At 43.1% G+C, this 57,671-nt stretch carries 55 protein-coding genes, 1 riboswitch and 2 other annotated features (2 of these 58 only partly in view); of the genes, 18 read left to right on the forward strand and 37 right to left on the reverse strand.

Annotated elements, in window-relative coordinates:
- The 8 genes from A5867_RS11425 to recQ all read right to left on the reverse strand — a co-directional run.
- Positions 1-362, reverse strand: partial view of an FGGY family carbohydrate kinase gene (locus A5867_RS11425; RefSeq protein WP_230319136.1) — the 5' end (the start) only. It extends 1,012 nt beyond the left edge of the window; only the first 362 of its 1,374 coding nucleotides appear in the window; its start codon is at positions 360-362; its stop codon lies beyond the left edge, outside the window.
- A 220-nt stretch (positions 363-582) separates the two neighbouring features.
- Complete coding sequence (locus tag A5867_RS11435) at positions 583-1,914, reverse strand: 6-phospho-alpha-glucosidase (RefSeq protein WP_034858513.1); 1,332 nt, start codon at positions 1,912-1,914, stop codon at positions 583-585.
- Positions 1,914-3,542 carry a PTS transporter subunit EIIC gene (locus tag A5867_RS11440; protein WP_087627645.1) on the reverse strand — a complete coding sequence of 543 codons (1,629 nt, stop codon included), beginning with the start codon at positions 3,540-3,542 and terminating at the stop codon, positions 1,914-1,916. The genes A5867_RS11435 and A5867_RS11440 overlap by 1 nt, the downstream gene beginning before the upstream one ends.
- 326 nt (positions 3,543-3,868) lie before the next feature.
- A complete protein-coding gene (locus tag A5867_RS11445; protein WP_087627646.1) occupies positions 3,869-6,184 on the reverse strand; it encodes a WxL domain-containing protein in 2,316 nt (771 codons plus the stop codon).
- 45 nt (positions 6,185-6,229) lie between these two features.
- Positions 6,230-6,595, reverse strand: a complete 366-nt coding sequence (locus A5867_RS11450) for a hypothetical protein (RefSeq protein ID WP_170927532.1) — start codon at positions 6,593-6,595, stop codon at positions 6,230-6,232.
- 546 nt (positions 6,596-7,141) lie between these two features.
- The gene (locus A5867_RS11455) at positions 7,142-7,882 is read right to left on the reverse strand and encodes a MurR/RpiR family transcriptional regulator (protein ID WP_087627648.1); all 741 of its coding nucleotides are present in this window, start codon (positions 7,880-7,882) and stop codon (positions 7,142-7,144) included.
- Between the two features lie 57 nt (positions 7,883-7,939).
- Positions 7,940-8,359 (reverse strand): GNAT family N-acetyltransferase, encoded by a 420-nt coding sequence (locus A5867_RS11460; protein ID WP_087627649.1) that lies wholly within the window; start codon positions 8,357-8,359, stop codon positions 7,940-7,942.
- A gap of 57 nt (positions 8,360-8,416) precedes the next feature.
- Positions 8,417-10,183, reverse strand: coding sequence for a DNA helicase RecQ (recQ, locus tag A5867_RS11465; protein ID WP_010749536.1), 1,767 nt, complete (start codon positions 10,181-10,183; stop codon positions 8,417-8,419).
- A gap of 118 nt (positions 10,184-10,301) precedes the next feature.
- On the opposite strand from recQ, the gene A5867_RS11470 reads away from it, so the two are divergent.
- A complete protein-coding gene (locus A5867_RS11470; protein WP_087627650.1) occupies positions 10,302-11,417 on the forward strand; it encodes an FAD-dependent oxidoreductase in 1,116 nt (371 codons plus the stop codon).
- A 90-nt stretch (positions 11,418-11,507) separates the two neighbouring features.
- Here the strand turns inward: A5867_RS11470 and A5867_RS11475 are convergent, their stop codons facing one another.
- On the reverse strand, positions 11,508-12,518 hold the full coding sequence (locus A5867_RS11475) for a plasmid pRiA4b ORF-3 family protein (RefSeq protein ID WP_087627651.1): 1,011 nt from the start codon (positions 12,516-12,518) through the stop codon (positions 11,508-11,510).
- A gap of 67 nt (positions 12,519-12,585) precedes the next feature.
- A complete protein-coding gene (locus tag A5867_RS11480; RefSeq protein ID WP_087627652.1) occupies positions 12,586-14,124 on the reverse strand; it encodes a zinc ABC transporter substrate-binding protein AdcA in 1,539 nt (512 codons plus the stop codon).
- Between the two features lie 322 nt (positions 14,125-14,446).
- A riboswitch (TPP riboswitch) is annotated at positions 14,447-14,546 on the forward strand.
- A 93-nt stretch (positions 14,547-14,639) separates the two neighbouring features.
- On the opposite strand from A5867_RS11480, the gene A5867_RS11485 reads away from it, so the two are divergent.
- Genes A5867_RS11485 through A5867_RS11500 form a run of 4 tightly spaced genes read left to right on the forward strand, consistent with a single transcriptional unit; the run spans position 14,640 to position 17,874 of the window.
- Positions 14,640-15,263 carry a YkoF family thiamine/hydroxymethylpyrimidine-binding protein gene (locus A5867_RS11485; RefSeq protein WP_087627653.1) on the forward strand — a complete coding sequence of 208 codons (624 nt, stop codon included), beginning with the start codon at positions 14,640-14,642 and terminating at the stop codon, positions 15,261-15,263.
- Entirely contained in the window at positions 15,256-15,858 is a 603-nt protein-coding gene (locus A5867_RS11490) for an ECF transporter S component (RefSeq protein ID WP_010749530.1), read from the forward strand. The genes A5867_RS11485 and A5867_RS11490 overlap by 8 nt, the downstream gene beginning before the upstream one ends.
- Positions 15,855-17,267, forward strand: coding sequence for an ATP-binding cassette domain-containing protein (locus A5867_RS11495; protein WP_087627654.1), 1,413 nt, complete (start codon positions 15,855-15,857; stop codon positions 17,265-17,267). Before A5867_RS11490 ends, A5867_RS11495 begins: the two co-directional genes overlap by 4 nt.
- Complete coding sequence (locus A5867_RS11500) at positions 17,194-17,874, forward strand: energy-coupling factor transporter transmembrane component T (RefSeq protein ID WP_051095383.1); 681 nt, start codon at positions 17,194-17,196, stop codon at positions 17,872-17,874. The genes A5867_RS11495 and A5867_RS11500 overlap by 74 nt, the downstream gene beginning before the upstream one ends.
- 62 nt (positions 17,875-17,936) lie before the next feature.
- Here the strand turns inward: A5867_RS11500 and A5867_RS11505 are convergent, their stop codons facing one another.
- Positions 17,937-18,455 carry a S24/S26 family peptidase gene (locus A5867_RS11505; RefSeq protein ID WP_087627655.1) on the reverse strand — a complete coding sequence of 173 codons (519 nt, stop codon included), beginning with the start codon at positions 18,453-18,455 and terminating at the stop codon, positions 17,937-17,939.
- Between the two features lie 178 nt (positions 18,456-18,633).
- Between A5867_RS11505 and A5867_RS11510 the strand changes: the two genes are divergently transcribed.
- Positions 18,634-20,475, forward strand: a complete 1,842-nt coding sequence (locus A5867_RS11510; protein ID WP_249270052.1) for an SNG1 family protein — start codon at positions 18,634-18,636, stop codon at positions 20,473-20,475.
- A 96-nt stretch (positions 20,476-20,571) separates the two neighbouring features.
- Positions 20,572-20,776, forward strand: a binding site (T-box leader).
- 41 nt (positions 20,777-20,817) lie between these two features.
- Positions 20,818-22,251, forward strand: a complete 1,434-nt coding sequence (proS, locus tag A5867_RS11520) for a proline--tRNA ligase (RefSeq protein WP_015509942.1) — start codon at positions 20,818-20,820, stop codon at positions 22,249-22,251.
- A gap of 46 nt (positions 22,252-22,297) precedes the next feature.
- On the opposite strand, the gene A5867_RS11525 is transcribed toward proS, so the two are convergent.
- From A5867_RS11525 to A5867_RS11550, 6 genes are all read right to left on the reverse strand, one after another.
- On the reverse strand, positions 22,298-23,302 hold the full coding sequence (locus tag A5867_RS11525) for a lipoate--protein ligase (RefSeq protein WP_087627656.1): 1,005 nt from the start codon (positions 23,300-23,302) through the stop codon (positions 22,298-22,300).
- A gap of 18 nt (positions 23,303-23,320) precedes the next feature.
- Positions 23,321-24,061: an MBL fold metallo-hydrolase gene (locus A5867_RS11530; protein ID WP_005229857.1), complete on the reverse strand. Its 741-nt coding sequence runs from the start codon at positions 24,059-24,061 to the stop codon at positions 23,321-23,323.
- 206 nt (positions 24,062-24,267) lie between these two features.
- Positions 24,268-25,053: a DUF975 family protein gene (locus A5867_RS11535; RefSeq protein ID WP_249270053.1), complete on the reverse strand. Its 786-nt coding sequence runs from the start codon at positions 25,051-25,053 to the stop codon at positions 24,268-24,270.
- Between the two features lie 9 nt (positions 25,054-25,062).
- Positions 25,063-26,145: a M42 family metallopeptidase gene (locus A5867_RS11540; RefSeq protein ID WP_010749523.1), complete on the reverse strand. Its 1,083-nt coding sequence runs from the start codon at positions 26,143-26,145 to the stop codon at positions 25,063-25,065.
- A gap of 188 nt (positions 26,146-26,333) precedes the next feature.
- Positions 26,334-28,388: an ABC transporter permease gene (locus tag A5867_RS11545; protein ID WP_087627658.1), complete on the reverse strand. Its 2,055-nt coding sequence runs from the start codon at positions 28,386-28,388 to the stop codon at positions 26,334-26,336.
- Positions 28,378-29,142 (reverse strand): ABC transporter ATP-binding protein, encoded by a 765-nt coding sequence (locus tag A5867_RS11550; RefSeq protein WP_005236606.1) that lies wholly within the window; start codon positions 29,140-29,142, stop codon positions 28,378-28,380. The genes A5867_RS11545 and A5867_RS11550 overlap by 11 nt, the downstream gene beginning before the upstream one ends.
- A gap of 287 nt (positions 29,143-29,429) precedes the next feature.
- On the opposite strand from A5867_RS11550, the gene nrdD reads away from it, so the two are divergent.
- Together nrdD and nrdG are read left to right on the forward strand one after the other, a co-directional pair.
- Complete coding sequence (gene nrdD / locus A5867_RS11560) at positions 29,430-31,625, forward strand: anaerobic ribonucleoside-triphosphate reductase (protein ID WP_034869343.1); 2,196 nt, start codon at positions 29,430-29,432, stop codon at positions 31,623-31,625.
- Between the two features lie 83 nt (positions 31,626-31,708).
- Positions 31,709-32,305 carry an anaerobic ribonucleoside-triphosphate reductase activating protein gene (gene nrdG / locus A5867_RS11565; protein WP_005229836.1) on the forward strand — a complete coding sequence of 199 codons (597 nt, stop codon included), beginning with the start codon at positions 31,709-31,711 and terminating at the stop codon, positions 32,303-32,305.
- A gap of 137 nt (positions 32,306-32,442) precedes the next feature.
- Here nrdG and A5867_RS11570 read toward each other — a convergent pair whose 3' ends face one another.
- The 13 genes from A5867_RS11570 to dnaX all read right to left on the reverse strand — a co-directional run bounded on the left by A5867_RS11570 (position 32,443) and on the right by dnaX (position 42,913).
- A complete protein-coding gene (locus A5867_RS11570) occupies positions 32,443-33,099 on the reverse strand; it encodes a DNA alkylation repair protein (protein ID WP_087627660.1) in 657 nt (218 codons plus the stop codon).
- Between the two features lie 19 nt (positions 33,100-33,118).
- Positions 33,119-34,243, reverse strand: a complete 1,125-nt coding sequence (gene dinB, locus A5867_RS11575; RefSeq protein ID WP_005229832.1) for a DNA polymerase IV — start codon at positions 34,241-34,243, stop codon at positions 33,119-33,121.
- A gap of 150 nt (positions 34,244-34,393) precedes the next feature.
- Positions 34,394-34,735, reverse strand: coding sequence for a P-II family nitrogen regulator (locus A5867_RS11580; protein WP_005229830.1), 342 nt, complete (start codon positions 34,733-34,735; stop codon positions 34,394-34,396).
- Between the two features lie 16 nt (positions 34,736-34,751).
- Positions 34,752-35,969, reverse strand: a complete 1,218-nt coding sequence (locus A5867_RS11585) for an ammonium transporter (protein WP_087627661.1) — start codon at positions 35,967-35,969, stop codon at positions 34,752-34,754.
- A 171-nt stretch (positions 35,970-36,140) separates the two neighbouring features.
- Positions 36,141-37,001, reverse strand: coding sequence for a 16S rRNA (cytidine(1402)-2'-O)-methyltransferase (rsmI, locus tag A5867_RS11590; RefSeq protein ID WP_015509949.1), 861 nt, complete (start codon positions 36,999-37,001; stop codon positions 36,141-36,143).
- 70 nt (positions 37,002-37,071) lie between these two features.
- Positions 37,072-37,419 carry a DNA replication initiation control protein YabA gene (locus A5867_RS11595; protein ID WP_026008088.1) on the reverse strand — a complete coding sequence of 116 codons (348 nt, stop codon included), beginning with the start codon at positions 37,417-37,419 and terminating at the stop codon, positions 37,072-37,074.
- Between the two features lie 19 nt (positions 37,420-37,438).
- A complete protein-coding gene (locus tag A5867_RS11600; protein ID WP_087627662.1) occupies positions 37,439-38,239 on the reverse strand; it encodes a stage 0 sporulation family protein in 801 nt (266 codons plus the stop codon).
- Between the two features lie 29 nt (positions 38,240-38,268).
- Entirely contained in the window at positions 38,269-39,201 is a 933-nt protein-coding gene (gene holB / locus A5867_RS11605; protein WP_087627663.1) for a DNA polymerase III subunit delta', read from the reverse strand.
- 14 nt (positions 39,202-39,215) lie between these two features.
- Positions 39,216-39,545, reverse strand: coding sequence for a cyclic-di-AMP receptor (locus A5867_RS11610; protein WP_005229817.1), 330 nt, complete (start codon positions 39,543-39,545; stop codon positions 39,216-39,218).
- Between the two features lie 32 nt (positions 39,546-39,577).
- Positions 39,578-40,225 carry a dTMP kinase gene (gene tmk, locus A5867_RS11615; RefSeq protein ID WP_005229815.1) on the reverse strand — a complete coding sequence of 216 codons (648 nt, stop codon included), beginning with the start codon at positions 40,223-40,225 and terminating at the stop codon, positions 39,578-39,580.
- A gap of 20 nt (positions 40,226-40,245) precedes the next feature.
- Positions 40,246-40,842, reverse strand: coding sequence for a recombination mediator RecR (gene recR / locus A5867_RS11620; RefSeq protein ID WP_005229813.1), 597 nt, complete (start codon positions 40,840-40,842; stop codon positions 40,246-40,248).
- A 14-nt stretch (positions 40,843-40,856) separates the two neighbouring features.
- Positions 40,857-41,171, reverse strand: coding sequence for a YbaB/EbfC family nucleoid-associated protein (locus A5867_RS11625; protein WP_005229811.1), 315 nt, complete (start codon positions 41,169-41,171; stop codon positions 40,857-40,859).
- Between the two features lie 20 nt (positions 41,172-41,191).
- Positions 41,192-42,913 (reverse strand): DNA polymerase III subunit gamma/tau, encoded by a 1,722-nt coding sequence (gene dnaX / locus A5867_RS11630; protein WP_015509951.1) that lies wholly within the window; start codon positions 42,911-42,913, stop codon positions 41,192-41,194.
- Positions 42,914-43,196: 283 nt separating this feature from the next.
- On the opposite strand from dnaX, the gene A5867_RS11635 reads away from it, so the two are divergent.
- The 5 genes from A5867_RS11635 (at position 43,197) to A5867_RS11655 (ending at position 48,480) form a co-directional block, all read left to right on the forward strand.
- Positions 43,197-44,426, forward strand: a complete 1,230-nt coding sequence (locus A5867_RS11635) for an SPFH domain-containing protein (RefSeq protein ID WP_010749514.1) — start codon at positions 43,197-43,199, stop codon at positions 44,424-44,426.
- Positions 44,427-44,442: 16 nt separating this feature from the next.
- Positions 44,443-45,564, forward strand: coding sequence for an ATP-binding protein (locus A5867_RS11640; protein WP_087627664.1), 1,122 nt, complete (start codon positions 44,443-44,445; stop codon positions 45,562-45,564).
- Entirely contained in the window at positions 45,561-46,385 is an 825-nt protein-coding gene (locus A5867_RS11645) for a TPM domain-containing protein (RefSeq protein ID WP_010749512.1), read from the forward strand. The genes A5867_RS11640 and A5867_RS11645 overlap by 4 nt, the downstream gene beginning before the upstream one ends.
- Positions 46,386-46,482: 97 nt before the next feature.
- Positions 46,483-48,033, forward strand: a complete 1,551-nt coding sequence (locus tag A5867_RS11650; RefSeq protein ID WP_087627665.1) for an ABC transporter ATP-binding protein — start codon at positions 46,483-46,485, stop codon at positions 48,031-48,033.
- A gap of 9 nt (positions 48,034-48,042) precedes the next feature.
- Complete coding sequence (locus tag A5867_RS11655) at positions 48,043-48,480, forward strand: helix-turn-helix domain-containing protein (RefSeq protein WP_087627666.1); 438 nt, start codon at positions 48,043-48,045, stop codon at positions 48,478-48,480.
- A gap of 95 nt (positions 48,481-48,575) precedes the next feature.
- On the opposite strand, the gene A5867_RS11660 is transcribed toward A5867_RS11655, so the two are convergent.
- Positions 48,576-49,544: a pyridoxal-phosphate dependent enzyme gene (locus A5867_RS11660; RefSeq protein WP_087627667.1), complete on the reverse strand. Its 969-nt coding sequence runs from the start codon at positions 49,542-49,544 to the stop codon at positions 48,576-48,578.
- Between the two features lie 210 nt (positions 49,545-49,754).
- Between A5867_RS11660 and A5867_RS11665 the strand changes: the two genes are divergently transcribed.
- Positions 49,755-50,774, forward strand: a complete 1,020-nt coding sequence (locus tag A5867_RS11665; protein WP_087627668.1) for a branched-chain amino acid aminotransferase — start codon at positions 49,755-49,757, stop codon at positions 50,772-50,774.
- A 148-nt stretch (positions 50,775-50,922) separates the two neighbouring features.
- Complete coding sequence (locus A5867_RS17975) at positions 50,923-51,096, forward strand: hypothetical protein (RefSeq protein WP_005231922.1); 174 nt, start codon at positions 50,923-50,925, stop codon at positions 51,094-51,096.
- A gap of 117 nt (positions 51,097-51,213) precedes the next feature.
- Here the strand turns inward: A5867_RS17975 and rplL are convergent, their stop codons facing one another.
- The 4 genes from rplL to rplK all read right to left on the reverse strand — a co-directional run bounded on the left by rplL (position 51,214) and on the right by rplK (position 53,615).
- Positions 51,214-51,585, reverse strand: a complete 372-nt coding sequence (gene rplL / locus A5867_RS11670) for a 50S ribosomal protein L7/L12 (RefSeq protein WP_003127081.1) — start codon at positions 51,583-51,585, stop codon at positions 51,214-51,216.
- A gap of 61 nt (positions 51,586-51,646) precedes the next feature.
- Positions 51,647-52,147, reverse strand: coding sequence for a 50S ribosomal protein L10 (gene rplJ / locus A5867_RS11675; protein WP_087627669.1), 501 nt, complete (start codon positions 52,145-52,147; stop codon positions 51,647-51,649).
- Positions 52,148-52,212: 65 nt separating this feature from the next.
- Positions 52,213-52,339 (reverse strand) — a sequence feature (ribosomal protein L10 leader region).
- 63 nt (positions 52,340-52,402) lie between these two features.
- Positions 52,403-53,092 carry a 50S ribosomal protein L1 gene (gene rplA / locus A5867_RS11680; RefSeq protein ID WP_005229790.1) on the reverse strand — a complete coding sequence of 230 codons (690 nt, stop codon included), beginning with the start codon at positions 53,090-53,092 and terminating at the stop codon, positions 52,403-52,405.
- Between the two features lie 100 nt (positions 53,093-53,192).
- Entirely contained in the window at positions 53,193-53,615 is a 423-nt protein-coding gene (rplK, locus tag A5867_RS11685; RefSeq protein ID WP_005229787.1) for a 50S ribosomal protein L11, read from the reverse strand.
- Positions 53,616-53,933: 318 nt separating this feature from the next.
- Between rplK and sdaAB the strand changes: the two genes are divergently transcribed.
- Complete coding sequence (gene sdaAB / locus A5867_RS11695) at positions 53,934-54,599, forward strand: L-serine ammonia-lyase, iron-sulfur-dependent subunit beta (RefSeq protein WP_005229781.1); 666 nt, start codon at positions 53,934-53,936, stop codon at positions 54,597-54,599.
- 14 nt (positions 54,600-54,613) lie between these two features.
- Positions 54,614-55,486, forward strand: coding sequence for an L-serine ammonia-lyase, iron-sulfur-dependent, subunit alpha (gene sdaAA, locus A5867_RS11700; RefSeq protein WP_010749448.1), 873 nt, complete (start codon positions 54,614-54,616; stop codon positions 55,484-55,486).
- 152 nt (positions 55,487-55,638) lie between these two features.
- Here the strand turns inward: sdaAA and A5867_RS11705 are convergent, their stop codons facing one another.
- Both A5867_RS11705 and nusG read right to left on the reverse strand, forming a co-directional pair.
- A complete protein-coding gene (locus A5867_RS11705) occupies positions 55,639-57,129 on the reverse strand; it encodes a DUF1576 domain-containing protein (RefSeq protein WP_087627670.1) in 1,491 nt (496 codons plus the stop codon).
- Positions 57,130-57,257: 128 nt separating this feature from the next.
- Positions 57,258-57,671, reverse strand: the 3' portion of a protein-coding gene (gene nusG, locus A5867_RS11710; protein ID WP_005229769.1) for a transcription termination/antitermination protein NusG. The gene runs 129 nt beyond the window's last position; 414 of the gene's 543 nt are visible here — the last part of the coding sequence; its start codon lies beyond the right edge, outside the window; it ends in the stop codon at positions 57,258-57,260.

The raw sequence follows: 57,671 nt of genomic DNA on the forward strand, positions 1-57,671 counted from the left end.
TGGATCGGTGTCCCTGTCTCTTCATAAAACGTTGCCGCCAGATCCGTTTGACGAAAGGCCGTCATCGTTTGACTCGCTTGATTGTCTGACCAAATGTAAATCTCTTCTGCGGTCTCACCCTCCACTGGCATCAAGCTGTGCATGGCGGTACTGAACCCGATCACTGTGATTGCCGCTTTTAATTGAGCGGGAATCGTTGTGACACCACTGATCAATTGGCTACTGATCTGGGTCGCTGATTGGGTCTGTTTTAACCCGTGGCTATGGGTTTTGATTGGTAATGACTGTGAGTAAATGATTTTCCGATCTTCAATGACCCCAAATTTTATGGCTGTCGTGCCGATATCAATCCCTAAAAACATCGCATTGCTCCCTCTCATCTGATTCAATTAGCTTTATTCTACCATAGTTAGTGGCATATTCTAGTATACCTGTCTGATCATTTTGTTGATAAGACGTTTCGTGGTGATTTTCTTCAGAGAATTATCCTTCCACAACAAAAATCAAAAAAGAGAAAGATTCTTGGAGAATCTTCCTCTTTCAGTTATCCAACCAGCGAATGTTTCGCAAATGTGAAACAAATCAAGACAATCCTGGCCAGTAATCACCATTTTCCGAGACCAAATCATCGAGTAACTCTTTGGCTACTTTTGCGCTAGGAATCGTTTTGGAAAGGCTTAACGCTTGCCACATTTTTTGATAGCTCTTTTCCACATATGCTTCGACCACTAATTTTTCCACAGTCACCTGTTGGAACATCAGCGCTTGTTGGAAGGCAGGAATTTTTCCTTGAGCAAGAGCTTCTGGTCCATCAGAACCGACGATACATGGCACTTCCACCATGGCATCATCCGGGAAGTTCGCAATTGCGCCGTTGTTTTCCACAATCATGACCATTCGCTCATGCGTATTAAAAGCGATGGCGCGTGCCAAATCAACGATAAAGGTTGCATGGGCATCAATCTCAAAAGCGATCCCTTCAGCAGATCCTTGGGCAGTGATCTTTTTGGCATGATCGAACACTCGTTTTTCCCGTCCTTCCATCACTTCATTGGAACGCGTATACTCTGGATGTTCTTTCATGTGTTCGTAGACGTAATCTGGGTATAAATAATACTTCAAGTACGTATTTGGCAGATATTCTGGTGTGAGCGCCAAGAGGTCTTTGGCTTTTTTGTGGGTGTCTTGCCAACTTGGGTCAGTATGTTGGGTATCCACTTCGATCTGCGTCAAATAGCCGTGTTCTGCAACGTAGTCACGAATGGTTTGAATGTACTCCGTGCCTTCTTTGTCTTTGACGCTGGTCCACCAGCCAAAATGATTCAAGCCAAAGTAGCGAACTTCTAGTTCCTCTGGCTGCTTGCCAATGATTTGCGACATGCGACGCAACGTGCCCACGGGCATGTCACAGATATTCAGAACCTTTGATTTCGGACGCAAGACCCGACACGCTTCAGCTACGATTGCAGCCGGATTGGAATAATTCAGCATCCAACAATCGGGGGAATATTTTTCCATGTAATCAATGATCTCCAGCATACCAGTGATGCTGCGCATCCCATAAGCGATCCCTCCTGGTCCACAGGTTTCTTGGCCAAAGACGCCATGACGCAAGGGAACTTTTTCATCTTTTTCCCGCATGTCATACTTTCCTACTCGGATATGCGCCATACAGAAATCGACATCGCTGAAGGCTTCTTCAGGATCCGTCGTAAACGAAAATTCGATTTGCGGTGCTTGTTCTTTTAATAAAATCGCTAGGGCTTCACCGAGGATCGCTTGGCGTGCTTCATCATTGTCGTATAGTTTCAGCTTTCTTAAAGGAAAGCGTTCTTGATTGTCAAGCAGCATCATAACGATTCCCGGGGTAAAAGTACTGCCGCCCCCTGCGATCACTACTGAAAAATTTTTCATCATTCAATCTCTCCTTCTCTTCCAAGATAATTTTCTAACTCTTCCCGCACTTTCGGCACGGTCAACCCATAGACGACATGGACATTTTCACCATTTTTGATCACGCCTTTGGCTTGTGTTTCGTCTTTTAGCAGTGCTTCATCCACGAGTTCAGGATCCTTTAGTTTTAAACGTAAGCGGGTATAGCAGTTGTCGATGGTTTTGATATTGTCATCGCCACCTAACGCTTTGGTGATGATTGCTGAGATACTTGTTTCACTAGTTGGACTAGGGGCGGCTTGATCACTCGCCATGACCCCGACACCTGCTCCAGCAAGTTGTTTTTCTTTGTACTCTTTCTTCGAGTATAGTTTGGTCTCTGCCCCTTCTTCTTCACGCCCGACCGTTTTCAAATTCAGTTTCGTGATCAAAAAGCGGAACAAGAAGTAATAAAGAAAGAAGAAGACGACCCCGACGATCAAGTACACCGGCCAGCGAGTTTTCTCGATGCCTAAGGGCAAGTTGTACAAAAGAAAGTCGATGAAGCCATTCGGTCCGATGGCACGAGAACCAAAGAGATTTAACGCCACCATGCTCAAGCCGCTAAGGGCAGAATGAATGACGAACAAAACAGGTGCCACGAACATAAAAGAAAATTCGATCGGTTCGGTCACACCTGCAATAAAGGAAGTCACAACTGCTGGAATCAAAATGGCTTTGACTTTGACTTTATTTTCTGGTTTTGCCGTTTGATACATCGCCAAACAGGCCCCGATCAGTCCAAACATTTTTGAGATCCCACGAGCGTCCCAAATGACACTTTGCGATAATACGCGGACTGCTGGGTCAGCAATTTCCGCAAAATAAATATTCCGTGCCCCTTCAAAGACTTGGCCGCCAACTTCTGCGACTCCGCCTAATGAAGTATACAAAAACGGCGTGTAGATCAAGTGATGCAAGCCAGTTGGAATCAATAAGCGTTCTAGCGTACCATACAAGAAGATACCAAAGTTGCCCGTTTGTTGAATGATGCCGCCTAAACCGTCGATGCCAGTTTGTATTACTGGCCATACAAACGTGGAAACGATGGCTAATAACACGACGACCGGAATCAAGACAATAAAGACGAAGCGCGCGCCGCCATAAACTTGAAAGGCATTGTTAAAGGTCGTATCGATAAAACGATTATGGATCAATGCTACGACGATCCCTAAAATGATACCCAGAAAGACCCCCATATCCAACACTTGGATCCCTAAAACGATCGCTTGTCCTGAACCTTGAAGGGCATCGGCTGGAACCAACATCCCCCGAAGCTCCATGAATTTGTTCATGGCATTTAAGAAGACGAAATATCCCAACAACGCGGTAAATCCCGCTTCAGCCTTTTTCTTATTGGCTAACCCTAAAGCGATCCCGACACAAAAAATAATGCCTAAATTGGTTAAGATCGGTAGTAAGGAAGCGGATAAGATACTACCAAAACCGGTGGTTATCGGATTATCCAAAAAGGGAAACTGCTCAAGCAAGCGGACATTCGTAAACACATTCCCAACGGCAATCAATATCCCTGCGATCGGCAAAATCAAAACGGGTACAAACATTGCCTTGGAGAATTTCTGCATCGCATCCATCACTTTTTCTTTCATTGAGGAAACTCCTTTGTAGTTGATTTGTAGGTTCATTATAGGAAACATTTGTTACTAATAGAATAGCAAACGTTTTCAATTCAATGCGTTTCAAAGATTGGAATGTGTTTCATCCATGACAAAGTACATTAAAAAATACATTATCACTGTTGATCAAGCTCTCCCTGAAAAAAATGACGCGAATTATCTTTTGGCTAAGAGTCGATGTAAGACAAGGAAGAATATAATCTTTTAATTATCCAAGAAAAACCAGGAGCTAATAGTACCACTAGTCCTTTGAGCAAAAAAAGAAGCTGCAATTTGCTGCAGCTTCTTTTTGTTTATTGTTAAGGAACAAATGATAGTTCCCAAAGAATGGTTGCTGAATATCTCGTGGCTTGAGGAGTCGCACTAATTGGCACCTCAAGTTTGACACTTTGATCCATTGTTTCTCGATCGCCAAAGCGCTGGACCCAAGTGCCTCTGCCTTGGTTGGCACCTGCTTGTGCGATTATCTCCGCATTTCCAACAGTCAGTGCTGCTTGCTGTTTATGAGTAGGTGGCTCAGACACGTTTTCTCGAGTCGTTACTACATCGATATTGTCTAATAAAATTCTAGCACCAGTCAGTTGATGCCCTTCATCACTTTCAAAAGGCTCTCGTAAGGTTGCACGGAGGGTCCAACCGGAATTTTCCCGCCTCCGATCTGAAACCTGCACATAATTAGGGCGTAGATTATCATTTGGATCAGCCGGCTGAAGGAGTTTTTGCGGCAGGGCATCGTAGGTCGTCGTTTCTGACCGAATGCCAACTGTCCCAAACTGGAATTGGGAAACAAAATCCAAGCTGACAAACCCTTGTTCTTCATCAATCTCAGGCGGATTCTCAGGATTTACTTGCGTATCCGGATCAAGAGGGTCTACTGGTTGCGGAGTACTTTCCAAACCATAAACCAGCCAGTATTCTTGTTCATCTCGGGTGACTCTTGTTTCCAGCGGCTGACCGTCCCGCTCGTAAAGATATTGGTAATAAGGAATCTCCTCAGGAAGGATATCGACCGATTCATTTACGAATTCTCCTTGATAGGTTGGTTCCCTCAATGCTACCCCTTCTTCATCTATGTGATTGATCTTGATGTTCGATGGCACGCGATCAAATAAAAAAGTAACATTCTGATGGAAAGGCTGCGGCATAATATCAAATGTACTTGGGTCAAAGTGTTCTGTGTTAAACTCAACCCCGTAATAGTCATACCCTAACTGATAGGGTTCATCGCTCTCTCGGTTCTTGGGGTCAAGGGTATGAAGGAAACGTAATGGTAGTTCTAATGTTTCAGTTGGTAGAATATCCTCCCCTGTCTCTCGATCTCGATAATCCACATGGACGGTTCCGGTACCAATGTAATAATTCATCTCTTCAAAATAAAAGGTATGGCGATCACTTCTCGCACCAGTACTACCAGATATAATAAATGCCATTGCAGAAATATCTGATGGCTGCCAATCACTGATGTCACGTTCCCATATCATATCTCTATAAGTAACTTTAAACCAGCGACCTTCATTATTTGGCTGATATTCAATCAGGATCGGATCATCTGCTCCATTTCTAGCACCCGTAGTTGCTGCTGGAGCATCACCTTCCATATATGTTTCCAGTAATAATGGTGTCCTATGATAAATAAAGCCAGCAAAGGGCGCTCCATTGACAGCTATAGGATCCCTCTCAACGATAAAACCATCCTCGCCAAAAGAACCACGGCTATCATTATAGTTATTGTCTAGCTTAAAAGCGAACGCATCCCTCAAACCTCCGATTCCAAACGCATTGCCATCATAACCTATTCTATTGGTCTCAGAATTGTGAAAGCCAAATGCCATTCCATCTGCGCCAAGTGGTTTAGACCCAATATTGGCTTTACCTTTAAGCGTAAATGGCTGATCCAGACTAATTCTGTCTTTTAACGTAACATAACCGACTGACCTAGATATATCTTCTGTAAGTACTAATAGCCCAGTTTCATCATTGTAAGTAGCAGTGCCTTGGACATCAAAGTGTTCTCTAAAATTTCTTTTGTTAATTGTCACTTCGACCATCTGTCCACTTCTATCATCTACTTCTGGCTCTCTCGCTTCCGCATCCGCAGCTTGATCTGCTTCCGCAGAGCCATTCTCTTCTTCAGTCGAATCAGTGTCTTCGGCCTCCGTATGATCTAAGATCAGCAGGCGCTGCGTAGCAGTCTCGGCAACGATGATCTCATATTCTCCGATCGTATCCACAAGAATCGGTAAGAAAAAAGTCGTTTGTGGGGTCTCGCTGTTCAGTTGCCACACACCTTCGTGGTCTGTTGCTACCACCGTTAGTTCATCGTTCAAAGCTTCCTGATCAATGCTTACTTCCTGAGGCAACGTGATGTCCACAGTTTCGAGGGCAACTTCTGAGTAGAAAATAAAATCTATTACGTGCTCGACCTCGCCTTGGATCAGTTCCTCCGCAAAGGAGATTTCTCCACTCACTTCATCGTCGGCCTTCTCCTCGTGTTCTTCCTCTGGTGTCCACGAAAAAATCGTCTCGGCATTCATGATTGTTAATGTTGTAATCAGTGGGAGTAAGGCAAGTAGAACCAGCAACCACTTATTTTTTTTGCGAAAAAATGAGTTCATCGCATTCACTCCTAAATGTCATTTCTCTTATTTTCCCCATGGGATCTAGCCCCACTTAGGGAATGTTGATTCCCCTTTTTTGATAAGTTGTTTTACTACGTATATGTTAAGTGCGGTGATCAGCAAGAAACTTCCGAGAATCACCCAATCCAACCGTTGAATGAAGTTTGTCTGGGGCAGCTGCCCGCCGGGTTTACCCGTGTCTTGCGGTGGACGCGGAACAGGACCGGTTGGTGGAGATGGTTCTGGTTGATCCAAAGGCTCATAAATCCCAGTAAACCCCACAGTCCCTTCCGTTTCCGTTGATCGTCTCTCATCGCCAAAACTCGTTCTTGTAAACCCGAAAGCGAACAATAAGACCAAACATACTTTCAAAGCTCTTCCTCTAATAGATGCACCGTTGATATCCATTCTCCCTCCTCCTTGTGAGTTGTTCATTTCGAAAACGATCGTTTTTGAGACGTGTTATTTTATTAAAGCCAATCTCTTTACAAAAGCCTAAATAGTACTGTTTATATGGAATTCACTCTATCTTGATCGTAGTCGTACTTGATATCTCAAAAACGATGGTTTTCAAACATGTCATACTAATTATATCGATGTTCTACTTAGAATAAAATTCACGATATTCCTCGATCGATGAATATCCTGCATGAAGTTAAAAAAAAACATACGTTTCATTCATATGTTATTGTTGCAACTATTTTAGAAACTTGCCATCTCCCTTTTATACAACAAAAAGCTCAATGATCTTAGATTACGTTATTCCTTTAATCCTCGACACCTTGAATCGACGCTTCATGTCAGGCGTTTCTCTCATTTTCTATAAACAAGACTGAACCGAAATTAGCTTGCTAAAATGCAAAAAAACAAACTGGTCCAAAAGTCATCAAAAGAAAAGTCTCTTGATCCATTAAACCTGTTTGTTTTTTTCATTTATTAAAGGAAAAATGTAGCTTATTCCCCTGCGGATAAAGAAAACTGACGAACCGTCTCCGACAACGCTTCGACTAAGAAAAGGCAAGGAATTTGCGTCGTCAAATCTTCATACTTGTTGATGCGCTTCACATCAACTGAATAGTCTAAGACATAATCGGACATTCGCCCCAGTGTGCTGTTGGCGTCACTAGTGATTGCTACAGTGGTGAAGTCAGGATTATTACGAAAGCCATTGACCACTTCAATGATCTCGGTGGTCGTTCCGGTGATGGACAAGACGACGATCATATTATCCGAAGTATGCTTCAACTTAGCAAAAATGGGGTACGTATTATCCACTAATGCATAGCTATTAAACCCAATCGTAGCAAAATGGCGGGCAGCGTATTCACACATGGAACCAGAGGCGCCGATACCATAAAAAATGATGTTGTCGCATTCCAGCATTCTTTCAGCGATCCGACGAATCTTTCCTTCAATATCTCGCGGAAAATGTTCAGCATTCAGGACATTCATGCTGCTATAAAAACTAACGGCATCTAATTCAGGGACTTTAAACTGGGTACGAAACTCCGTAAAGCTTTCGTACCCTAATTTACGGATAAAGCGCATGACCGAAGAAGCTGAAGTGTGGGATTCAAGCGCGATCTCCCGGACACGCATGTAAGGAATTTTATCACTTTGGCTGGACATGTAATGATAGATTGCACGATCGGTCTCTGATAACTCATTGAAATCGATTTTTCCAAAAAAAGACATGTTAAACGCTCCTATTTTTTTGTTCTCCTATCAATGTACCATAAGCTGGCAGAAACATCACAACTGTTTGACAAGGAACAATTCCATCGGCTGTTCAAATCCAGGACTTGTCAAAAGTAACCCACCGGCATCTTGGTAACCGAGTTTGCGATAGAAATGCTGTGCCTGCTCGTCGACTTGTGTGGAAGTCAAGCAAAGAGCGTGGCCAGCTGCTTTTTGCTGTTGTTCCCAATAAGTAACCAACCGTTTCCCGAGTCCCTTGCCTTGATGCGCTTTTGCGATCACTAACATGGTACAAAAAGGAATCGTGTCCCAGAAAAAATTGTAGCGTAGCAACCCTACTGGCTGGTCGTCTGCAACTACAACATAAGCAGTTTTTTCCATTATCTTTTTGGCGAAGACTTCCGTTGGTAAGTGAGTATCCAAAGAAAACCAAAATGCTTGATCTGCAGCTACTGCCGGTCGAATCGTAATCACTTATGTTTCGTCCCTTCCTGCTGTCTTTTTTGTCTTATCTTAGAAAAATGATCTGTTTTAGTCACTTTCCGTCTTTTCGTATTCAGAAAGCAATGCTAAAAAGGCGTCGCCATACTTATCCAACTTGTTTTGGCCAACTCCTTTGATCTGTAAAAACTCGATCGGTGTTTTTGGCTGGACTTCTGCCAGCTCTCGCAGTGTTTTATCAGAAAAAACCACATACGGCGGCAAATTTTGTTCTTGTGCGAGATTCAATCGTAAGGTGCGCAGTTGATCGAATAGCTCATCGTCCACCACTAACTGTTTGACTTTGGTTTGTTTTCTATAAACTTTTGCTTTTCCAAGCAACACATCAATCCCCGCATTAGTCACACTTAACAACGGGTATTGCCCTTCAGACGGCAAAAGATACCCTGATGCTGTTAAATAATCGATCAGCTGATTGACTTCCTTTTGGGACCAATCTTTCATTAATCCATAAGTTGGTAACTTTTCAAAGCCCCACTGTTTGACTTTTTGATCGCCTGAGCCAGTTAGCACTTTCCCCACCAAGGCTTTCCCAAAGCGTTCGCCCATTCGTTTCACACATGACAACACTTTTTGTGTATCCACTGTGATATCCACTTGTTCTCTTTCATCAAGACAATTGCTGCAACGACCGCAATCGGGACCATCTTCTCCGAAATAACGCAAAATATAGCGCTGCAAACACAGTTGGGTATGTCCATATTGGCTCATCTCCCGCAACTTCAGGTATTCGTTTTGACGATAAAGAATGTCTGATTCGGATTGATCGATAAAGAATTGCTGGATCTGCATGTCTTGCGGAGCATAAAGTAAGATCGCATCACTAGGTTCCCCATCTCGTCCAGCACGTCCTGCTTCTTGATAATAAGACTCCAAATTACCTGGTATCTGGGCATGGATCACGAAGCGGACATTGCTTTTGTTGATTCCCATCCCGAATGCATTAGTGGCTACCATCACTTGCAGGCGATCATAGAGAAATTCTTCTTGGAAAAAGGAGCGCTCTTCTTCTGAAAGCCCGCCATGGTAATACCCGACTGACACGTGTTCATGCTTCAACAGGTGATAGATTCGTTCCACTTCTTTGCGGGTGCTGGCGTAAATAATACCTGATTGTCCTTGGTTCATTTTCAAATACGTCGTTATGTAGGTATCTTTTTGATCCTTGACGACTTGAAAAGCCAAATTTTCCCGCGCAAAGCCGGTCTTGACTTGATTTTCAGCTGGAATCGAAAGTAAGTTTTCGATATCTTCGGCAACTTTGGGCGTAGCTGTCGCGGTAAGGGCTACGATCGTTGGCTTTTGTTCCCAATTGTCGATCGTTTCGGCGAGCCGCAGATAGCTGGGGCGAAAATCATGCCCCCATTGGGAAATGCAGTGGGCCTCATCAACGGCTAACAAAGCGATCGGCATCTGCCGTAGCGAATAGCGAAAAGCTTCTGAGTCCAGACGTTCTGGAGAAACGTACAGCAGCTTGATTCGTCCTTGGCGGGCTTCTTGCAAGCGTTGATTGATCTGTGCCCCTGTCAAGGAAGAATTGATGTAAGCAGCGGGAATCCCCATATCAACGAGGCTGTCTACTTGATCTTTCATTAAAGAAATCAAGGGTGAAATGACCAAGGTCACTCCATCCAGCAAGAGCGCAGGCAATTGATAACAAATCGATTTCCCGCCACCAGTAGGCATGATTCCCAAAACATTTTGTTGTGTTAAAATAGATTGAATAATCGTCTCTTGACCTTCACGAAACTGTGAATAGCCAAAATGTTCTTTTAAGACTGTTTGAATAGTTTGCATAATACCCTCTTTTCCATTTCCTTATTATACGCAATTAAGTACGCAAAGAAAACGGCATTAAGAGAACTTTCGCTTTTTATTCGCTTTTCATTGAAATCAACCAAAGGAGTCTTCTACTATGAAAAAAGTTGTGATTATCGGCGGTGGGATCATCGGTTTGACCCTCGCCAATTATCTTGATAAAACCAAATTTGACGTGACTGTCATTGATTCCCTTATCGGGCAAGCAACGTCTGCTAGCGCTGGCATCATCTCCCCTTGGCTCTCCAAACGCCGCAATAAAAAATGGTACCAGCTAGCACAAGACGGTGCCGCGTTTTTCCCACAATTGGTGCGGGATTTTGCATTAGATGAATCCATCTATGCCCCCTGTGGCACGTTGGTGGTGCGTCCCGAAAACGCGCTTCAGGAGCTAGCAGATCTGGCTGTAAGTCGCCGCAAAGAAGCGCCAGAAATCGGCGAGATCGAGTTACTGACAGGATCACAAACCAAAGAGGCACTGCCATTATTGAAGGAAATGCCCTCATTACGGATCTCAGGGGGTGGTCGTTTAGATGGTCGTGCTTATCTTGCGCACGTAAAAGGAGTTGCCTTACAGCAGCAAGTCACTTTTATCGAAGAAAAAGCCGAGATTTTAAGAAAGGACAGCCATTGGCAAATCAAAGCAAAGGATCAACTCCTTGAGGCGGAGGTTCTTTGTCTGACAGCTGGACCGGGATTGCTAGACTTGTTATCACCTTTAGGGTATCAGGTTGATATCCGTCCGCAAAAAGGCCAGTTGCTCTCTTTTGCCACCAGCCTGCCGACAAACAGTTGGCCGGTCGCCATGCTAGAGGGTGAGGGTGACTTGATTCCCTTCTCTGATGGGCAAATTTTATTAGGAGCCACCCATGAAAACGATGCGGGTTGGGATTTAACACCAACGGAAGCTGCCAAGCAGCAATTAATGACAGGAATCGGTGCTTTTCTTGAAGACCCCGAAGCACTCTTTGCATCGCCTATGACCATGCGCGTTGGCACGCGTGCCTATACTTCTGATTTTGCACCGTTCTTTGGAGAAGTGCCTGATGAAACGAATTTGTTCGCCGCCAGTGGACTTGGTTCTTCTGGGTTAACGACCGGTCCATATATCGGTTATCTCCTAGCCAATCGGATCAATGATGGACGATCTCAACCCAAAAACTTCTTAAGCTACACAAAACCGATGACAGAATATATCAAAAAGCGTCTTTGACAGAAGACTAAAAAACCACCAGAACCGCTAAGGTCTGGTGGTTGTCACTGTTAGTCTTGCAAAATTACGGTACAGTCTTCTAGCTGATCGCTAAACATATTCTCCTGTTTCCCAATAATCGAGTAACACTTCATTGATGATCTCGCGATCCAGTGGTTCTCGGAAATCATCATCAAACGCATCTTCGATTGGAACATCGCCAACAGCTTTGATACAAACTGGAACGACGGGATCTGGGTGATCTTCTGCGGTCAACACTTTTTCAATTTTGATCTTATGCGTCCAATCTGCCCCCATATCATAAATGTAGGTCATGGACTTGCAATACTGAAAATCTTGGTCAATACCGGAAGCATCCGTTGGTACGGAATTGCCTAAGCCGATCGATTTCGAACCGGCAATAAACAAGTACAAATGTTGATTCATCCACTCAAAGGCAATCTGAATCAACATATGCAACTGCTCATAGGTCAGCCCTGCAGGAATGATCAAACGACGCCAAATTGGCGGACGGTATCCTTCTAAATCAATACGGATCTGATAGGCGACTGGTCTATTCGCCGTTTCATCAAAGGCCGTATGTTTCGTTGGAAATGGGACGATTTTTGGCGAGATTGCAGCAATACGCGGGTCATCAACAGGCAATAGTTCATGTTCTTCAGGATCGGTGTCTTGAATCATCGCTAACATCGCTTCTTTCTTTTCAGCTGACCAAAACTGGGGTTTGGACATCCGTGCGAAAAAGATAGGTTGTTTTTCAGCCAATACAAAGGCGATTTCTTGGTATTGTGATTTGGTGATATGCTTTTCTTTATACATGCAGTAATAAAAGTCTTCAATGGCTGTTTTGGCAAACGGAAGAAAATTTAAACTGTACGGTACTTCTTGAGGCAGCATTTCGGTGTACACCGATTCGACAAAGACTTTGTCTTTTAATTTAGTCATGCCACCATCTGTTTCCGCGCAAAAGATCAAGTAAAAAACAGGATCTAAGTAGTGTTCAAGATCGTCGTCACTAACCACACTTGGTCCGCCGTACAAATCAACGTGATCCATCATGCGGTCAATCACTTTCGCTAATTTCTTCAATGTTTTTTCCAAAAAAATTCTCGCTCCTTCCTATCAAGTTTACTTTGACGAAAAGAGCGAGGATTGTCAATCTTTTTTTTTAATGGGAAAGCATTTCCTGTGCAATTTCTAATCCACTCATCCCAGTTGGGTAATAGGTTGGCCAATGATCCATTTCTTCTAATAAGGCTTCATGACTATCATTGCCGAAGTAGATATGGAAATGATGGGACGCACTTGGTGCGATCATATGGTCGCTGAATTGGATGTATTTGAATGCCGCATCTTCGTCAGTGCTTTCAAACAAGAAACGTACGCCACGATTACCAGCGGAATAGTTCAAAATCTCTTTGCCAGTATACACATAATTGGCTTCTTTCTCTGTGCCATCATCGAAGATAAACGTCATTGTATTGTCTGTGATCTTGATCTGAGCAACATCTGTTTGATAACCGGTCGTATAATACTCTTTGTATTCGTCAGCCGTCATTTTCTTGTCCATTTTTGCTTTATAATCAAACACTTGGTCTAATGTTCCGTCTTGTAAAAATGGATACACGGATTGCCATTCTCCTGCCCAATCAGATAATGGACGATCTTGTACATCTGCATCCTCGAAATAGCCGTTATAAACCGTTTTTTCTTTTTCGGCTTCCGCTATTTCTTTGTCATTTGCTACATCGGTCGTTTTTCTCAAGGCATCACGGTTTTGTTCCATGATCGAAATATAGTCTTCCCCGTTATCCATTTGCTCTTGGGTCAACCCTTCTAATGGATTCAAGACAGCCAGTTCGACACCTGCTTCTGAAGCTAACGTTCGTGCAATGCTGTCTTTGGCATTTTCTTCAAAGTAAATCGTTTGGATACCTGTTTCTTGAACGAACTCTTTTAGTTCTGCGATTCGTGAAGCGGAAGGTTCCTCACTTGGTGAAAGACCAGAGATCGGTACTTGGGTCAACCCGTATTCCAATGCCAAATAACCAAAAGCTGCGTGCTGGGTCACGAAGTGATTTTGCGCTGGATTGCTAAACGCTTCTTCATAAGACGCATGAAGCTCTTGTAACTTCGCTAAATAATTCGCAGCATTTTCTGCAAAGGCTGTCGCTTTCTCTGGATAAGCCTCACTTAGTTGGTCACGGATCGCCTCTACTTGTTTCATGGCTAAGCTTGGTGCTAACCAAACATGGGGATCCAATTCATGGGAATGACCATCATCGCCATGATCGTGGTCATGATCATGATCCTCGTCTCCTGGAAGTAAGACCATTCCTTCTGTGGCTTTGACCACTGTCACATCTCCATCATTTAACGTAGCTTCAATCGAAGGAACCCACATTTCCATGTTTTCATTGTTGTAGACAAAGACATCCGCATCTTGGATCTTTGCCATGTCCTTTGCAGAAGGTTCGTAGTCGTGGGAATCAGTGCCTGCGGGCATCAATAATTCGACCTGCCCTTCATCCCCTACGACTTGGCGTGTAAAATCATACATCGGATAAAACGTGGCCATGACCTGAATTTGTTCATTCTCAGAAGAGGCGTTTCCTGACTGCTCCGTATCGTCAGAACCACCTTGACCACAGGCAGCCAATGCGAGGGCTACTGCTGATAACATCGTTATTTTAAAAAACTTCTTCATTTTCTAACTACACTCCTTTTATTTTTCCTCTTTTTCTTTCCCTTGGTAAAATACTGATAAATCAATTACGATTTATAAAAACAAAACGTAACGCTTACGTTTTACCATCGGTTTTATACTTTACACAACTATTTGCAACCTGTCAACCGCTTTTTCACTTGTTTTTTTATATGTAAAAACCTTCATATGTACCACCACAAATATCAGTGAAGAAATTTCCTTGAAAGACTTGCTCTGCTGATTTTTTTTCAATCGTCGAACATCTCTTTTTATTGTCCTTTGCTGGGTCCTGTGCTACACTCGAGGGGTAATTGAATAGAAGATTATCCACTAGGGGCGCTTTATGCTGAGATAGACGTAAGTCTGGTCCCTTAGAACCTGATTTGGTTAGTACCAACGTAGGGAAGTGGCAGCGCATGATTTTTCGCGTTCCCATTTTTTCTGTCTACGTGTGGATAGAAAAAGGAGGAACGCTTTTTTTGTAGACAGAAAAACCATCGAGAGGAGAAGAGAAAATGACAAATGAACCAATCGCCTGTGCCGCAGGCGGGATCGATATCACTGGGTGCCGAGTAAGTTTGTACCCCATGAAAGACCACTTTGCGCAACAAATCGTAGCGAGCATTGAGCGGACGGATACAACAGCTGTTTGGCAGCAAACCGATCTGTTCAGCACCCTTTTCCGAGGGGAAGCCCCAAGTGTTGTCGATGCGGCAGCAGGGCTATTTATCAACGCTTACGAATCCAAGACACACCTCGTGGGTGAGTTTACTTTTTCTAAGGGCTGTCCTGGCGATTCTGCAGGTGACGCGTTTTTGAATGGAGAACAGGCACAACCCAATAAAGCAAGCAATCTTATGAATGGTACGTTTGACGTGGATTGTAAATACTCGTTTTATGTATTTGGGGAAAACAATTATATGGAAGAGATCGCCACCATCGTCCAACTGGCAGAAACCTATGGTTTGGCGCCTCGCTCCGCCCATTATGTCACGATGCTGACGGGAACGGCCAACCAACTCTTTGGGTATTTTGAAGCGGCATTAGCGTATGCCCATGACCATCTTCCCCATTATGTGTTAGAAGCAACGGTCTCAGTCAACAGTCCTTCCAAAAAGAAGGCGGTGTCGCATGACTAAATGGGTCTTAAAAGATGTCATTATGGTGGGGATCGCTTCGTTGATTTTTGGCGTGATCTATTTGGGCGCTGTTCATTTTGGGCTGTTGTTAGGTACGCTTTTAACACCCTTTGGTTTGTCTGTTTTAGCGAATGAGTTTATTTTCGGGGTTTGGTTCATGGCAGCGGCTTTTGCTGGCTATGTGCTGCGCAAACCGGGCGCAGCGACGATCACTGAGATGATCGCCGCACTTTTAGAAGTGTTTATGGGGAATTTTTATGGACCGATTATTTTTATCAGCGGATTTGTACAAGGGATTGGAACAGAAGCTGGCTTTGCATTAGGTGGCTACCGTCGCTATGGCTGGTTCCCTTTGATCACTGGTGCCATTGGCGCCACGATCACGAGTTTTCTTTGGGGGATCATTCGGTCAAATTTCGTTGACTTGCAATGGCAGTTGTTGGTGGTGATTTTTATTATTCGCTTGCTTTCTTCTTTATTCTTTTCCGCCTTTTTGGTCAAGATCGTCTGTGACCATCTGACACGCATGGGCGTTCTAAACAGTTACCCGATTGCTGAAGACCAAACCATTAGCGCCAAACGAGAAGCGGCATGAGCCTGCTCGTGAAAAACGGCTGCTTTTTCGTGGATCAAAAACGGCTTGATCTGACACTGTCTTTAGCCCCCGGAGAAACAAAAGGAATCTATGGTGCTTCAGGAACAGGAAAAAGCACTCTTTTCCACCTCTTAGCGGGGCTTAACGAGAAAGGGTTTGAAGAAGGAACCTATACGATCGATGACCGAACGCTAAACCAGCTTTCCATTCGAGAAAGAAGCACATCGATCAGCTTACTGTTTCAAAATCCAGATATGCAATTTTGTATGGCCACGCCTCGAGAAGAACTACTGTTTTGTCTTGAAAATCAATGTATTCCCCAAGCCGACATGCCAAAAAAAGTAGCGGAAGCCTTGACGTTTTGCGAGATCAGCCATCTTGCCGATCAGCCCTTTACGACCTTGTCTGGCGGTGAGAAACAGTTAGTAGCATTGGCTTGTTGTCTGATTTTAAAGAGTCGCTACTTGCTTTTGGATGAACCATTTGCCAATTTGGACGCTGACACAAGTCAAAAAATCATTCGAAAACTGCGACAGCTCCAAAAGCAACATGCCATTGGCATCTTACTGATCGACCATCAAATCAAAGAAACTGCTGACTGGGTAGCTGAGTGGCTGCTGATTGAAGAAGGATTCAGATCCGTCGATCAAAATAAGATGCGCACACTCGATCAGGAGCTGCGCAGGTCACTACCGCCTGTTGAGATTAAGAAACTTTCTGCAAAAGAGCGGCTATCTTTTCAAGATTTTCGCCTGCCGATCCGTAACCAAGCGATTGTTTTTCCGAATCTTACCTTTGATAGTGGGACAATGATTGGGCTCACCGGACGTAGCGGCAGCGGCAAATCTTCGTTTTTAAAAGCGATCTTGCAGCAGCAGGCGTACTCAGGAACCATTCGCCTGTGCGGGGATCCAATCAAGAAGCATCCCTCCCCTTTTCGGTCCATCAGCTGGATCATGCAAAATCCGCAGGACCAGTTTTTGGCTGCTACAGTGGCACAGGAGCTTAGCCAAGGACGTGCAGCGACCGAGAGTGACAAACTGCTGGAAAAATTGCGACTACAAAACAAGAGCACTCAGTCCCCTTTTCTACTCAGCCAAGGCCAGCAAAGACGCTTGGCAGTAGCAGCTTTATTGCAGCGACCAGTCAAATTACTGTTGGTGGATGAACCGACCTATGGCCAAGATGTCAAGCAAGCTTGGCAGGTCATGCAGTTGTTAGCCGAAAAAGCCGCAAGCGGCACCTTGGTTTTAATCGTTAGTCACGATGTCTTATTATTGGAAGCATTTTGTTCACAAATCATTGATTTTAATCATTATGAAAAGGAGGACATAGATGCGCACCCTCAACCCGACAGTCAAGTTATTCGCCATTTTAGGACTCGCCTTACTGGTTTCTTTTCAAAATAATTTCAGATTGAATCTGCTACTCTGTGTCCTATTCTTTGCTGTTTCTGTAAACGAACGCTCTTTGAAAAAAAGCCTTTTGCTTGTTTCTGCATTGACCTTGGCAGCTGTGGGGGTCTTTTTCACCGGACTCCTTTACTACCAGGACAACCAAGGTGGCTCCTCCTCAGCAGCAGCTATGCGCTATGGACTTGACATGGCAAGCCGTATCTATTGCTTTGGTATGTTGGGCAGTTCTTTCAGTGTATCGACCACGATCAATGAGCTGATTTATTCGCTGCAGCAACAGCTGCGACTCCCCGCCGTTTTTGCCTATGGTCTGCTCGCTGCGTTTCAAATTGCGCCCATCATTCCAGCCGAGTATCAGAATATCCGTAATAGCATGCGTTCTAGAGGAATCCCCGTCAATCTATTTTCATTCAAGATGCTGATCCCTTTACTGGTCAAATCGATTCGTTGGTCTGAGCTCTTGGCGACTGCGATGCTTTCAAGAGGATTTGACAGCGAGGCAAAGCGAACCTACGCCAAGTCATTTCGCATCACTTTTGCCGATATGCTCTTTCTATCTTTTTGTCTGATAATCGGCCTCGCTGGAACACTGCTCTTATAAAGGGGAAAAAGAGAAAAAGCCAAAGAAACACTGCCGTTTCTTTGGCTTTTTCCTTCTTATGGCTAAGAGATGATTGATTTTTTTATGGATCCAGATTTGATTTGATAGAGCGTTACAAACAAGGTGGTCACTAAAATATACATTGCGAAAAGGAAATACATGTTTTTAAAAAGCTGGATCGTCGTTTGATTGAGCCAAGCCCCTACTTTAGGGATATAAAAAATGGGTTGCCCAATCAATTGGCTTTTTTGGATTTCTTTTGGTTCCATCTGGCTTTGGTTATCACCGATCGTATAAAGCACCGATTGGTTTTCTCCCACTGCAACGATTCGCCGTGTGCGCATCTGTCTGCCGTGATCGACATAATAGGTCACTTCATTACCAACGACCAAATTTTCTTCTGAAGCCTTTTTAACAAAAAGTAATGTCCCTTCGGAATATGTAGGTTCCATTGCATCGCTGTTAACGATGGCCATTGTGAAACCAAACGCATGAGGAATCACGACCGCTAAAACAGAAATCAGCATAAACAACAATACAAAAAGTGAGAGCATGATACTTTGTTTTGGCAAAAGTTTCATTTTCTTTTCTCCTTCTAAGGCTCAGTTTCTTTTTCGATTCTATAACATATTTAAATTTTTTTCAAATATTTAAAAACGATTCATTGAATTTTTATGCGTATTTTTTCTGATTATTATTTGACTTTATTTTACTATTTATATTATGCTAAAGGCGATTAAAAAACATAGGAGAAAAAGTATGCTTTTTTTAAATAACAAGTTCTTTTTTAAACGTTGGATTCCCTTTATCCTACTCGTTCTATTTTTGCTAGGAAGCATCGGTTTTTTTCTTATACTCTTCCTATCTCCTACTTCTGATAACCATACCGTGGAGAAGAAGGAAGATTGGATTTTTTATGCGGAAGACAATCCTGATTCTACTTTTATTAGCCGTTATGTGAAATATTTACCTAGCGTAAAAGCCAATGAGCGATTTGTCATGCAGCGAAAAATGACCAATGAATACAAATATCCAACGATGCTGCTGATTGGCGATCATCAACACATGACCGTCTATTTGGATGATAAAGAAATTTATACCAATGAAGCTGCCGAACATTCATTGACCTTCAACCATCCTGGCAAAACCTTATCTTTTATCACATTGCCAGAGGATTACGTTGGAAAGACTTTGAAGATCTACGTGACTAGTCCTTTCGACACCTATTCTGGCTTTCCAGCCGAAGTCTTTTTCGGTCCTGCCAATGCATTGATCGGTTATGTTTTTAGTCTATCAATTTTGAATATCTATATCCTCCTATTTACCGGATTTATTTGTATCCTTAATTTATTTTATCTCTTCGTTTCATTTATCAACCAAAGAAAGCTGAAAGTATCTTCCATTTTATTCAGTGGCTTTGCCTTAAGTGCAGGTTTAGAAGCAGGCTTCGGGGATCTGCTGGGTGGACTGCTTTTTTCTCCCATCGTGAATTCATTTATGTTAAATTTTCTTTCGATTATTACGCCCATGTTTTTGATTGGGTTTTACTACACAAACATGCACTTCGTACGTAAGTATTATCAGAAATGGTTGTTTGTTCACTACTCCTTCGGGATCTTTGCCATGTTTTTGGCACTTTTTCAAAAACAAAGTTTGCCAGTCGTCATGAACTATCTGTTTTTATTAAATATCACCAGCACCTTTGTGACTTCGTTTGCGGCGATTTATGAGGCGTTAAAAAAGAATCAATTTTATGTCCTTTGTGCACCTTGGATCGTTGTCGCGGCAATCGGTCATGGGTTCTTGTATATCCAAAATATTTTAGTCCTCCCGCAATCTGACATCAATTGGCGCTCGATCATCTTTTTCTTACTGATACTTATTTTTACTTGTTATGGGTTCCTCGAACTCTTTTTTGCCAGTGAAGGCAAAAATAAGCAGATCGACACAGCAGACATCAAAGTGCGATTGTATGAAAATCAGCAGGCGATCGGTCCAGATCAAACGGCACAATGGCAGCAAGTTTTACAAACCATCAAAAAGAGAACCCATACCATTAAAGACATGTTAGAAGATGAACAACTAGCGGCTGCGTATGAAGGTCTTTGCGAGATTGAAGAAGAAATCAAACAGCAGCTAACGATCCCTGCGGTTGAAAAAGAATCGATCACGACGATGCTGCTTGCTGATTATCAACACACTGCCGCTCAAAAAAGGATCACGCTTACCTGCGATGACCTCACGGAACCACTGGAACGATTGGAAGAAAATGATCGTCTGTCCTTGATCGCCCATTGCTTAGAGTACGCCATCCGCTACACCTGTTCGGTCACAGATCCTCAAAATCACAGGCTTTCGTTGAAAGTGACTGACACAAAAGAACAGCTACATATCGACTGTCAAATGCCGATTTTGACAGAGGATGAGGCAGAAAAACTGCAAACTGACGAAGCAAAACGACAGGCGATCCATACCGATGTGCAAATGCTGGAACAAATATGTCTTGTCTATCAAGGAAGTATGCGTATCGAGGATTCAGATGGTTTTCATTTTTTGCGTTTGACACTTGCCGCTAAAGCGGATCTGCTGTCTTTTGACTGACTGCCTTTTCTCCGATACGTTAAACGGTCTATTTTAAGAAAAAGCGAAAAAACTCTTGCTTTTTTCGCTTTTTCGCTTTAGCATGATAAAGAACAGCAACAAGCATTGGAATAGTAATTTTATGATGGTCTTAGAGAGTCGATGGCAGCTGAAAAATCGACACCCGCTGATAAAATGAACCTACCCAATGGCAATGACCGCAAAACGGTCGGTGGAAAGGCCTTATCCTTTACGAGTTGGATTATCCCGATCGATAATCAACAAAGGTGGTACCGCGAAATCCAAGCATTTCGTCCTTTTTTAGGACGAGATGCTTTTTTATTTTTTTAAGGAGGAAAAAGAATGACACAAAAAAATGATTTTACAGAATGGTATATCCAAACGATCCAAAAAGCCGAATTGATGGCTTACTCCCCAGTGAAAGGCTCCATTATTTTCCGTCCTGACGGCTTCGAACTTTGGGAGCATATCCAAGAAGAGTTCAATCGATTCTTGAAAAAAGAGGGCATTCGCAATGCGTACTTCCCAATGCTGATTCCGCAAAATTTCTTTATGAAGGAAGCGGATCATATCGAAGGCTTTGCCCCTGAATTACCTTGGGTCACAGAAGTCGGCAACGAAAAACTGGAAGAACCTTTGGCCTTGCGTCCAACCTCAGAAACCATGATCGGCTCTGCCTTTTCTGATTGGATCAACTCCTACCGTGACCTGCCTTATGAAATCAATCAATGGGCAAACGTCTTTCGTTGGGAAAAGAAAACATTGCCTTTCTTGCGTACCTCAGAGTTTTTATGGCAAGAAGGTCATACCGCTCATGAAAATGAAGAAGATGCTCGTCAACGCACCATGAAAGTCTTAGATGAATATGCCCGCCTTTGCGAAGAATTCCTAGCGATCCCTGTTTATCGTGGACAAAAAACCCCATCTGAGCGCTTTGCGGGGGCAGTAGATACGTATTCGATCGAAGCGATGATGAAAGACGGCAAAGCAGTCCAAGCAGGAACCAGCCACTACATGGGGACAAAATTTGCTGAAGCATTTGATATTACGTATTTAACGAAAGAAAACAAGCATACCCATGCCCACACAACCTCTTGGGGTGTCTCTACCCGCTTGTTAGGTGCCTTGATCATGACCCATGGCGATGAAAATGGTTTAGTTTTCCCACCAACCATTGCACCAACCCAAGTTGTGTTGTTACCAGTCGGTCCTTGGAAAAAGAATCCAGCCATCTTAGAAAAATTAGAAGAACTGTATGCCAACTTTAAAGCCAAGGGCATTCGTGTTCGTTTGGATGATTCTGATAACTCACCTGGCTATAAATTCAATGAATGGGAACTAAAAGGCGCTTGCTTGCGAATCGAATGTGGCCCAAGAGATTTAGAAGCTGGCAAAGTCATGGTCAAAGTCCGTGACCTAGCTGACAAGCAAACGGTGGCGCTTGAGGAATTAGAAGCGTTTGTTGACCAAGAATTACAAGCAATGACTCCACGTTTATTAGCAGCTGCGAAGGAACGAAACAAAGATAATGAGTACACCAACATCGATACATTGGATGAACTAAAAGCCCATATCGAAATGTGCAAACAAGAAGACAAAGTGACTGGTTTTGTTTTGATCGGTTGGGATGGCTCGGAAGAAACCGAGGCCAAAATCAAAGAAGAAACTGGCTTTACTACCCGAAACATTCCGTTTGAAGCACCAATGGAAAAAACAGTCGATATTGTCAGCGGCAAACCTGCCAAACACACCGTTTGGATCGCCCGCGCATACTAATAAAAAACGAAGCAGCCAGATGGAAAAGGCTGCTTCGTTTTTTTTTTTAATAAATCAATGAAAGAAAATCTTCAGTCGTGATGTTGCCAAAATATTTTTTGACATCAATGTTGGCAATGACTTGTGCCAAATCTTCTTTGGCATAACGAGTACCGATCAGTGCTTGTTCTACATCTGCAATGTCCCCTAGGCCGAAAAAGTCGCCAAAGATTTTGGCATCTGTGATTTTTCCTTCTGCCACATTTAAACGAACTTCGATGGAGCCGATCGGGAATCGATGACGACGTTCGATATCAAAGGCTGGTGATTTGCCGTAATTCCAATCCCAGTTACGATAATACTTATCGGAAATCTCATTGATCTTGACCCAATCCTCTTCTGTTAGTTCATAGGTTTTGACGTCTTCCACGGAATCGACACCAAAAATCTTCAATAAGATTTCTTGACGGAACTCTTCAGTCGTCATGTCTTGCTTCTCTTTTGGCAAGAATGGTTTGATGTTGGTCACTCTTGAACGGATCGATTTGATGCCTTTTGATTCGATTTTGTCTTTACGGACTTTCAAGGCGTTAACTACTTCATTGATATCACTGTCAAACATGATCGTGCCATGAGCAAACATCCGGCCATTTGTTGCGTACATCGCATTCCCAGAAAACTTCATGTCATTGATCACAAGGTCGTTGCGGCCTTTTAGTTGCGCCCCTTCAACCCCCATCTCATGTAAAGCTTGGACGATTGGTTTGGTCAGTTTTTCAAAATCTCTGAAAGAATTCCCATCGTCAGGCATAATAAAGCTGAAATTCAAGTTTCCGAAATCATGATAGACTGCACCGCCGCCGCTGAAACGACGAACGACATGGATCCCATGTTCATCCACATATTCCTTATTGATCTCTTCGATCGTATTTTGATTGCGTCCAATGATAATCGATGGTTCATTAATGTAAAAAAGTAAGATGGGTTCATCCACTTTCATTTCTTGAAGAAGAAAAATCTCGATGGCTAAATTGATGCGTGGGTCATTCAGTTCGTTCGGTACAAAAAGCATACTATTCGTTCCTCCTAATTAGATGATTTCAATTATTTTTTGAACAGCCGCCAATTCAACGGGGATCCCATTGGCAGCTAGTGCAGCCTCTTCTCGTAACTGTTCTAAATCACCGTGTTGCGGCAAATGCGTCAACATTAATTTTTTTACCTGCGCCGCATGGGCGATCTCGCCTGCTTCTTTTGACGTAAAATGAGCCTTGTGCCGCTCATTGCCTGCAAAAAGATAGGTATCTGCCAAAAACAGGTCAGCTCCTTGTGCAAACGGAACAAAAGATTCTAAGTAGCCAGAATCGCCTGTAAAAACAAAAACCTTTCCTGTGCTTTTCTCAACAAATCGCATGGCATAGCAAGTGACTGGATGGATCGTTTTCATAAAGGTAATGGTAAACGGGCCCAATTCCAATGACTCCGTTTGGAGGTAATCAATTCCTTGAGTCACTCCAGGCATCGTCAGGCTTTCAAAATGAACAGTGTCCTCCCCATGTCCGTAGATCGGCAAAACCTGGCGTTCTTCGTTTCCTGGATATAATTGCCAATAGTATTGCAATACCCCTAGATCCGCAATATGATCGTGATGGTAATGCGTCAGAATCACTGCATCTAAGTCTAAGGGATCAAGGATTTTTTCTAGTTGGACCAAGGTGGTGCTTCCCGCATCAAGCAGCAAATGAAAGCCTTCCGACTCAATTAAATAGCCAGTAGTCCCTTCACCATTATACGGATAGGCACCTAAACAACCTAAGACAGTTATTTTCACTTGTGTTTCCTCCTCTTTGGCTCAAGCTGGTTTTCTACTTCTTTTATGCTATCACATCTCAGCTGATTTGACTAAAATCCGACCATTTTTTTGCAAAAAAAGATCGAGAAAACGAGAAAAAAACGATGCCTATTGGTAGAACCCTATGAATGAGTTTTTTACTCTATCTGCAGGGAGCCAGACCAATGGGCCATCGTCTTTTTTGTTTATCTGATCATCGCTCGTTGTTCATTGATCAATTCCTCATAAAATACTGCATTAACTGCATAAGCGTAGGCGTTTGCCCATAGCATCCCGATCATCAGTGCCAAAAAGCCGAGAATAAACCAACCAATCAATGATAACTGTAGCCAAATGTATTGACCCAGATGTGGACGCAAGAGCGCAAAGGCCACTTTAATTGACTGAAGAACCCCTAATTCCGGTTGATCATAGCGCAGATAGATCGCTAATTGGATCACACCAGTAACGACTTGTGACAAAAAGAAGAACAAAATGATGGCGAGAAAAGTCCCGAGTACAAAAGCCAGGGAGCCATTAAACATCGCCAAATCAATAGAGATTCCCCGATTAAAATTGAATACCAAGTCCAAATATTGATTGAGCCCTGATAAGACAAACTGCGGCAAGAAAATCGCAAAACTCAAAAGATAATTTAAAAGCGCGCTCACTAAATTTAGTAGCAAAAACGGTACATACAGACGCTTATCAAAGACGAGAAAAATATCCCCCACGTTGATTCCTCTGCCACGAACCAGATAGAGTGCCATGATACTCAACGCTACCGAAAACGCAAAGAAGACAAAATTGTCCAAGATCAGATCGATCCAGCTCCCTGCATTGTTTGCACCAAAAGAAGTCCCAATACTACTAAAAAGCGAGCTGACCACCGCTTGTACCGCAACCGTCGCTAAAATACTTAAGACGAACGTTCCCCAGAATCCGCGCAAGGCGTTTTTGGCGGTCTCTCGAATCATTGTATTTGATCTCATAGACTCACCTTAATAACTGCGCAATGCTTTAACGGTCTTATCGTCTAAGCGGCGAACCACTTCCGTTACAAGCTTGACTGTATTGAAGTAGTCATCCTCATGAATGACAGAAGTATGAGAATGCAGGTAACGAACTGGCACGGTAATAGCGATCGAAGGGACCCCATCACGAGTCAAATGCATTTGACCAGCATCGGTTCCTCCACCAGTGATCACGGTATATTGGAAAGGAATTTCCATCTCTTCTGCGACATCGATCACAAAATTCAATAATTTCTTGTGAGGAATCATGGAAGCATCAAAAATCAGGACTTGTGGGCCTTTGCCTAACACAGAATCCGCTTCTTTTGGTGTCATTCCAGGTGTGTCCCCAGCGGTACCAGTATCTAGTGCGATCGCGATATCGGGATTCACTAAGTGAGTGCTTGTTCGCGCCCCTCTTAGGCCAACTTCTTCCATCACGTCACTGCCAGCAAACAAGCAGTTGGGATGTCCTTCTGCTGCCAAGGTTTCTAATACCCGCAGTGATACCGCCGTACCGATTCGATTGTCCCATGCTTTGGCTAATAAAAATTTGCTGTCGTTCATCCGTTTGTATTGGATATAAGGGGTGATCATATCTCCCGGACGGATCCCCCAGCCTTTGGCTTCTTCTTCACTTGAAGCGCCGATATCAATGAACATATCTTTGATATCATACGGTTTATTTCGAGTCTCTGGACTCAAGACATGGGGTGGTTTTGAACCGACGACACCGTGTATCAATTTGCCTTCATTGGTTTTGATCTCGACTTGCTGTGCCAGCATCACTTGCCCCCACCAACCACCAAGAGTCTGGAATTCAATAAAGCCTTTTTCTGTGATTTTAGTTACCATAAAGCCGACTTCATCCATATGTCCCGATATAAAAATTTTCGGTCCACCGCCATCACCAACATGTTTGGCAATGACACTTCCTAAACCATCAAAAAAGATATCTTCAGCAAAGTCTTTGGCATATTCTTTAAAGACTTCACGCACTTCCTCCTCATTACCAGGAACCCCACGTGCAGTCGTTAGGTCTATTAAAAGCTGTTCTTCTTTTTTCTCCATCTTGCTTCCTCCTTTGTCTCATTGATTATGATTATACCATTCTCTTAATCTGGTGCCAGAGGGAAATACAAAAAGATTGGTTAAATGAAAAAACGATCCTCGTTTTGTAGTGATCCTCAAGATTAGATTTTTTGGTCTAACTTGTAAGGTTCGCTTCAATTCTAAGGATCGTTTTATCAAGAATTCAATCAAGTTTCAATTATTCGCAGACACAGCTTGACGGTAATCAAATAGGCAAATAGATAGACGACTGCTGCAACAGCCGCAAACAAATGAGCGACCCAATACCCAGGACTGTCGATGATTTGGGTGAAGGTATTGATGGCAAAGACGGCATGCAAGATCGCCAGTAGCGTACCTGGCATAAAAATCCAGATGTTTTGCCAGTAAATGAGTTTGCGTACTTCTTTTCGGGTGTAACCTAGTTTGGTCAATAATCGGTAATTGTGTTTCTCCCGTTCGGTATTTGAAAATTGCCGAACGATCAAACTGCTGGATGTCGTGATCAAAACGATCACACCTACAAATAATGACACAAACAAAACGATTCCTGCTTGCCGCCGCACGCCGCGCATCGTTGTAAAACGATTCGCTAAGGTCAGTCGATATGCGGTCATCTGGTTATTCTCACTAGTGGAATCTCGGGCAGTCTCTGGATAAAAACGCACGCTTTTTTGGTCATCGCTAAACTCATAGGTCAAAGGATGCGTCCACTCAATCGGCAGCTCTTCATCTAGCAGCTGAGTCAAGCTCTCCGTTTGCATCTTGTCTGTTTGTAAATAAGCAACGCTATAGGTGAAGCCCTCAACTTGCTGGTACGCATCATCTTGGATGACAAGGACATTCGGCAAGGAATAGCGCAAGGCAGAATCCCCAAAATAATCCTGTTCTGCTTGAATGAGTTTGAACGTATGTTGACTGCCGATTTTGACCTCATCGCGATAGGTGATAAACGAACGAGTCACATCGTATTGACTGTCAAAAAGCACCGCTTGTTTATCGGTACTCAGTTGAATCTCCGGGGCATCGGGAACCAGTTTTCGCAGACGCTGATAATCAGAAAAAGCGACCAGATTCACCATGATATTTTCAATATTTTCGTCTTGCAACTCTCCAAGGTAACGGGTTTGAACCGTCATATTGGTCATTTTATAGGGAATCGATTGTTCGGCAATAATCGGTGTATCGGCTTTTTCTAAAAGGTCCCGCAAGGTATCTGCCTGCTCTTCTGACACTTGAAAGGACGTTGGATAAATGCGGTTCGTTGCTTGATAGTTTAATGAGATGACCCCCATCGTTCCCCCGATCAGGGAGATTGCGATCGCTGTGATGATCGTCAAAAGCGCATAGCTTTTCCACGTTCTTTGCAAGTAAGCACGCACGTTATTGTAAGCAATCAGTTTCGCCCCTTTGATAAGACGTTTTTTCGGCTTACTCAAAAAATATAACAATGCCGGCAACGAGCAATCAAAAAAAAGATAGGTTGCCGTCACACAACAAAACAGAATCAATAAAGGAATCCATAAAATTGCTGAAAAATCTTGTGTGTACGTGATATAGTTGGTCCAAGTTTCCCGCAGGGTCAAAGACAAATAGTAGCCTACCCCCAGTAGAATCAGACCTAGAACCCCCATTAATGAACGAAACGGGGTCATTTTCATTTTCTTGATCGGTAAACGGTATTCAGTCTTGATCAGCTCACTCATTGGGGTACGCCATACAAAAAGGATCACTTGAATACTCAAAATAATCATCGCCGCGATAAAGACAAAAACCGTTGAAAAAATCGATTGGGGCGAATTAAAGAAATGACTCGTTAAATTCAAGCCCATCGCTCGAATCAAAATCATAGAAAAAAATTTCGAAAAAATAATCCCCATAAAGATGCCGGTCACTAAAGAGAAAAAGTTCAATAGAAACGTTTCCCGCAGCAACAGCCAAGCCAGACGACCTTGCCGCAGCCCCAAAAGCTGGTAAACACTGATTTCTTTTTGCCGCTGACTAAGAAAAAAATGATTGGCACTCAGCATAAAAAACAAGACGACAAAGGCAACCACACTGCTGCCGAATCCTAAAACCCCTTCAATGCGGATATCTTGCTGGACCCGTTGATTCAGCAGACGATCATTCATCAAGGCGTTAAAGGAATAAAAAATCATCACAGCGGTCATCATACAAATAAAATACACCATATAATTGCGAAACTGCCGCAAAAAACTCCGCCAGCCGATTTTAAACAACATGGCGCGGACCGCCTCCAATCGTAGCCTGCATATCGATGATTTTTTCGAAAAATTCCTGACGGCTGCCTTTTTTGACAACTTCCGCAAAGAAGACACCATCGCGAATGAACAGAATCCGATTGCAGTAGCTGGCGGTAAAAGGATCGTGGGTGACCATCAAGATCGTCGTTTTTTCTTGTTGATTGATCTGCGCTAAATACCGTAACAATTCTGTTGCCGCTTTTGAATCAAGGGCTCCCGTGGGTTCATCAGCAAAAAGGACCGCCGGACGACTGATGATCGCCCGAGCAGCAGCGACCCTTTGTTTTTGCCCTACAGACAATTCTTCTGGGTAGCGATCCAACAAGTGTTCGATCCCTAACAAATTGGCCGTCTCCTCGATACGTACTTGAGTTTCCTTCACGGGCAAGCGATCAATCGCTAAAGGAAGCAAAATATTGTCTCTGGCAGTCAACGTCTCTAAAAGATTAAAGTCTTGAAAGATAAAACCGATCTGCTGACGACGAAAATCACTGAGGGCTTTTTCCGACATTCGGGTAATGTCTTTGCCATCGATATAGATCGAGCCTAAGCTAGGTCGCATAATTGAAGACAACAGATTCATCAAGGTCGTTTTCCCAGCGCCGCTGGGCCCCATCACCCCGACAAATTCTCCTTGATCCACTGCAAAAGAAAGGTTATCTAATACTTTGGTTTGATTGAAACGAGTGCCGTAACTTTTGGTCAGATGCTTCACATCAATCATATTTTTCACATAGAACCCTCCTTTAATAAAATTCTCTCCTTATGGTAGCATACTTTTTCATTGAATACTTCTGCTTCAAAACAGAGAAAAAATAAATTTAAAAAAGTTTTTTATTCATTATGTGAAACATGGAACAACCAAATCCTTAATCTTATCAGTTTTCTCAGAAAACACTCCAATGAATATACACCATATATTGTGTATATCCAATTTATCAACCCTCATTCACCACTATATATAGTTGCTCATTTCTACAATTTGTTTTATTATATTGAGGAAGATAAGGAGTGGTAGAAATGATGAACATTAAGAGAAATCCTGAGCAAGGGTTGGAAAGACAGTCCGCTTTGCGTCAGTTAAAAATCGTAAAACGTGATGGACGGCTTGTCGATTTTGATGATCAAAAAATTTACGATGCGTTAGTGAAAGCCCTAAGAAAAATCAACGGCGAGCTTTCTCCCATCGACCACGAAAAAATCACCGAGATCGTTGACAGTGTCGATCACGAGATCGCGGAACGTTTTCGTACGAATGTAAAAATCTATGAGATCCAAAATATCGTCGAGCATATCTTATTAGCAAAAAACGAGTATGCCTTGGCTGAAGAATATATCAACTATCGGACCCATCGTGATTTCGAGCGCAGCAAAGCCACAGACATCAACTTCACGATCAACAAATTGATGAATAAAGATCAATCGGTCGTCAATGAGAATGCCAATAAAGATAGCAATGTGTTCAATACACAACGTGATTTGACCGCTGGGATCGTAGGAAAATCGATCGGTTTGAAAATGCTCCCTCCTCACGTGGCAAATGCTCACCAAAAAGGCGACATTCATTACCATGACTTGGATTATCATCCTTACACCCCAATGACCAACTGCTGCTTGATCGATTTTAAAGGCATGCTGAATAATGGGTTTAAAATTGGGAACGCCGAAGTGGAATCGCCAAAATCGATCCAAACGGCCACCGCTCAAATCTCACAAATCATTGCAAACGTAGCATCGAGTCAATATGGCGGCTGTTCTGCTGATCGAACAGATGAATTATTGGCTCCTTTTGCTGAGTTGAATTATCAAAAGCATCTAAAAGATGCCGAAGAATGGATCGAGTCGCCTGAACGTCGGGAAGCTTATGCGAAGAGCAAAACGCGCAAAGATATCTACGATGCAATGCAAAGTCTAGAATACGAAATCAATACGTTATTCACCTCAAACGGACAAACGCCGTTTACTTCCCTTGGCTTTGGTTTAGGAACCAACTGGTTCGAACGGGAAATCCAACGAGCGATTCTCCAAATTCGCATCAACGGGTTAGGCAGTGAAAAGCGTACCGCTATTTTTCCAAAATTGATCTTTAGTATTCGCCGTGGCGTCAACTTGGCCCCTACCGATCCGAACTATGATATTAAAGAACTGGCTTTAGAGTGTGCCACCAAACGGATGTATCCTGATATTTTGAATTATGATAAATTGGTTGAATTGACCGGCAGCTTTAAAGTGCCGATGGGCTGTCGTTCTTTCTTGCAAGGCTGGAAAAACGAACGTGGCGAAGAAGTCAATGTCGGTCGGATGAATCTAGGCGTCGTAACATTGAATATTCCTCGGATCGCTTTAGAAGCAAATGGTGATCAAGAAAAATTCTGGACGCTGCTGGAAGATCGTCTGCAAATCGTCAAGGATGCTCTTGTCTATCGGGTGGAGCGCTGTAAAGAAGCCAGCCCTGCGAATGCGCCGATCCTTTATATGTATGGGGCTTTCGGTGAACGTTTGGATCGCAAAGACAATGTGAATGAACTATTCAAAAACAAACGTGCTACTGTTTCTCTTGGATATATCGGTTTGTATGAAGCTGCTTCGGCTTTTTATGGTGGAACATGGGAACAAGATCCAGAAGCAAAAGCCTTTACCCTAGCGATCGTGAAAGAATTGAAAGCTCATGCAGATGCTTGGGGCGATGAATACGGCTATCATTTCAGCGTATACTCGACGCCTAGTGAAAGCCTGACTGATCGTTTCTGCCGCTTGGATACCGAAAAATTCGGTGAAGTTGAAAACATTACCGACAAAGAATACTACACCAACAGCTTCCACTATGATGTGCGGAAAAATCCGACACCATTTGAAAAACTTGATTTTGAAAAAGAATATCCAAAATACTGTTCTGGCGGGTTTATTCATTACTGTGAATACCCAGTCTTGCAGCAAAATCCAAAAGCGTTAGAAGCGGTTTGGGATTACGCTTATGATCGGGTCGCCTATCTTGGAACAAATACCCCTATCGATCACTGTTATGAGTGTGGGTATGAAGGAGATTTCAATCCAACCGAACGGGGCTTCGAATGCCCGCAATGCGGCAATCATGACCCAAAAAGTTGTGACGTCGTCAAAAGAACCTGTGGGTATCTTGGAAATCCTCAAGCTCGTCCAATGGTCAATGGACGGCACAAAGAAATTTCTGCCCGGGTCAAACATTTGCAAGAATAAACGAAAAAGGAGTGCTAGAATTCTTCTACACTCCTTTTCTTGAAGACCAATCCCTGTAATTCATGATAGAAAGAAGTTTTCTTATGAGAAATCCGAAACCTAAAGAATGGCAAGCCAAAGAATATAGCCAAAATTATATTGCTGATTACAAAGCCTTCAACTTTGTTGATGGTGAAGGCATTCGAAATAGTTTATACGTGAGCGGCTGTCTCTTTGCTTGTGAAGGCTGTTTCAACAAAGCGGTCCAAAACTTTCGCTATGGTACACCTTTTACGCAAGAACTAGAGGATCGAATCATCGAAGATCTGCGGCATGATTATGTCCAAGGGCTGACCCTCCTAGGCGGCGAACCTTTCTTGAACACAACAGTCTGTCTGAAAGTCGTTGATCGGGTTCGTGCTGAATTTGGGCACAGCAAAGATATTTGGAGCTGGTCAGGCTACACCTATGAAGAATTGCTTTTGGAAACACCCGATAAATTGGAACTTTTATCCAAAATCGATATTTTAGTCGACGGTCGTTTTGAACTGAGCAAACGAAATTTAAACTTGCAGTTTCGCGGCAGCAGCAATCAACGAATCATTGATCTTGCTGCATCTCGGGAACAAGGAAAAGCGGTTATCTGGGCAAAGTGCAAAGATGCTGAAGCAAGTTACGAACAAATCAAAAAACAAATTTAAAAACTAAAAACACCGTGCATCTTGAGGTGACCCCAAAAGTTAGACCAAAAAATCGAACTTTTGGCGGTCCCCTCCTCTTTCTTCAAAGATGATGCACGGTGTTTTTTTATGTTATCTCAACTCAGTGACCAAGCTTTTTACAGGTACTTACTTGCTTCACGAATCGTCAAAGGCGCCAGACTTGTTTGATAGCGAAGAAGAAAGTCTTGGACCCACTGAGGATTCGTCTTGGCATAATCTCGCAAGCTCCAACCAATAGCTTTGTTGATAAAGAATTCAGAACTCCCCAAATTATTGACGAGGACCTCTTCAAGCAGTGGTTGATCCATCCGTTCTTTTTGCAGCAGTTGATGGAGTATTGCCACTCGCCGCAACCAAAGATTTTCCTCAAGACTCCAGCGAAGCATTTCAGCTTTTAACGCTGGCAGTCGGCGAACTAGTTTTCTGACAACCTCACTTAGGGCATCCACGCTATCCCACCAAGCTTTTGTTATGACTAGCTGTTCAATTTTTGCCAGATCGATGGCCGCTAGAAACGGCTCCATCACCACTAAATAATCAATCGCAAGGTATTGGTGTTCACGATAGCTGCTTTGCCAACAATGATCGATAAAGTCCCAATCAACCGTTTTCGTTTGTTTTGCTGCTTTGAAGGTCGCTTTCTCCTGCTGGCGGCGCAACGGCGTAGGAATGCCTAAAAAATCAAACTGATGCCGCATGTAGGCGGCCATTTTTTCACTTCGCTCCTGATCAGCCAACCCCACCATCGTGTCATATACTTGATAGAGTGTCATTTTGCTCCTCCTCTTCTGACTACTGCTCGTCAGATAGTTGCCATAAGGGCAGTACGATATTTTCATAGGTCAGTGGATCAAGATTTGTGACGGTGATCCCCAAAAGACGGATGCCTTTTTCCAGACCTAAAATTTCTTCCCAAATCAGACTTGCTTCGGAAAATAGCTGTTCTTTTTTATGAACATAGGTTGGCAAGGTCACTCGCTTGGTGATCGTAGAGTAATCACTGTAACGAACTTTCAACACGACCGTCTTGCCATGTTTTTGTGTGCGCTTCAGTGATCTTTCAACTTCTTCTGCGATAGCCCGTAACTGGCTCAATACTTGTTCTTCACTGGTTAATGGATTGCCGTATGTATGCTCTTTTCCAACTGATTTCCGTTCTCTCGTCACACTAACTGGGGAATCATGGATCCCTCTAACTTTCCGATACAAGGAATACCCCATTTTGCCAAATTCACGAATCAGCGCCATCTCACTCCAGCCATACAGATCAGCTCCTGTAAAAATACCTAACTCATGCATCCGCGGAACAGTTTTCTTCCCGATCCCGTGAAATTTATCAATGGGTAATTGTTGCAAAAATGCCACTGCCTCATCTGGCATCACCACCGTCAATCCTCGTGGTTTATGATAATCCGAAGACAGTTTTGCTAAGAATTTGTTGTAACTGACTCCTGCCGAACAGGTCAGATGAGTCTCTTGCCAGATGTCTCGTTGAATCAAACGAGCGATCTTAATTGCTGAAGGACAATTGATCTTGTTGACTGTGACATCTAGATACGCTTCATCAATAGAAACTGGTTCGATGATGTCGGTGTACCGATGAAAAATTTCTCTGACTTGCTGGGACACTTCACGATACTTTTGATGATTTCCCGGTTTAAAAATCGCTTGCGGACAAAGCTCATAGGCTTTTTGCGCACTCATTGCCGAGTGGATGCCATATTGTCGTGCCAGATAATTGGCGGTCGTGACCACTCCTCGTCCGCCAGTATCACTTGGGTGACGGGCAATGACGAGGGGATGCTTGGCAAGCTCTGGATCATCCCGTTCTTCCACCGAAGCAAAAAAAGCATCCATATCAATATGAATAATTTTGCGGCTCGTATCATTTTTTAAGGGAAATTGTAGTTCCGACATCGTTGTTCACCTCACTTCTTATTATAAACGAACAGAAGTTCCCTATCAAGCAAGGAATCGTGGGAAGCACGCAAAAAGGACCAATCTTCATTGGTCCTTCCTTCTACATTCACTGCTTTTGCGGCCCTCTTCATGGTCCAAGAAGTTCTACTATAAGGCAGCTTCCCCTCGTTCATTAGTGCGAATCCGAATCGCTTCTTCCAACGGGTAGACGAATATTTTGCCGTCACCGACTTCATCTGTCCGACAGATCGATACAATCAGTTCAATCACCGCATCGACTTTTTCATCTGCTAAAACAAAACGGACATTTACTTTTGGTAAAAGAGTTGTGATCACTTCTTGGCCACGAATAAACTCTTTGAGGCCTTTTTGATTGCCGCAGCCCAGCACTTGACTGACTGTCATGCCGCTGATCAAATCAGACTGGTCTAATGCGGCCTTTAGTTCTTCTAATTTTTCTTGGCGAATAATCGCTTCAACTTTTTTCATGACTGCTCCTCCACTCTTAAGAATCTAACCCCATAAAGGTAGGATAGGCCGTTTCGTCATGTTCGATCCGATCCATCCCCACTGCTTCTTCTTGTTGCGATACGCGAATCGGCATCACCCATTTGATCAAAGTGATAATGACAAAGGATAAGATACCTGCAAATAGAATCGTAAATACGATACTTTCGGCTTGTACGAGAAAAAGATCAACGCCGCCATAGAGCAATCCTGACCGTCCACCCACTGCTGGATCCGCAAAGATCCCCGTCATCAAACCGCCAAAGATCCCGCCTACGCCATGGCAACCAAAGGCATCCAGCGCATCATCTAATCCTAGACGATGTTTGATGACAGAAATAAAGAAGTAGCAAAACGGACTGACTAAAGCGCCAATGATAAAGGAAGACCAAAGCGAGACAAATCCCGCACCTGGTGTGATGGCAACTAAGCCCACGACGGCTCCAGTACACGCACCAACGATCGTCGGTTTGCCCAACACGATTTTTTCGATCAGCATCCAAGAAAGCATCGCACTGGCTGCTGCCGTATTCGTGGTCATTAGGGCGTGGATCGCTAGACCATCAGCTGCTAACGCAGAGCCAGCATTAAAGCCAAACCAGCCAAACCATAAAAGGCCAGCACCTAGTACAACAAAGGGAATATTATGAGGACGATATTCGGTTTGATGAAATTCTCGCCGCTTACCGACAACGACCGCTAAGACTAACCCACTGATACCCGAACTGATATGAACGACATTGCCTCCTGCAAAATCGATCGAGCCGATCGCATCTAAGAAACCGCCGCCCCATACCATATGTGCCATTGGAAAATACACGAGAACTAGCCAGAAGCCGATAAATAGGAAAATAGCTGAGAAACGCATTCTGCCCACGACAGATCCAGTAATGATCGCCGTTGTGATCAAGGCAAACATCATTTGAAAGGCCGCAAATAACCCTTCAGGAATCCCTTCTCCTTCTGTCATCGAGACATGATTGAAAAAGACTTTATCTAAATTCCCAATAAATGAGCCTGTGCCGCTAAAAGATAAGGTATACCCTAAAGCGACCCATAGCACAGACGCCAAGCCCATCGTACAAATCACCATCATCATGGTATTGAGGATGTTTTTGCGACGTTCCAATCCTCCGTAAAAAAATGCCAATGCTGGAGTCATAAGAAAAACCATGCCGCTACAAATTAAAATAAATGCAATATTCCCTGTGTTCATTTTTGACGCCTCCTTTTCTTTATGTTAGCTATCCTAACATCATATTTTCAAATAATCTAGATTTTTCTGAGAAAACCGTGAATTTTCTGAAAATAGCTAACTATTGATGTCAGATAATTTAACACAAGTCCGAAAAAAGACAAAAAAATACCGAGAGAATTCTCGGTATGATTACGTTTCTAATTGATGGTAGGCTTGATAAACAAGCTGTTTCTTCACTTGATTGCGTTTAGCCACTTCTTTGATGGCTTCTTTCGAAGACAAGTCTGCCTCTTCCATCAAGGCTGCCACCTGTTCAGCATAGCTTCCTTCATAAACGACTTCAGGGATTTCAGAAGCGCCTTCCACTAATAGACAGCATTCCCCTTTGATTGGTTGTTGGTCGAGGTATTCAATCAATTCTGAAAAGGTCCCTCGCAAATATTCTTCGTGGATTTTTGTCAATTCACGGCAGATAACTGCTTGACGTTCTCCCAATACCTCTTTCATCGTTTCGATCGTCGCTGCGATTCGATACGGTGACTCATAAAAAATCATCGTAGCTTTTTGGCTTGCCAATTCACTTAACGCTTGCTTTTGTTCTTTTTTCTTACGAGGTAAAAAGCCATAAAAAAGATTCGGCTGCGGTGATAAGCCAGAAGCGATCAGCGCGGTCAAACCAGCCGTAGGTCCTGGGAGCGCAATCACTGCGATTCCTTCGACCAAGCACGCCTTGACTAATTCATGACCTGGATCACTAATGGAGGGCATACCAGCATCACTGCATTGGGCAATAGTCTTGCCCATTTGCAGCTGTTCTATCAGCTGTGGCACCCGTTCTTTATAATTGTGTTCATGTAAGCTTTTTTGCGGTGTCGCAATCTCAAAATGATTCAACAATTTCTGGGTATTTCGAGTATCTTCACTTGCGATCAGGTCCGCTTCTTTTAAAATTTTGACACATCGGAACGTCATATCTTCCAAGTTACCGATCGGTGTTGGAACAAGATATAGTTTTCCAGTGTCTTGTTTATAACTTTGCTGCTTTTGCATGTACTGCTCCTTTCGAAAAAAAGACCAGCAGAAACTGATCTTTTTTCTAACGAACCGCTTCGTCTGTCAGCTATTTGCCGCTTTCACGATAGATCACTTCTAGACAAAACGCACAAGGTTCGTCATGTTCTCTGCGAGAACCGTATAAGTCATAACAAACATGAAATCCTTCTTCGTAAATCTTTTCTAAATTCATCCGTGATTTAGAAAGCTCTTGTTTGACCGATTCAGCGGGTGCATCTGCCACTTGGTTCAACTCACGAATGTGTTCACGTAAGCGTTGATTTTCCAATTCTAATGTCGTATTTTTTTCGACGATTTCTTGCAAAGACTGCTTCATTTCCGCTAGATTATTCAAGGAATTTTGCAACTCCACTTCTAACTGATTCAATCCGTCATATATTGATCGTTTGTCCATGCTCATTATGGTCACCTACTTATTTTGTCACTAGTTCTTCATAATCATACTCGATTGGTGTTTGCCGATCATGCAAACGGACTTTGATCACTCGGCTCAACAGATCCAGCCCGACCACACGTCCTTTGCCATCTGGCGTTTCAACTTCCTTGCCGCGATCCGGCAATTCTTTTTTTGCACGCTCATACTCTTCACTTTCGTACTTAAGACAACACATCAAACGACCACATAACCCTGAAATTTTTGCAGGATTTAAGGAGAGTCCTTGATCCTTAGCCATCTTGATGGACACTGGGATAAAATCGCCTAAAAACGTCGCACAGCATAGTTTGCGACCGCAGGGTCCAACTCCGCCTAGCGCCTTTGCTTCATCCCTGACACCAATTTGGCGCAGTTCGATCCGTGTATGAAATTCACTTGCCAAGTCTTTGACCAACTCACGAAAATCGACGCGGCTTTCTGCCGTGAACGAAAAAATCAGTTTTGTGCGCTCAAAGGTATATGCCACCCGAATCAGCTTCATTGGCAGCTGGTGTGCTCGGATTTTTTCTTTCCCGATTTTCAACGCATCGTCTGCTGCTTTTTGATTGGCGGCAGCTTGCTCCAAATCTTTTTTCGTCGCTCGACGCAGGATCGGTTTGACTGCTTGAGGCAAATCGCTCTCATTCATTTTTCTGCTTTTTGTAACCACCGTGGCAAGACATTTGGCATCTTGTGATTCCACGATGACTTGTTCATTTATGGTATAGGTCTGTTTTTTTGGTGTGTAAAAATAAATCTGGCCCACGTCATGATAACGCACTCCGACAACTTCGATCATCTCTGGTCTCCTTTTCCGGCTGCTGCGTTTTATCCATAGATGATTTTCACGGAAAATTGTTCTGCCACTCCTTGGAAAGACACATTGGCTTGCAATTTTTTTTGTGCTTGCAATGCGGCTTCAATGGCACGATTGATCTCTTTTCCCCATAAACCTTGTGCCAACAATCGATCTCGTTCCTCTTGAAAGTAAAATAACAAGAGCAAAAAGATTTCTGATTGCTGATTTTTTTCTTTTGCTAGACCCAATAATTTTTTCTGAACAAAAATAAATGCTTGCGGGTCTTTCTTCAAAAGGTAATTCACCCAACGCTTAACAGCATCCTTAGTTTCATTAAACCATTCATCCTGCGAGATTTCAACTGCTTTATGATAACTATTCGTCAAGTGGCTCAGAAGTCGACTCGTCTCTTTGGAAAGTCCTTCTTCTTGGAGCTTCTCCTGTAGTTTTTCTTTTGACAGCTGCGAAAAATGAATGATCTGACAGCGAGACTGAATCGTCGGCAAAATACGTCCTAAACTCTCAGTTTCTAAAATCGCCAAAAAGTTTCCCACCGGTTCTTCCAAAAACTTTAATAGGCTGTTGGCAGCGCTGTTGTTCATTTTGTCAGCTTGAGACAAAATAAAGATTTTCAGACGACTTTCAAAGCCGCTTTTTGAGAACTCCTCTTGCAGCTGCCGAATCTGGTCGACTTTGATCATCTGCCCATCCGGCTCGATTTGGATGACGTCAGGATGCTCTCCTTGGGCGATCCGCAGACAATTGCTGCAAGTGCCGCACGGGGCTTCTTCTTGCACATTGGTACAAAAAAGGCGTTTTGCGAGCCACAGACTTAATTCGTGCTTGCCAGTCCCCTTGTCCCCTTCAAAAAGATAAGCATGAGCAATGCGCCCATGCTTGATACTTTTTTTTAGTTGGGCAAAAACAAGAGGCTGATATTCTTGTAGAAATAACTCCTCCATGAAAAGCTCCTTTTTTAATATTGATGGAATCCGTCAACCGGTAGCACGAACACAGTTGCTCCGCCGACTTCGACTTCGACTGGATAAGGAACTTGACCGTCTAAGGAAATGTCTAAAGACATCGGTGTCGAGACATATTGTTTTCTTGATTGACAGGTTTTTTTGATCAATTCTAATGCATCTTGTACCCGATCGTCTTCAATACCAATGATAAACGTACTGTTGCCAGCCTTTAAAAACCCACCCGTTGAGGACAATTTTGTAGCACGGATATTGGCATCAATAAACTCATTTGCCAAACGATTACTGTCTTTGTCTTGTACGATTGCCATAATTAATTTCATGGGACCATCTCCTTTGTGTTATCCAACCTACTCTAGATTGACTTGAAGTAAGCAGGATACGATTCAACGATTGCTGAATAGCTGGATTCAACAACTTCTTGTAACCCCATTCTAGCATCAATCTTATGAATGCGTACAGGATTTTCTTCCGCCAGCTTAAGATACGCATGACGAACCCGTTGATGAAACTCCAATCCTTCCGAATCTAAGCGGTCATATTGATGTGCGCGGTTTTCTTGGATGCGACGCAAGCCAGTATCAGAGTCAACATCTAGATACAAGGTAAAATCAGGCGTCGTTCCTTCCGTCGCAAACTCGTTGATCCGTGCGATCTCAGGAATCCCGATGCGGCGTCCAGCTCCTTGATAGGCAAGCGAACTGTCAACAAAGCGGTCACAGATCACGATGTGTCCAGCATTTAATGCCGGCAGGACAACCTCAATCAAGTGTTGGCGGCGGGCCGCTGCATAAAGTAAGGCTTCCGTCCGCTCATCCATTTCTTCATTTCGCGGATCTAAAATAATTTTACGAATCTTTTCAGCGATTTTAACTCCGCCAGGTTCTCTTGTTTTCACGATTTTTCTTGTTGCTTCAAGCTGTAACCGAGGATACAACTCTTCGATCACACTGGTTTTTCCAGCACCATCCGGTCCTTCGATGGTTATAAACAATCCATTCACCCTAATTGCCTCCAATATCTTTATAATTCTCGGCGACCTTCAACTGCTTTTAGCAAGGTCACTTCATCCGCGTATTCAATATCGCTGCCCACAGATAAGCCATGAGCCAAACGCGTGACTTTAATACCAGCAGGCTTGATCAAACGTGACATATACATCGCCGTTGCTTCACCTTCCGTGGTCGCATTGGTCGCAATAATCACTTCTTTGACCTGATCATCATGCAGCCGCTGTATCAGCGATGCAATGTTGATATCTTCTGGACCTGTCCCTTCCATCGGGGATAACACGCCATGCAGCACATGATAAAGTCCATGATACTCCCGGACTTTTTCTAGTGCCATGACATCTTTAGGCTCTTCAACCACTAAAATCGTTTCTTTGTCTCTTGTTGGATCACTACAGATCTCACAAGGATCTTCTTCAGTTATATTTCCGCAAATACTGCAAAAGTGCAAATCTCGTTTGACACTAAGCAACGATTTGGCAAACTCATTGACGACTTCTTCTTTCATATCGATTGTATAAAATGCCAAACGTGTCGCGGTTTTTTGTCCGATTCCCGGCAGTTTCATGTAACTGTCGATCAATCGGGCGATCGGTTCAGGATATTGCACCGTCATTTCTCCTTTTATAGACCCGGAATGTTTCTTGTATATTTGCCCATCGTTTGTTCCGATTCTTTTTCAATTTTCTTCAATCCGTCATTAACAGCTAAAATGATCATATCTTGCAGCATTTCCACATCGTCAGCATCAACGATCGCTTCATTGATAGTAATGTCTTGTAATGTCTTATCGCCAGTAAAGGTCGCTTTGACATAGCCATTTGTCGATTCGCCGATAAATTGTTTGCTGTTCAGCGCTTCTTGTTCTTTCATCATTTCTTTTTGCATTTTTTGCATTTGTTTCATCATGCCTTGCATATTTCCCATGCCTCGCATCATTATCAATCACTCCATTTTCATTAATTTTCTTCAATGCTGGTTAATTCACCAAATAACTCTTGCGCTTTTGTTACTAAGTCGTCATTTTCAGGTTCGACAGGAGCGGCTTCGGTCTCTTCTTGGTCTACTTCAATTTCCGAATCTGCCGTTGCTTGACCGCCGGCCAAAAACTCTTGCCGTAGTGCTGGCCAACTTTCTTTTGTGATAAAGACAGCCTGGGGGGCGTAGTCTTTGATCATGCGAGACAATTGATTATGGATCATCAATTGAAACTCTTGGTCGTTACTTGCTCGCTGGCATAAGATCTCATAGTCAAAAGCGATCACGACGCCCGATTCGCTGGCAGCTTTTGCTTCACTGGAATGCAGCATAGCTCTTTGCGTCACGGAAAGAGACATCAAAAGATCGTCCCAAACATTGCGAACGTTTGCCAAGTCTTTCTTCGTTGCACTTTTCAGTACTTGGAACACGCGTTCCTTTGGTAAACGGAACGTAGTGGTCGCCTTGGCTTTCTTCACTGGCGCAGTGGTTTCCGCAACGGCACCTGCCGGTCGATTCTCCTGCAGTCGTTGCACCTCTGCCTGAAGTTTTTGCAATGCTTGCCGTAACTGCGCCACTTCTTGACTATTATCAGCTGAATTGCTAGCAACAGCAGCACTTTCTGGATCATTGGCTAATTTGACCACAGCCACTTCCAGATAGATCGTAGGATTGTTCGTAAATCGTACTTCATTTTGCGTATCGTTTAAGACCGTGATCCAGTGATAGATTTTTGCTGGCGGGGTATTTTTTGCCAGCGTTTGAAACGCTTCAGTCAACTGCAGCGACTTTTCAGATAGCAGCTGCGGCGCTTGTTGATACATCAGCAAGTCTCGACAATAAACCAACAAGTTTTCCAATAAACGTCGGGCTTCTTTACCAGAGGCTAATAACTCCCGCAAGGTCGCTAACGCATCGGCAACTTCTTTTTCCCCGCAAGCTTGCATCAGACGGTCCATCATTTCATAGGACAAGCTGCCCGTCACTTCAAGAGCATCTTGGGTCGTTACGGTTCCATCACTAAAAGCGATCGCCTGGTCGGTGATACTCAAGGCATCCCGCATACCGCCTTCTGCGGCTCGCGCAATGATCTGTAAAGCTTCTGCTTCGTAATTGATCTCACTAGTAGTAAGGACCGTTTCTAAATGACCCACGATATCTTGCGTATTGATCCGTTTGAAATCAAAACGTTGGGTTCGAGAAATGATCGTTGCTGGAATCTTATGGGGCTCTGTTGTTGCCAAAATAAAGACAACATTTTTCCGTGGTTCTTCCAATGTTTTTAGTAAAGCGTTGAATGCGCCTGTTGACAGCATGTGCACTTCATCAATGATATAAACTTTGTATTCAGCTTGGGTCGGTGCATAGTTCGCACGATCACGAATAAAGCGAATTTCTTCTACACCGTTGTTGCTTGCCGCATCGATTTCGATCACGTCTTCTTGCGTCCCTGCTGTGATTGAGCGACACATATCGCACTCATTGCAAGGCTCACCGTTGACCTGGTTCGGACAATTGATGGCTTTGGCAAAAATTTTCGCTGCACTTGTTTTCCCGGTTCCTCGAGGACCCGTAAATAAATAGGCATGCGAGATCTGGTTTTGATCGATTGCATTTTTTAAGGTTTGGGTAATTGCTTTTTGTCCGACAACATCATCAAAACGCTGAGAACGCCAAACACGATATAATGCTTGATAAGCCATAGTTTTCCACACTCATTTCAAAATTCGCTACCTTCTATTATACGTAATATCAGCCAAAAAAACCACAGTTTGCGTGGGGGAATCTCAAAAGAAATGGAAATTTAATCCGCAATCTCCAATTTGTCTCTTTTATTCAAATCCACCTGCGAACGAACCGTTTATTGATGGATTTTGCGAAAAACTCCTCTCCAACTTTAGACTGATAACGTAAATCTCACCTCCTATGGTATAATGAATCTATGTTCATCTATTGTGATGAAAACAATTTAAAGGAGGACTGAAAATGGGTATTATCAAAGCGGCAACAAGCGCAATTGGCGGCGGATTAGCAGATCAATGGCTAGAGGTGATCGAGCCTGACAATATGAGCGATTCGACAGTAATGACAAAAGGTGTCAAAGTGCGGCGTAATGACAAACGCGGTTCCAACAGAAAAGGCACAGAAGATGTCATCACTGATGGCTCAGTGATTCATGTCTATCCGAATATGATGATGTTATTGGTTGATGGCGGGCGAATCATCGATTATACCGCCGAAGAAGGCTACTATACAGTGAAAAACGAATTAGCGCCTTCAATGTTAAACGGTTCATTGAAAGATGCGATTTCTGAAACGTTTGACCGCTTTAAGTTTGGTGGCGTTACACCGCAAAAACAACAAGTTTTTTATATCAATCTACAAGAAATCAAAGGGATTCGCTTCGGTACTTCCTCGCCTTTGAATTATTTTGACAACTTTTACAACGCAGAACTTTTCTTGCGGGCGCACGGAAACTATTCCTTACGAATTACCGATCCAATTTTGTTCTATACGAATGCGATCCCAAAAAACAAAAGTCAAGTCGATATCAACGACATCAACGAGCAGTACTTAGCTGAATTTTTGACCGCCCTACAAACAGCGATCAACAAAATGTCCGCTGATGGCGAACGAATTTCTTACGTTCCATCTAAGAGCATGGAATTAAGCAAATATATGGGAACAGTTCTTGATGACAGCTGGCGAGAACTCCGAGGAATGGAAATCGTTTCGGTTGCCGTCGCAAGCATCTCTTATACGGATGATTCCGTAAAATTGATCAACATGCGGAACCAAGGGGCAATGTTAGGTGACCCTTCGATTCGTGAAGGCTATGTTCAAGGTTCGGTAGCTCGTGGTATGGAATCTGCCGGTAGCAATGCCGCTGGCGCTACGACTGGGTTTGTTGGCATGGGCATGGGGATGAACGCTGGTGGCGGTTATTTGAACCAAGCGTCACAAAACAACCAACAGCAGATGCAGCAGCAACAAGCACCTGCACAAAGCAACGCAGATCATTGGGACTGCCCACAATGCGGCACATCTAATACTGGTAAATTCTGCAGCAATTGCGGCACGCCTAAACCAACGAGCGATGGACCAAGTCTGAAAATGAAATGCAGCGATTGTGGTGAAGTGATTGATTTAGCCAACGGCATTCCAAAATTCTGTCCGAATTGCGGCAAACCTTTCAAAGGTGTCCCAGTAGACTAATTGAGGAGGATTGCTGATGGATGTTATCACACATAAGTGCCCCAATTGCGGGGGCGCTTTAACCTTTGATCCTGGCGATCAAAAATTTCATTGTCCATTTTGTCTGAGTATTTTTACTGAAGACGAAGTCACTGCCTTTGAAGAAAAGCAAAAAGAAGCGCAAATGGCCGCTGATTCTTCTGTAGATGCCACGGCTACCTCAGTGACGGAGCCGAGCCTTGAAGAAGAAGTGCAGCAACAAGCCAATGCACAAGCGGGACAGATGGACCTTTTCACCTGCCCCAGCTGCGGTGCTGAAATCGTGACGGATGCGACTACAGCTGCAACCTATTGCTACTTTTGCCATAACCCGGTCGTTTTATCTGGACGGCTTTCGGGAGAATTTTTGCCAAACAAAGTCCTTCCCTTTGCGATCGAAAAAGAAGAAGCAACGCAAAAGTTTTTAGAATGGGCGCAAAAGAAAAAATTCGTCCCACGGGATTTCTTCGACCAAGCACAAGTAGAGAAATTGACTGGCGTATACTTCCCTTATTGGGTCGTCGATGCCGAGATGAACGGCTCCCTCTCAGGAATGGGTACCTCCTTGCGTATTTGGCGCGTTGGTGATATTGAATATACTGAACACAAACAATACGATGTCTTGCGACGAGGAAAAATCAAGGTGAATGAATTGCTCAAGCATGCGCTGTCAAAAAACGTCCAACAAAAAATGGTAACTGGCGTTCAGCCGTTTCCCCTTGAAAAAGCTGTTAATTTTCGCAGTCAGTATTTAGCCGGCTTCCAAGCAGAAAAAAGAGACATTGAATACATTGCTCTTTCCGACGAAGTCAAAAACGAATTATCGGGGTATGCTGAAAACCTGCTAGCAGGTACCGTCAATGGCTATACTAGTTTTAAACGCAACAATCGATCCATCAATCTAACAAAAGAAGAAAACAATTACGTTTTGCTTCCTGTATGGCTAGTGACCTATCGAGCCGATGATGAAAACAAGAGTGCCTTTTATTATGCGATGAATGGGCAAACAGGAAAAGTCAGCGGTGTTTTACCAATCAGTTACAAACGCTTGGGAATCGTCAGTGGCGCAATTTTCGCGGCAACGACCATCCTCGCATTGATTGGAGCGTATTTCTTATGAAAAAACTATCCTATTTGTTGCTTCTGCTGGTTGGCTTTTTCTTCACCACCCTGCCCGCCTTCGCAGCCGAAGAGACAGTCGCAGACCACGCTGGACTTTTTACCGAACAAGAAATCCAGAAGTTGAATGAAGAAGCAGAAGCGCTGAATGCGAAAATCAAAGGCGAAGTGTTTATTCAAACAACGAACAGCAACACGGGAGATATCGAGTTGTATACTAATCGATATCTTTCAAGACGGATCGGCAACGACAACAATGGATCCGCTTTGGTGATCGATATGTCGCAACGTAAATTTCACGTTTCGACTTCTGGAAATATGATCGATTACCTCACTGACTCACGTCTAGACAAGCTACTTGATGCGGTATTTGACCAGATGGCAGAGGGAAATTATTACCAAGCGGCATTGGTCTATCTGCAAAAAGCGGCTGGTTTTGTGGAAGCAGGTGTTCCTGCCGATCACTATCGTATCGATCGTGATACTGGAAAAATTACTTATTACAAAGTGATGACGCCACTAGAAATTGCTATTTGCTTAGCAATCGCAGCAGTGATCAGTATCGCCTTTTTCATCATTGTTAAATCCCGTTACCAATTAAAAATGGGCGGCTACAAATTTAACTATCTAGAAAAATCAAGTATTGATCTGACCCAAAAAGAAGATCGCTTAGTCAACTCCTTTGTCACAACCAGACGCATCCCTCGGCCTTCGAATAATGGCGGAGGCGGCGGTGGTGGCGGTTTTTCTGGCGGCGGAGGCGGCAGTACGACCCACTCTTCTGGCGGCGGTACTTTCGGCGGCGGCGGACGCAGCTTTTGATTTTTCAAGAGTTCCTTTAATCAGGAACTCTTTTTTTGTTGACATTTTTTATAAAAACATCTACCATTTAGGAAAACATAGGAAATGAGTTGGTATTTTGATTGAAATTATTAGAAAGAACAAACTTTTTATTAGTTTGAGTAGCCTACTAGTATTCTTAACTGTCCTAACAAACCTAGCCTTCCCATTGCTTTTACAAGAAGATCACGCACTGCGCTTCGATCATCTCGTTGGCTTATTAGCGTTCATATTAAGCATTACTTATTGCGCACAATTCTTACTGATTGTGATGAAAGAGCGCTATGCAGCTACGATGAACGTTCGCCATCTCTTGGAATTGTTAAAAAAAATGAAAAGAAAGAGTTATGTAGAGCTTTCTGAAAAGGAACCCACTTATCTATTAAACCGCATCTTTGGCGTTGTTGATTCCTTATACTTGTTTATTTGTGGTAGTTTTAGCGAAGCCATTCGCTGCTTTTTCTTATTGCTGATCCCGCTTTTTTTGTGTTTCCAATTGCATTATTTACTGGGTTTCATTTTACTATTGCTATTTCCCATCAATGTTTTTGGGTTTCGATGGATCAATCAACAGTTAAGTATCAAGATGAAAAATATGCAAGAAGCATTTGCTCTTAGCAATAAGGAAATGTTAACAACATTGTCCCATATTGATACAATGAAGCAATGGAGTGACGCTGTTCTTGAACAGCTGTTTTCCTCTCAATTGACATCGATGTATCAAACATTAGCAAACACCAATACTTTTGCCCAAACGACTAGTTTAGTCCTTAATGCGATCAATCAGATCGCCCAGATAGGCATCTATTTGTTTATGATTCAAGGAATATTACAAGATGAATTGCCAACCTCTGCGTTGATTTTGATTGGCGTGCTATTGCCCATTTACTTTTCTGCATTAAGTGGTTTAACGAAAATCAATCTTGATACAGCCACTCTCAGGATCAATCAACGTTTTGTTAACGAAGAATTGGCTGCTCCCGAGGACTGCTCGCACCAAACGAGTGAAGCTGCTCTAAGTCTTACTTTCGACCACCCTGTCGTATCAATTGGCAACCGCAGCTTTTCCTTCCCCATTGAAGAAACCTTGAAACCTGGTGAACATATTTACTTGGCTGGCACTTCAGGAAAAGGAAAATCAACGTTTTTAAAGGCGATTGCTGGTCTGTATCCATCAGAAGGAATATCGCTTTCCACGAAGAGTAAACGCATCAAGCCGAGAAAACCTGAAACAGATAAAACCATCTACCTTGCTCAAGAACCTACGATTCTCTCTCGGACAATTGAAGAAAATCTTGTATGGGGAAGAAAAATGACGGAAGAAGAAAAAACAATTATCGAAACCTCTGGTATTTTAGCGCCCATTTTTCAACAGCGCTCTTGGACCAGCAGGCTTACGGAAAACGGAGCCGATTTATCAGGAGGAGAAAAGCAAAGAATCGCTTTGGCTCGCTTATTAGTAAGTGATGCAGAAATTTTTTTGCTAGATGAAGCTACTAGTAGCCTTGATGATGAATCTGCCGAGACGATCATGAAGTGTCTAAAAAAACATGCGGAAAAACGTATTATCATCTATACTAGTCATAAGAAAGAGGAGCAACGCTTTTGCGATCGCATAATTACTTTGTAGGAGGAACCGATGAAAGATTATTATACCGTTGAAGAAGTCGCTGAAAAACTGGGCGTAACGACTCGAACCATCCGAAATTATCAAAAGACCAACCAACTTAAAGGGACAAAAGTTGGCGGACAGTGGCGCTTTTCTTACAAAGATGTGGCTTCGTTGATGGGCGAACCATTTGAAGATCCCCTGCTTTCTTTTGCTTCAATACGTTCAGAAAAACAGATACCCGAAAGCTTACTTGCCATTGATTTCTTTATTGAATCAGAAGAATTACTGCAACAGCAAAAAAAAATCGTTATTGATGAATTCAATGCACTTTACTCAGGGGAAAGTCGGCGTTTTTACTTTGAAAAAATCCACCCAACGATGGCACGATTTACATTGGTCGGACCATTGAAATATGTAACAACCTTTGGACAGTGGATCGAAACAATACTTTCTCCCCCAAAGTAATCATCTGAGCACCTGCTTTGAATTTAAAAGAAGAGACCCAATTAGGAGAATGTCTAATCAGGTCTCTTCTTTCTTTTTTGGAAGGCTTGTTGCACTCAGATGATTTCCTTAAACACAGAGAAATCAATATTGCCGCCTGAGACCAAAGCCACAGTTTTCTTTCCTCGAAGTAAATGATCGATCTGTCCGCTTAAAATCGCCGCTGTACTTAATGCACCAGCACCTTCTGCAATGACTTTTTCCTTCAAAGCCAAGTAATGGATCGCTTGTTCGATGTCGGATTCTTCAACTAAGACCGTTTCATCGATACGGGTCTTTAAAACATCATAGGTCAGCTCCCCTGCCAAAGCAACATCACAGCCATCGGCGATCGTTCTACTGCGGCGATTGGCTACCAGCTTTTGCTGCCAGATCGATGCGATCATACCATAAACGCCATAGGATTGAACGCCGATGATTTTGACTTCTGGACGAAGTTCTTTTAAGGCTAAAGCCATCCCAGCGATCAACCCACCACCGCCGATGGGAATAATGACATTATCAACATCTGGAAGATCCTCCAACAGTTCGATCGCAATCGTTCCTTGCCCCTCCATTACTGCACGATCATCAAAGGGAGAGACAAAAACTTCGCCACTTTCTTTCATGGCGTCTACTGTCAGTTGTTTGGTTTCATCAAACGTCTCTCCTGCTAAAACGACTTGTGCGCCATAGCTTCTTGTCGCCTCTATTTTTGTTTTAGCAGCCGTTAATGGCATAAAGATTCGGACATTGATCCCCAGTAACGATCCTGCGAGAGCAACACCTTGCGCATGATTTCCTGCAGAACAGGCGATGACACCGCGAAGTTTTTCTGCATCAGTCAATGAAGCGAGCTTGTTATACGCCCCCCGCGCTTTAAAGGAGCCGGTACGCTGTAGATTTTCTAATTTCAAAAATATCGCGCCCTCTTTTTCTTTGCCTAAAATATTACTTGGTGCAAGTGGTGTATGGATCATGATTGGTTTCAATCGTCGATACGCAGCAGCGATCCCCAGACTGTCCGTCAACACTTCCTCAATCACAAACGTTCCCCCTTTTTTGTTTTTTTATACTCTCATTGAAGCACAGAACTTGTAGAAAAACAAACTGGGGAACTCGTACAAGCAAAGAGCACTTCCCTATCCTTTACACGTCAATGTCACCAACTATTCTTACAGAAGAATTTTCAGAAAATAATGACATTTCTTTTCTGAAGTGCTATACTTAGAAAAATTAAAAAAGGGTGTGAACGAATGACAATCGATTGGTCAAATTTAGGGTTTTCTTATATCAAGACGCCATGGCGTTTTTTGGCAACATGGAAAGACGGTTCTTGGAATGGAGGCGAACTTACCGAGGATAATTATCTGCATATCCACGAGGGATCAACCGCTCTTCATTATGGACAGCAATGTTTTGAAGGACTAAAAGCCTACCGAAGAAAAGATGGCGGCATCAATTTGTTCCGTCCAGACGAAAATAGCAAACGGATGAATCGCAGTGCCTATCGCCTGCGCATGCCAGAGGTTCCTGAGGACTTTTTCTTAGATGCGGTAAAACAAGTAGTAAAAGCAAATCAGGAATATGTTCCACCTTATGGCAGCGGCGCCACCTTGTATATTCGTCCTCTATTGATTGGGGTCGGAGAAAACATCGGTGTCAGTCCAGCACCAGAGTATATTTTTACGGTTTTTTGTATGCCTGTCGGTCCTTACTTTAAGGGCGGATTGACACCGACCAATTTCATTGTTTCTGATTATGATCGCGCGGCACCAAATGGTACTGGCGCAGCCAAAGTTGGTGGAAATTATGCTGCGAGTTTGTTGCCTGGATACGAAGCCCATCAGCGGAAATTTTCCGACTGCATCTATCTGGATCCAGAAACGCATACCAAAATCGAAGAAGTCGGTTCTGCTAACTTTTTCGGAATCACGGCTGACAATGAATTTGTGACACCAAAATCTCCTTCTATTTTGCCAAGTATCACAAAATATTCATTGCTGCATCTAGCGCAACACTCATTAGGATTGACCCCTGTTGAAGGCGATGTTTATCTCAATGAGCTGGATCGATTTGTCGAAGCGGGTGCCTGCGGAACAGCTGCTGTTATCTCCCCAATCGGCGGGATCCAAAACGGTGAGGATTTTCATGTGTTCTATAGTGAAACGGAAGTTGGTCCACAAACAAAAGCATTGTATGATCAATTGACCGGCATTCAATTTGGGGATATTGCGGCCCCAACAGGTTGGATCTTTGATGTCCCATTGAAATAGCCACACCCATAGACCATTATAAAACGAACGGTCCACTGTGATCGTTCGTTTTATTCTCTTTCCGCCAACCAATTCCTTTCCATCAGGAGAGAATTGATTGCCACAACTCTTTCGACTTGTTACAATCATAGCAAAGGGAGGCGTAATGATGGGTAAACGACTCGGCTATTCTTTGCTTGCAACAGCATTGTATTTGGTGGTTTCCAATATCGGTAATCTCGTTTTTGGTATCAACCGCAGCTTTAGCTGGACCACAACATTGTGGGAAGCATTTTTCTTTTTTATTTTTGTGTTCCTATTCCAACAATTCCGAAAAAAATAAGCAGTGATCCTCGCTAGTAAGAAACGGGGATCGCTGCTTATTCCTTTTGCAGGAATTTCATTTACTAAAAAAAAGCGCCAAATCCCTTCATACAAAAGGATTTGACACTAAGAAAAATTATTTTACAGTTACTGAAGCGCCAACTTCTTCTAAAGCTGCTTTCAATGCTTCAGCTTCGTCTTTAGAGATGCCTTCTTTAACTGCTGAAGGAGCTCCGTCAACGACTGCTTTCGCTTCTTTCAAGCCTAAGCCAGTTGCTTCACGAACTGCTTTGATAACTTTAACTTTTTGATCGCCAGCTGCAGTCAATTCTACAGTGAATTCAGTTTGTTCTTCAGCAGCACCAGCATCGCCAGCTCCACCAGCTACAGCTACAGGAGCTGCAGCAGATACGCCAAATTCTTCTTCGATAGCTTTAATTAAATCGTTTAATTCTAAGATTGTCGCGCCTTTTAGCTCTTCGACAATGTTTTCAATGTTCAATGCCATTTTGTTTTCCTCCATTTAAGTAAGTAGTTTAGTTTTTTAATACTGAAAAATCATGCGGCAATTATGCTGCATCTTCTTCTTTTTCTGCCACTGCTTTGATAGCGTAAGCCACGTTGCGGATAGGTGCTTGTAGCACAGATAGCAACATAGAAAGAAGTCCTTCGCGGTTTGGCAATTTCGCCAATGCAGTAATTTCTTCCAATGAAGAAACTTTGCCTTCGATGATACCGCCTTTGATTTCTAAAGCTTTTGCGTCTTTTGCGAAATCGTTAATGATTTTTGCAGGTGCAACAACGTCTTCGTTACTGAATGCTACGGCAGTAGGGCCAGTGAATACTTCACCTAAACCTTCTAGACCAGCTTTTTCAGCAGCACGAGAAAGAATTGAGTTTTTGATAACTTTCATCTCAACGTTTGCATCACGCAATTGTTTACGTAAGCGAGTTACTTCATCAACAGTTAGACCACGGTAGTCAACAACGACTACAGATGCGGCTGCAGAGAATTTTGCACTCACTTCATCAACGATCGCGGATTTTTTAGCGATAGCTGCTTCACTCATTTATATTTCACCTCCTGATTTTGATGGAAGAGTTTCTTCGAAACAAACTGTTCCTTCGTCCTATAAAGGACAATAAAAAAACTCTATGCCACCGTAGACATAGAGGGACTATTGAAGATTCTCAATAAACGTCCTCGGTAGGAAATTAAGGCAAACGCCACCTACTGTCTTCGGTACAGTTAAACTTTTAACCTTGACTACCTTACCATAGATAAGGTAGTCAAGTCAATAAAAGTTTTGAATTTTTGTATTAAATTAGAAAGAAGCTTGTTCTACATGGATCCCAGGCCCAAATGTTGTTGTAACTGAGATATTTTTCATGTATTGACCTTTTGCTGCTGAAGGTTTAGCTTTCAACAATGTTTCATGGATCGTTTTGAAGTTTTCAATCAATTTGTCATCTTCAAAAGAAACTTTTCCGATTGGTACGTGGATGTTCCCAGCTTTGTCAACACGGTAAGTAACTTTACCAGCTTTTACTTCGTTAACTGCTTTTGTTACGTCCATTGTTACTGTACCAGTTTTAGGGTTAGGCATCAAACCTTTAGGGCCTAACACACGACCTAATTTACCAACAGTAGCCATCATGTCAGGCGTTGCAACAACAACGTCAAAATCGAACCAGCCACCTTGGATTTTTTGAACCATATCGTCGTCACCAACGAAATCAGCACCAGCTGCTTCTGCTTCTTTGGCTTTATCGCCTTTAGCAAAAACTAAAACTGTTTGTGTTTTACCAGTACCGTTTGGTAATACAACCGCGCCACGGATTTGTTGATCCGCTTTTTTAGGGTCTACGTTTAATTTGTAAGCAACTTCAACCGTTGCGTCGAATTTTGCAATATTTGTTTCTTTTGCCAAAGCTACTGCTTCTTCAACTGAATAAGCTTTTGTAGCATCAACTTTTTTCAATGCTTCTTGCATTTTTTTGCTTTTTTTAGCCATTTTGTTTCCTCCTTGATGTGGTTATAACGGTAGAACCTCCCACGTGTCCCATATTTTTCAATATGAAGCCGACTGAGAAGCTACTTCCTTAGGGCTGTAATTATTCTACAGTGATCCCCATGCTTCGTGCAGTTCCTTCAACCATGCGCATTGCTGCTTCAACGTCAGCTGCGTTTAGGTCTTCCATTTTCAATTCAGCGATTTCTTTTACTTGATCGCGTGAAACTTTTGCAACTTTTGTTTTGTTTGGTTCGCCTGAACCTTTTTCAACGTTTGCTGCTTTTTTCAACAATACTGCTGCTGGTGGTGTTTTTGTAACGAAAGTAAATGAGCGGTCTTCGTATACAGAGATCACTACTGGAATGATCAAACCTGCTTGATCAGCTGTACGAGCATTGAATTCTTTAGTGAATCCCATGATGTTGATACCCGCTTGACCTAGCGCAGGACCTACCGGTGGAGCTGGTGTTGCTTTACCTGCAGGAATTTGCAATTTAACGATTTTTTCTACTTTTTTTGCCACGAGACATACCTCCTTGAGTCCGTGATGTGGTTAATTGGAGATCCAAATTTCTCCTCCCACTTTGGTGATTCATGTGCACACACAAAAAACGTGTGACGAAAGCACACTGGAATATTATAGCATCTTTAAGGAATAATTCAAGGTTTTTCAGCTGATTTTTTTGAAAAAATACTCACCATCGCTTTTCGTCATTCCTTTGATAAAAAAATAAATAAAAATCCCTTGCTTTTGGTCTGCTTTTTTCATTCTCTCATTTTTTTATGCTACACTACTACTGGAATTCTTCCCTATTCGTTTACTACTATCGAGGTGAAAAAAATGGAACAATTAAAATACCGCAGTGTATTTGATATAATCGGTCCCATCATGGTGGGTCCCAGCAGTTCTCATACAGCCGGTGCGGCTCGGATCGGAAAAATCGTTCGCAGTATTTTTGGTGAACAGCCAGACAGTGTTGATATCCTTTTGTATGAATCGTTTGCCAAAACCTATCGCGGTCATGGAACCGATATTGCGTTAGTTGGCGGTCTTTTAGGCATGGAGCCAGATGATGCTCGCCTAGCAGACTCTTTAAAAATCGCTTATGAGAAAGGGATCGAAGTCCTATTCGTTCCTAAAAAAGAAAAAGCGGAACATCCAAATATGGTCAAGATGATTTTGACAAAAGGTAGCCACAAACTTTCTGTCACTGGTATCTCGATCGGTGGTGGTAATATTCAAATCTCAGAGCTTAACGGCTTCAAAATTTCTCTGACGCTGGGTACGCCAACTTATGTGATCGTTCATCAAGATGTTCCAGGAATGATTGCAAAAGTAACCAATTTACTATCAGAGGCTCAAATCAATATCGGTACGATGACCGTAACAAGAGAAGCTGTCGGTGATAAAGCAATCATGATCATCGAAGTCGATCAGCGCAATGATCAGCTGGCCCAACAAATCAAAGTTTTGCCACATGTTTACAGCGCTGCGTATTTTGATTAAAGGAGAAAAGGCATATGTTCTATACAATAGAAGAATTAGTAACAGAGAGTAAAAATTATCCTTCCGTTGCAGAGATGATGATTGCGATCGAAGCTGAAAATACTGGCCGTAGTCGCGAACAGATCCTTGCAATCATGGAAAAGAATTTAGTTGTTATGGAACAATCAGTCGCTGAAGGTGTCGCTGGTGTAAAATCGGTGACGGGATTGACCGGCGGCGATGCGACACGCATGAACGACTACCTTGCTGCCGGTGATTTTTTAAGCGGAGAAACCATTCTACAAGCGGTCCAAAATGCCATTGCAGTCAACGAAGTCAATGCGAAAATGGGCTTGATCTGTGCAACACCGACCGCCGGTAGTGCGGGTGTTGTTTCTGGTGTCTTGATGGCCGTACGTGAACGTTTGGCACTGACTCGAGCGCAACAAGTCGACTTTTTGTTTACAGCCGGCGCCTTTGGTCTAGTGATTGCCAACAATGCCTCGATTTCTGGAGCCGAAGGCGGTTGTCAAGCGGAGATCGGTTCTGCTAGCGCAATGGCAGCGGCAGCTTTGGTTTGTGCAAAAGGTGGCACCCCTCACCAAGCGGCTCAAGCGGTGGCGATCACCCTCAAAAATATGATGGGCTTGATTTGTGACCCTGTCGCGGGCTTAGTCGAAGTCCCATGCGTGAAGCGCAATGCCCTAGGATCTTCCCAAGCCTTTATCTCTGCCGACATGGCACTGGCAGGAATCGAAAGTGTTATCCCACCTGATGAAGTGGTCTTAGCGATGTATCAAGTCGGTCGCCAAATGCCTAGCATTTTCAAGGAAACGGCTGAAGGCGGTCTAGCCATGACACCGACTGCCCAACGCTTGCAGGCAGAAATCTTAGAAGCCAATCGTTGATTTTTTTAGAAACGAACACGAATAAAAACCAACCAAGAACAACCAATCTTTGCTTGTTCTTGGTTGGTTTTCATTTTCCCATTATTTCCAACGACGAAAAGGCAAGCACTCCCTACTTGTTAAACAAGTAACAAATGACATTGGCGGTTTTTCTACTCCCACTCGCCTACCCTATAGTGTTTCTTTTGGGCAACGGGTTTTAATACCTTCACAGGCTCGGAAAATTTAGGTTTTCCTTCTGTTTGATCCAATGGGACCAATGGCTGCTCGCTTTCTTGTGCTTTCAAGTCCATTTGTGGTTTTTCATCATTGGTAGCTTGCGCCTGATCGGCTGATTTTTGCCAGAGCTGTTTGCTGAGATCCAATAAGGGAATGATCATCATGGCGACGAGCCCGCCAGAAAAACCATTGTTATACAGATTCAAACCTCCATGTAAGAAATCAATATTCAGTACCATTGAGGCGTGGACAAAACCGACCACCAAGCCGCCTTTCCAGCCATAGGCATTTGTTACTGCACAGAGCATCATCGCAAAAATCGCTGACGTGACTGTAACCGTCTCGTTGATGGTGTATACGCTCAATAGATTGGCGATCGTCACCCCTGCCAATAAAGGCAGCGAGTTAAACACATGAGAGCCACAAGCAGAAAAGCCGATGACACAAAAGATCGCACCGATAACTGGTCCATTTAAAACCGCACCAATACTGACAACGTAAGCCACTAACAAGAATGTCATTAACCCCATATTGATCATCGTGTTATAAACGCCAGTATCCCTTAAAATATCTCGCTCGATTTTGCCACTATGCGACCAAATCGCTCGCATATTCAATCGTTTTTTCTTGATCGCCATCAACAAGCCATAGCCGACGAATACCCCTCCTAAAACCAGCATCATAAAAATCAATCGAGGTTGCTGCTCTTGAGATACTAATGTTCTTAGCTCGATTGTCAAGCCAAACATTCGGCAGATGGCAGCGACCAGTGTACATAGCATCCCTGAAGTAAATCCCGCACTGTATAGACTGACGCTTTGAAACAGCGCTTGAAAGTATAAGGCCATAGGAACCATCAAAAAACCGGTGAAGATCCCAATGCCATACCCCATCACTAGACTAAAGTATGGTGGTAAGGAATCATTGAAAGCAAAATAGCTGACGATTGGGGAAACCGATGACCCATAGAGGGCGATCAACAGAAATTTTTTCAATGGTTCGTTCATAAAATACGAATACAGTCGAACGCCTAAAAATATTGGGATAAAATTCAGGAGATTTTTTCCAAAAAAACCATAGCCAGTCACCATGAAGATCGCAGAGACTGCACCGCCCGTGATCGGTACCCGATAGTGATAGCAAATCGAGATCGCTACAAAGGTCATCAGACTGCTATTTAACAAAGCCGTCCCTACCGAGGTCATGGCAATATAATCGGTGACTAAATGACTTTCCGAAAACAAAATCAACTTGAGCTCTTCGATTGCCACCATTGGATCAAAAAACAACATAGCAAAGAAAAATAGCAGCAAATTGAAAAGAAATAACAAGCTATATCCATTATGTACAGAGATCATCCCTTTACCATGGGGATGAAAATCATTGTGAAACTTTACTCTAAAAAAAGTGACTAGTTTTGACATAGGACCCCTTCCTCTTATAAAGCGCTTACTGATTTTGAGAAAAAAAGTGGGCCAACGAATTGGTCCACTTTATTCTCATTACTGTTATTTTACCGTAAAAGAGTCATTCTTGCTAGTGAATCCAGTAGTTAAATCTTATCTACTTGCTCAAAATCAAGTTCTGTACTCGTTTCACGACCGAACATATCGATGTTCACTTTTAGTTTTTGTTTTTCTTCATCGATTTCTGCTACTTGTCCTTCTAGACCAGAAAACGCACCTTCGATGATTTTGACGGTTTCGCCAATTTCTACTTCCAGTTCAACCGTCCGAGTGCTCATACCGATCGAACGTAAAATTGAATTGATTTCTTCTTGTAATAAAGGCGCTGGCTTGCTTCCTGCACCATGGGAACCAACGAAACCTGTTACCCCAGGAGTATTACGTACAACGTACCAAGATTCATCCGTCATGACCATTTCAACTAATACATAGCCAGGAAATGTTTTATGAACGATTTCTTTGGTTTTGCCGTTTTTTTCTTCTGTTTCTACTTCTTCGGG

Source organism: Enterococcus sp. 6D12_DIV0197 (assembly GCF_002174385.1).
Lineage (GTDB): Bacteria > Bacillota > Bacilli > Lactobacillales > Enterococcaceae > Enterococcus_D > Enterococcus_D casseliflavus.

Excerpts from the sequence above, each read along its gene's own strand:
- A5867_RS11490 (WP_010749530.1), top strand. The coding sequence starts at position 15,256 with ATGACTAAATGGGTCTTAAAAGATGTCATTATGGTGGGGATCGCTTCG.
- proS (WP_015509942.1), top strand. The coding sequence starts at position 20,818 with ATGACACAAAAAAATGATTTTACAGAATGGTATATCCAAACGATCCAA.
- A5867_RS11450 (WP_170927532.1), bottom strand. The coding sequence starts at position 6,595 with ATGGATATCAACGGTGCATCTATTAGAGGAAGAGCTTTGAAAGTATGT.
- A5867_RS11505 (WP_087627655.1), bottom strand. The coding sequence starts at position 18,455 with ATGAAACTTTTGCCAAAACAAAGTATCATGCTCTCACTTTTTGTATTG.
- recQ (WP_010749536.1), bottom strand. The coding sequence starts at position 10,183 with ATGCAAACTATTCAAACAGTCTTAAAAGAACATTTTGGCTATTCACAG.
- dnaX (WP_015509951.1), bottom strand. The coding sequence starts at position 42,913 with ATGGCTTATCAAGCATTATATCGTGTTTGGCGTTCTCAGCGTTTTGAT.
- A5867_RS17975 (WP_005231922.1), top strand. The coding sequence starts at position 50,923 with ATGGGTAAACGACTCGGCTATTCTTTGCTTGCAACAGCATTGTATTTG.
- A5867_RS11595 (WP_026008088.1), bottom strand. The coding sequence starts at position 37,419 with ATGGACAAACGATCAATATATGACGGATTGAATCAGTTAGAAGTGGAG.
- A5867_RS11455 (WP_087627648.1), bottom strand. The coding sequence starts at position 7,882 with ATGTCTTTTTTTGGAAAAATCGATTTCAATGAGTTATCAGAGACCGAT.
- A5867_RS11645 (WP_010749512.1), top strand. The coding sequence starts at position 45,561 with ATGAAAAAACTATCCTATTTGTTGCTTCTGCTGGTTGGCTTTTTCTTC.
- sdaAA (WP_010749448.1), top strand. The coding sequence starts at position 54,614 with ATGTTCTATACAATAGAAGAATTAGTAACAGAGAGTAAAAATTATCCT.
- A5867_RS11535 (WP_249270053.1), bottom strand. The coding sequence starts at position 25,053 with ATGAGATCAAATACAATGATTCGAGAGACCGCCAAAAACGCCTTGCGC.
- A5867_RS11705 (WP_087627670.1), bottom strand. The coding sequence starts at position 57,129 with ATGTCAAAACTAGTCACTTTTTTTAGAGTAAAGTTTCACAATGATTTT.
- A5867_RS11580 (WP_005229830.1), bottom strand. The coding sequence starts at position 34,735 with ATGAAAAAAGTTGAAGCGATTATTCGCCAAGAAAAATTAGAAGAACTA.
- sdaAB (WP_005229781.1), top strand. The coding sequence starts at position 53,934 with ATGGAACAATTAAAATACCGCAGTGTATTTGATATAATCGGTCCCATC.
- nrdG (WP_005229836.1), top strand. The coding sequence starts at position 31,709 with ATGAGAAATCCGAAACCTAAAGAATGGCAAGCCAAAGAATATAGCCAA.
- A5867_RS11625 (WP_005229811.1), bottom strand. The coding sequence starts at position 41,171 with ATGATGCGAGGCATGGGAAATATGCAAGGCATGATGAAACAAATGCAA.
- rplA (WP_005229790.1), bottom strand. The coding sequence starts at position 53,092 with ATGGCTAAAAAAAGCAAAAAAATGCAAGAAGCATTGAAAAAAGTTGAT.
- A5867_RS11570 (WP_087627660.1), bottom strand. The coding sequence starts at position 33,099 with ATGACACTCTATCAAGTATATGACACGATGGTGGGGTTGGCTGATCAG.
- rsmI (WP_015509949.1), bottom strand. The coding sequence starts at position 37,001 with ATGCAAAAGCAGCAAAGTTATAAACAAGACACTGGAAAACTATATCTT.
- A5867_RS11480 (WP_087627652.1), bottom strand. The coding sequence starts at position 14,124 with ATGAAGAAGTTTTTTAAAATAACGATGTTATCAGCAGTAGCCCTCGCA.
- A5867_RS11545 (WP_087627658.1), bottom strand. The coding sequence starts at position 28,388 with ATGTTGTTTAAAATCGGCTGGCGGAGTTTTTTGCGGCAGTTTCGCAAT.
- A5867_RS11655 (WP_087627666.1), top strand. The coding sequence starts at position 48,043 with ATGAAAGATTATTATACCGTTGAAGAAGTCGCTGAAAAACTGGGCGTA.
- A5867_RS11525 (WP_087627656.1), bottom strand. The coding sequence starts at position 23,302 with ATGCTTTTTGTACCGAACGAACTGAATGACCCACGCATCAATTTAGCC.
- A5867_RS11500 (WP_051095383.1), top strand. The coding sequence starts at position 17,194 with ATGCGCACCCTCAACCCGACAGTCAAGTTATTCGCCATTTTAGGACTC.
- A5867_RS11495 (WP_087627654.1), top strand. The coding sequence starts at position 15,855 with ATGAGCCTGCTCGTGAAAAACGGCTGCTTTTTCGTGGATCAAAAACGG.
- A5867_RS11485 (WP_087627653.1), top strand. The coding sequence starts at position 14,640 with ATGACAAATGAACCAATCGCCTGTGCCGCAGGCGGGATCGATATCACT.
- A5867_RS11665 (WP_087627668.1), top strand. The coding sequence starts at position 49,755 with ATGACAATCGATTGGTCAAATTTAGGGTTTTCTTATATCAAGACGCCA.
- rplL (WP_003127081.1), bottom strand. The coding sequence starts at position 51,585 with ATGGCATTGAACATTGAAAACATTGTCGAAGAGCTAAAAGGCGCGACA.
- A5867_RS11610 (WP_005229817.1), bottom strand. The coding sequence starts at position 39,545 with ATGAAATTAATTATGGCAATCGTACAAGACAAAGACAGTAATCGTTTG.
- A5867_RS11600 (WP_087627662.1), bottom strand. The coding sequence starts at position 38,239 with ATGATCGAAGTTGTCGGAGTGCGTTATCATGACGTGGGCCAGATTTAT.
- A5867_RS11435 (WP_034858513.1), bottom strand. The coding sequence starts at position 1,914 with ATGAAAAATTTTTCAGTAGTGATCGCAGGGGGCGGCAGTACTTTTACC.
- A5867_RS11445 (WP_087627646.1), bottom strand. The coding sequence starts at position 6,184 with ATGAACTCATTTTTTCGCAAAAAAAATAAGTGGTTGCTGGTTCTACTT.
- A5867_RS11470 (WP_087627650.1), top strand. The coding sequence starts at position 10,302 with ATGAAAAAAGTTGTGATTATCGGCGGTGGGATCATCGGTTTGACCCTC.
- A5867_RS11635 (WP_010749514.1), top strand. The coding sequence starts at position 43,197 with ATGGGTATTATCAAAGCGGCAACAAGCGCAATTGGCGGCGGATTAGCA.
- dinB (WP_005229832.1), bottom strand. The coding sequence starts at position 34,243 with ATGTCGGAACTACAATTTCCCTTAAAAAATGATACGAGCCGCAAAATT.
- holB (WP_087627663.1), bottom strand. The coding sequence starts at position 39,201 with ATGGAGGAGTTATTTCTACAAGAATATCAGCCTCTTGTTTTTGCCCAA.
- nrdD (WP_034869343.1), top strand. The coding sequence starts at position 29,430 with ATGATGAACATTAAGAGAAATCCTGAGCAAGGGTTGGAAAGACAGTCC.
- A5867_RS11585 (WP_087627661.1), bottom strand. The coding sequence starts at position 35,969 with ATGAACACAGGGAATATTGCATTTATTTTAATTTGTAGCGGCATGGTT.
- A5867_RS11510 (WP_249270052.1), top strand. The coding sequence starts at position 18,634 with ATGCTTTTTTTAAATAACAAGTTCTTTTTTAAACGTTGGATTCCCTTT.
- A5867_RS11440 (WP_087627645.1), bottom strand. The coding sequence starts at position 3,542 with ATGAAAGAAAAAGTGATGGATGCGATGCAGAAATTCTCCAAGGCAATG.
- rplJ (WP_087627669.1), bottom strand. The coding sequence starts at position 52,147 with ATGAGTGAAGCAGCTATCGCTAAAAAATCCGCGATCGTTGATGAAGTG.
- A5867_RS11640 (WP_087627664.1), top strand. The coding sequence starts at position 44,443 with ATGGATGTTATCACACATAAGTGCCCCAATTGCGGGGGCGCTTTAACC.
- A5867_RS11540 (WP_010749523.1), bottom strand. The coding sequence starts at position 26,145 with ATGGAGAAAAAAGAAGAACAGCTTTTAATAGACCTAACGACTGCACGT.